Genomic DNA, 43970 nt, shown 5'->3' on the forward strand with positions numbered 1-43970 from the left:
TCGCTGGTGTCGCTGGTGTCGCTGGTGTCGCTGGTGTCGCTGGTGTCGCTGGTGTCGCTGGTGTCGCTGGTGTCGCTTTTGCTAGCCGTGTCCGAGCGCGCGACGAATCCAGGACTCCAATTCGCTCGCGTCGATGGGCTTCTCGATCACACACAACGCAGGGCTGGCCCCTACCCTCGCGCGCGTGCGCGCGGAGGCCAGGGCCGTGATGAACAGCGTGGGAATGCGCATGCCGTCGGCTTCTAGCTTGTCGAGGAGTTCTATCCCGCCCATGCCGGTCATCTGGATATCGCAGATCAGGCAATCGGTTTGCGAGAGTACATCCGACGCAAGAAACTCTGCCGCGCTCGCGAACTCGCGCGCCTCCCAGCCGAACGAACGCACGAGGCTGCTGGCGGCGGCGAGCACGAAGGGGTCATCGTCGACAATGACGACGAGTTCGGTGGATGAAAGCGACAAAGCGATACCTGCCTGAGGCCAGGCAAACGGATGGGCCCATCCCACCGCTCACCGGTAGCCCAGCATAACGCCACGCATGGGTACCGCCATCATATGTAGGTATGGGTACACCCGCGCCGCTTGCCGGAACACGATGGGTACAGCTTCGCGCGCGCGAACGGTACGGTATAAAGCGTACGCTTACTGCTCCGCGGCACCTATTCCGCCGAGTTTGGCGATACCGAGCGCTTGCATCTTGCGCACCAGCTCCGCCACCGAGCGCGTGTTCATTTTGCGCATCGCCTGCCCGCGATGAATTTTGGCCGTGATCTCCGCGATTCCCATGTTGGCCGCGATCTGCTTGTTCATCAGCCCCGCGGCCACGTGTTCGAGCACCTCGCGTTCGCGCGGCGTCAGCGATTCCCAGCAAGCGCGCACCTCATGCAGCGAGCGGTCGGCCTCCAGCCGCTTCGCGTCGCTGTCGAGCGCGGCGACTACCGCATCGATCATGTCCTGGTCGCAAAACGGCTTGGAGAGGAAATCCATCGCGCCGGCCTTCATCGCCTTCACGGTCATCGCTATGTCGCCGTGGCCCGTCATGAAGACGATGGGCATGTGCGGCTGGCCGGTCTCCGACAGCGATTTCTGGAACGCAATACCGCTCTGCCCGCGCAGCCGCACGTCGAGCACGAGGCACGACGGATTCGCGCTTTTGGGCGCGGCGAGGAATTCCTCGGTCGAGGCGAACGCGTGCACTTCGAGGTCGATCGAGCGCAACAGGCCGACCAGCGCGCCACGCACGAGGTCGTCGTCATCGACGATGTAGACGACGCGGGACTCGCGGCCCGTGGATGAAGCGGCTGTACGGAAGGTTCGGGAATCGGACATTGCGGCGTTCGCAGAGCTCTCGTTAAAGGCCGCGAGGCGGCCCGGTGGTTAGACGAATTCGAAGCGCCGGCGCCGGTTCACACATGCTTCGTGCGAACCGCACGGCGGCGCGCTGCTTATGTTCCTTCCGCGTCGAGCCGCGGCAACACGAACCGGGCGCGCGTGCCGGTCACTTCGCGCGGCGCGAGAGTCAGCGTGCCGCCATGGGCATCGACGATCGAATGCGAAATGGCGAGGCCCATGCCCATGCCGTTGTCTTTCGTGGTGAAGAGCGGTTCGAGCAGCCGGTCCGCGACTTCGGGCGCGATGCCGCTGCCGAGATCGTCCACCGTTACGTGCACCGTGCCGTCTGCGCCCTTGGTGCACGCGAGCACGAGCAGCCGCCCGGTGTCGAGCGCAGCCATCGACTCGACGCCGTTCGTCAGCAGATTGATCGCCACCTGCTGCAACTGAACGCGGTCGCCATGCACGTAGACGGGTTCGTTCAGGCCGCGCAATTCCAGCGTGACGTTCAGCGTGTCCAGTTGCGCGGCCACGAGAGCCGCGGCCTCGCGCAGCGCTTCGGACAGGTCGATCGTCGTGAACTGCGGCTCGGCCTTGCGGGCCTTTGCGCGGAGCGCCTCGATGATGCTTTTCGCGCGCGTCGCGCTGCGGCTGATGTGCGTGAGCATCTGCTGCGCTTCGCCGATCTCCGGAGGACTGCGGCTCAACCAGCGCAACGCGGCGCTCGCGGAGGTATCCACGGCGGCGAGCGGCTGCCCGACTTCGTGCACGATCGAAGCGACCAGTTCGCCCATCGCCTTCAGACGCGTTGCGCGCGCGAGGTCGGTGAGCGCGGCGCGCAGCTGTTCCTCAGCCCGCGCGCGCTGCTCGTTCTGCTCGACGAGATCGTCGTAGAGCCGCGCGTTTTCCAGCGCGAAGGCCGCCTGCGACGCGATCACTTCGAGCACCGCCGCCTTGGCCGCCGTGAACACCTTCGCGGCCAGATCGTTCTCGAGATACAGCACGCCCACCAGCGTCGAATAACGCATCAACGGCACGCATAACACCGAACGCGGACGCTTGCGGCGGATGTAGACGTCCTGCGCATAGACCGGCGAGTCGTGCGGGTCGTCGGCTACCACGCCTTCCTGAGTACGCGCGACGGCCTGCACGAGCGAGACCGGCAGCACGTCGGACGTGAACGGCACCGCCTCCTGCGTGACGGCGATCGCGCCGTTGACCACCTGCGCGCGCGCCGGCACCTGCCATACGCCGCGGCGCAGCAAAACGAGTGCGCCCTGCCCGGCGCCGGCGCTTTCGAGCGCCGTGCGCAACAGCGTTTCGACGAGCCGCGCCGGAACAATGTCGCTTGCGAGCGCATTCGAAATGCGCAGCACCGCTTGCACGTCGAGTTCCTGAAGACGGCTTGCGGCGGGTGCATCCATGTCGGCGTCGAACAGTTCGGGATGGCCGGTCTGCAACTGCCGCGCCTTCGCCATCGCGCCCCAGCGTTGCCACGCCCCGCGCGCGTGACGCAGGTACGCCTGCGCGCTCACCTCTTCGCCACGCGCAGCGTGGAACGACGCCGCAAGCTCGGCCGCAAGCGCTTCGACCTGCGTGAAGCCGTGACGACGCGCGTGCGCGACAGCCCTCGCATAAGCTTCCAGCGCGTCGAGCGCGCGGCCTTCGACACGCGCCATCTCAGCATGCACCAGCTCGCATCGTCCGACGAAATTCTCCGGGCAGGCTCGCGCCCAGATCGCGAGTTGCCCGGCGTGGCGCTGCAACGCAGCCTCTTGCGCCGCATCGCGCTCTGGCAATGCGAGCAGCGCGAGCGCCCCGTAGAAGGGCAACTCGCCGCTCTCGGCGAAGGAACGCGATGCGTTCGCGCAGGCTTCGGCACGTTGACGCGATTCCAGCGCATCCGCGAGGTCGCCGAACAGCAGCGCGCGCTGCAAGCGGTACACCCAGTAAGAGAAGTCCACGAGCGTGGTCGGCCTGCCGTCCACGGGCACCGGCGGCATCTCGACGCGGCCGTCGGGCTCGCCTTCCTGCAAGTGCGTGAGGAGCGCCCATTGCGACAGCAGCGCGTCGATCACCAGCTGGAAGTTGGCGTCGCGTGCGCTCGCCAGTGCGCGCGCCACCGTCTCGCGCACGTCGGCCAGCAACTCGCCCGCGAACAGCATGCCGGTGGCTTCGTTGCGGCCGCAATACAGCGCAAAGGTGTGATCGCTGCTTTCTATGGCGACGTTGTAGGCGCGGCGCACATAATCGCGCGCACTTCGTGCCGGTAAGGTCCAGGGTACGACGAAGGTGCCGAACACCATGTAGACGCGCGCCCGATACCGTACGAGCCCGCGTTCGTCGACCAGGTGCAGTGCGAGCTGGCCGAACGGAAGCGAAAAGCTGTAGTCGCCGTAACGCACGCCGAAGATCTGGTTCATGCACGTGTACACGTTCGCGGCCGCGTCCGAATGGCCGTGCTCGATCGCGAGGTTGACCGAGCGCAGCAGCATGAAGTCGACCAGATTCTGGTCGGTGTAGAGCGCGGGCGGGATGAGGTCCGAGATGATGTCGGTGATAGCGCGGCGAAGCGGGTCCGCGATGATGGGCAACTCGCGCAGCCCGGCAATGCCGTGCTGGTCCAGCCAGCCGCGCAGACGCGCGTATTCGCGGTCCACGTCGGCATCGACGGGATGCATGGGCACCTCGATACCCGCGCGATGCAAAAACGCGAGACCCACGCCGAGCGCGAGATCATAGCGGCCGAGCGTCGTGTAGAGCGCGGCGCGCAGCCGCGCAAGATCGGCGCCGAAGATGCCGTCGCCCGCCTCGGCTTCCAGCGCCGACAGGCGCGCCTCGGCAACCTCGAGCGCGCCGGTCATGAACTCGGCTTCGCCGCACAGCTTGCGGGCGAGCAGGCCGTCTTCGCTCGCCGCCTGGTCGCCCAGCAAGTCGAGCGCCGCGCGGAAGAAGCCGAGTGACGAATCGTGCGCCGTTGCGGCTTTCGCCTCGCGCCCGGCGTCCAAATTGAGGCGCGCGAAGACGCGCCGTTCGTCGGAATCGTCGAGCGCCGGGCGCGCGAGGTTGGCTTGTGCCGCGAGCGCGAACACATCCGTCTCGCCGCCCCGGTTCGCCAACTGGCGACGGGCAATCTGCAAATGCAGCGCGGCGCGCTCGGCTGCCGGCATCGACGCGTAAGCCGCCTCGCGAATCCGGTCGTGCCAGAACACCCAGTCGCCGTTCTCGCGATATACCGTGCCGGCTTCGAGCGCGGGTTGCAGATGCCGTGTCGCATCGAGTTCGGACAACCCGGCCGCCACCGCGAGCGTTGAAGTGGACGCGCGCTGCCCGAGGCAGGCCAGCACCCGCAGCATGAATTGCGTGGCGGCGGGCAATTGTCCGAGCTTTCGAGCGAGCAGTTCGACGACGTTTTCGACGCCGCGCTGTGCCGTCATCTGTTCGAGACTCCAGCGCCACGCGGACGACTCCACGTCGTATTCGAGAAGGCCGTCGTCCGCGAGCAGGCGCAGCAGATGGTGCGCGAAAAACGGATTGCGCCCGGTCTTGCGGCCGATCATCTCCACGAGCGGTCCGAGCGAATCCGCGTCCTGATGTAGCGCACGCGCAATCAATTCACGCAGCGCGCCTTCGTTCAGCGGCCCGAGTTGCACATGCCGCGCGGCGGCCACGTCGGCCAGTTTGCCCGCGCGCAACGGGTGATCCGCGGGCACTTCATTGTCGCGGAACGCGCCGATCAGCAGCAGCGCCGCATCGCTATGCTGATGCAGCAGCCGCTCCAGCACCTGCAAGGTGCCGGTGTCCGCCCACTGGAGGTCATCGAGCACGAGCACGAGCGGACGCGCGCCGTTCGCAAAGCACGCGATCAACCGCGCGACCCCCTGAAGCACGCGCTCGCGTTCGAGCGCCGGCGCGGCGTCCGGCGGGTCGAGCGCTTCGGGCTGCGGCCCGAGTACGGCACCGAGCGCGGGCAGAAATGCGCTCAGCGTGCGGCCGACGGGCGCCGTGGCCGTGGCGATGCGCTCACGCCAGATCGCAAACTCGCCGTCGGGGCAGCCGAGCACGAAGCGCAGCAACTGCTCGAGCGCCTGGCCGAGAATCGCGTACGGCTTGCCGCGATGACCTTCCTCGCTCTTGCTGACGGCGAGAAGCGGCGGGCTCACACGCTGCATCCGCGCAACGGCTTCTTGCAGCAGCGTCGACTTGCCGATCCCGGAACTGCCCGACACCCACGCGACACGCGCTTGCCGTCCGTCTACGACCGCACGGAACTGCGCGAGCAGCGCCTCGATTTCGTCGTCGCGGCCGAGCACCCGGTCGGCCTGCTGCAGGCGTTGCAGCGCCGCATGGGTGTCGAGCGTAAAAGGCGCGATCTCGCCGTGACGCCGTTGCAGGTCCTCACATCGATGCAGGTCCGCAAGCAGCCCCGCGGCGTCGGCGTAACGTTGCTCGGGCGCTTTCTCGAGCAGCTTCATCACGATCCGCGAGATTTGCGGCTGCACGTCGGCAGCGAGCTCGTATGGCGGACGCGGCCGGTGGGTCGCGTGCGCATGCACACGCGCGGCGGTGTCGGCGGCCTCGAAGGGCGGCATGCCTGTCAGCAACTGATAGAAGATGCAGCCAAGCGAATAAAGATCGGCGCGTTCGTCAACCGGCACGTTCATACGCGCGCCGAGTTCGGGCGCCATGTAGATGAAGCTGCCGTCGTTCCATTCGAGGTCGGCGTCGGGCGAAGCAGTGGTGTCGCCGGGACGGGTGGCGGAGCCAAAGCCGGTGAGAAACGCCTGGCCCTCGTCGTTCACGAGAAAGCGGGCCGGCGACAGCGCACGATGCACGATGCCCGCCGCGTGCATGGCGCCGACGGCCCTCGCAAGGCCGATGGCGATCTTCAGGAAGGCTGCGGTGCCGGCCTGGCGTGAGCCGCTGCAGCAGCGCAACGGCTCGCCGCCCGGATCGGCAAGCAGGAGCAGCGCGCCTTCGCCGTGCGGCACGAGCGCCTGCGGAACCGCCGACCACGTTTCATGCAGCGCGGCGCGCAACGCGTATTCGCGCTGCAGCGCCGCCAGCACGGCCGGCGCACCGCTCCCTCGCCCGGCGACGAGCACCGACGACGCGCCGTCGGCAACCGCTCGTTGCAGACGCGGTGAACCATTGCCCAGTTCGATAAAGCTTCGGTTCGACAGTTCGATCATGCGAAGACGGTATGGACGCAGCGACGCGCGCGAGCAGTTCAGGGAAGGTGCGCACAGCACCCATGCAGACGATTGCACACTCCTTCACCCCCAGTTCTGCGGGCAGCCCGTTGGCCTCGACGTAAGGTGTGCGCCGAAAATAATACCCACTCCCAGTTCATTTCGGGTCAGGCAGTGAAAACAAAATAGACATTGCAGAATCTGTACGATCGTACGTATCAAAGCACGACAACTGTACCCTTCGGATGATTAGAACTGTCCTGATTCCGAAGCAGTACTGTTCACGTATAACGGCCTGAAACAGGCCGTTGCGGACTTGCCTTCAGAAAAAGCACACCCTATTATGGACCAACTGATCCATAATTAACAATCGTCCGCTGCAGCCGATCAGCCGCAGCCAACTTCGGGGAAAACAATGACCATCGATTTTTCGAAAGTGAATAGCGTCGCCGGTACATCTGCGACTTCGGGCTCGACGTCGGTTGGCGCGAGCAGCAGGAATAAGCCGTCGTTCCAGTCGCTATTGGCTGAACTCACCGATTATGTGAAAGGCACGCCGGGCGAGCGCATGGAAAAGATGATTCTCGCGAAGCTGGGAGTCACCGAAGAAGAACTGAAGAAGATGTCGCCGGAAGAGCGCGAGAAGATTTTGGCGAAAGTCCGGGAAATGCTGAAGAAAGAGATGGAGGCACAGCGAGAGATGCAACAACAGAAAGCTTCCGGACAACAGATTAACGTGTCGGTTTGAACAACGGATCATTCGCCCGCTCACGTGCGTGTGCGGGCGAATAATCGATGAAGCTCGCAGCGAGGCTGCTGCTGTTTTGCCGCTTATTACCGCCTATTGCAGCTTATTGCGCAGCCTTCGCCGCGGCGATGATCGTGTCGGCAACGAGCTTCGGCTGGCTGACCATCGCGACGTGGCTTGCATTCGCCAACGTCACGTGCGCGCCGATGTTCTTCGCCATTGTCTGTTGCAGACCAGGATCGATCATGCGGTCCCGTTCGGTCACCACGAAGTACGACGGCTTGTCATGCCACGCTGCTTTCGTCACCTTCTCGCCGATACATGCCGAAGCCCACGGACCTTGCGTTGCCGCGATCACACGGCGCTGCGGCAAAGGCACGTCTTGCGCGAAATCTTCTAGCACCGCTTTGGTCGACAGCGTCAGATTGCCGGCCGAGTCTTTCTGCAATTCACTCGCCCACACGGGCGCCGGCTTGCCCTTCGTGATGTCTTCGATCGATTGACCGCTATCCGGCGCGAATGCCGCCACGTAGACCAGGTTTTTCACCTTGTCTTCGTTGCCCGCCTCGCTGATCACCACGCCTGCCCACGAATGGCCGACCAGAACCACAGGTCCGTTTTGCTGCTCGATCACGCGTTTCGTCGCGGCAACGTCGTCGGCCAGCGAGCTCAATGGATTTTGCACTGCGACCACATGTGCCCCGCGCGCTTCGAGCAGCGGAATCACTTTCTCCCAACTTGAACCGTCGGCGAATGCGCCGTGCACCAGCACGATGTTCTTGCCCTTCAGGTCCTGCGGCGGCGCCGCGTGCGATGCTTGCAGCGCGAACAGTCCGCCGAGCAGCAACGCGGAACCGACGAATTTCTTGAGAAGCCTGGTCATTGATTTTCTTCCGGCAGAATGGAGTTGACGTTGATTGAACTATTGCGCAGACGACGCGCGGCGAACACGCGCCGCCGCGTGTATCACGAGTGCGCGTAGATCGGACCGAGACCGACCACGCCCTGCTGCGGCGCCGATGCGCCGGTCGTCTGTGCACGCGAGCCTGCTGCTGAACGGCTTTGCACGACGCCGCCATATGCCGCGGCGGCCGAGGCGTTCTGCGCGGCAACGCGCGCTTCAGCGGCTTCGATGTTCTTCGGATATTGGGTGGTGTCGCTGGCGGGGTTGTAGCCGGCCTTCTGCAACTGAACGAGTTCCGCACGCACTTCAGCACGCGTCACCGTGTGACTCGACTGGGCGAATGAAACAGCGGGGACGGCAACGAGTGCGGCAACGAGAAGGGATTGAACGAGTTTCATGAGCTTTCTCCAGAAAACGACGGCATTCAAAGGTCAGAAGTTCGGCTGAAACACTCTGCAGCCCATATCTACGAGCTAGCGTGTCACCCGAATCGGGCGCAGTGTTGCGAATCAACCTTGCGTGACGACATTTGAACCCGCCGACGTATCTGGAATGTTTTCGCGAACCCGTTTAATGCAAGCGTGTTTATCGAGGCACGGCCTGGATACACTGCGATACAAAACCGCAGTGAAGCCAATCAGCCCGCTACCGTATTGAAATCACTGAATGACGGACCGAGTGGCCGCACTCGCATTTCCGGATCGAGATGCGTCCACGGCAGATCAGCAGGATCGGCGGCCATGGGGCCCGGCGCTTTGGCGACGAGAATCGCCTCTGCGATCGCTTCGAAATCTGCGCGAAAATGGACAGAACTCTTGTTGACCAGGATCTTCATTCGCTCGGGTTCAATGCCCGCCACGCGGAACAGATTGCGGTCGAAGACCTGCATTTTCACGGAGCTCACCGCGATCCGCACGCCTTCGATTCGCAGGCATGCGACCGGACCTAGCTCCCCTTCCATGCCGTTGAGCATCGGCCCGTCGAAACGGAAGCGTCCGTCCGACAGGTGCTCGACTTCGAACTCGGCTTCGAGCGGCGCATCGCCCTCCACGCCCGCACCGCCTCCGAGCCGCAGCGCAATGCGCGCCCCGACGCCCGCGCGATGTGCCGCGGCCGCCGCCTGTGCGTCCCAGATCACGCCGACTGCCGCATCCTTCGCGCCGTTGCGCAACAGCGCGCGCACCATGCCCATGGTGTTCGAGTCGCCGCCCACGCCCGGGTTGTCCTGCGTGTCCGCGATGATGACCGGGCGCGATGCGGATGCGCTCACGCGGATCGCTTCGAGCGCGGCTTCGTCGGGCGAGAGAAACGGCACGTCCCAGCGCGCTTCCTCGCCGACGATCCTGGCAAACAACGCGTCGGCGGCCTGCGTCGCCGCGTCTTCGTCGAACGAATAGGCCCAGATTGTCGGACCGCATTCAGGAAAATCTGCCGCAGGGAAGCCGGGCGCGAACGATACCGATACGACTGGGCGCTTCTCGAGATCGGCGAGCATGCGGTACATGTCGTTCGCCGGCTCGACCAACGTGCACATGCCGTTTACCGGAATCAGGAAAGGAACCCGGCGTACCGCGCGATGCAACGGGCGTTTCTCCCACATCAAATCTTCGAGAATACGCGCGGCGCGCTCGCCGGTTTCCGCCATGTCGACGTGCGGATACGTGCGGTACGCAACGAGCGCACTCGCATGAGCGAACATGCGGGCCGTGACGTTCGCATGCAGATCGAGCGATACGACCACGGGCATGCGATCGCCGACGATCCGCCGCACGCGTTCGAGCAACTCGCCCTCGCCGTCGTCATGCTGCTCGGTCACCATTGCGCCGTGCAAATCCAGATAGATCGCGTCGAAGCCGCCTTGCTCGACGGCCGCGATGATCTCGCCGCCGATCCGCTCGAACGCATCCGTGGTGACATGTGCCGACGCGCTCGCGCCAGCCCAGATCACCGGCTTCAGTTCGCGGCCGTTCCCTTCCATGACCTTGATGAAGCCGCCGATCGGCACGTTGACGTCGCGCAGGTTGAACACGTCTGCGCCGCGAACCATCGGCGGGAAGCCTTCACCCTGGACGAAGCTCTCATAAGACGCCTTGGTCGGCGCGAACGTATTGGTTTCATGCTGGAAACCGGCAATCAGGATTTTCATGTGGTTCACCTTGATGTGTTTCACCGCTGCGCGAAAGCACGACGCAGCAGTGACAAATTAATTCGGATACCTATCTGTCAAGTCGCGATACAGATCTGCGAAGCCCGCTGTGAAGCGGCTATTGCTGCTTCATCGTCAACTTGCCCTCCAGGATCAGAATGGCGGCCAGCGCGGCGGCGCAAGCCATGACGAGAAGCCCCGCATGCATGCTGCCGGTCCCCGCCTTGGTCCAGCCGACCACCGCCGGCCCCCAGAATCCGCCGGACAGACCAACGGTATTGATGAGCGCGATGCCGCCCGCCGCCGCCGTCCCTTCAACGAGTTGCGACGGGATCGCCCAGAACACCGTGTAGGCCATCCACAAGCACGCGGTGCCCAACGTCAGTGCGAGAAGCGTGAGCGGGAGATTGCCGTCCGCAAAGACCGTGGCGATCAGACAGACTGCCGCGCCCAGAGCGGGAATCGCGCAGTGATAGCGGCGCTCGCCGAAACGGTCGGAACTGCGGCCCGCGAGATACATGCAGACGGCAGCCGCCACGTACGGAATCGCCGTGTACCAGCCAAGGCGCACCGTATCGGTCACGCCTTGCTCCTTGAGCAACGTGGGCAGCCAGAAACTGATCGCGTAGATCGGAAAGATGACGCTGAAGTAAGCGAGCGCGAGCACATAAACTCGCGGGCTTTTCAGCACCGCCTTGAACGAATCCGCGCGATGCTGGGTCGGCGCGGTTTCGCCTTCGAGCAGTGCTTTTTCGCCGTCATCGAGCCAGCGCGCGTCGGCGGGTCGATCGGATATCACGCGCAGCGTCAGCAAGCCCAGCACGATGCACGGCAGACCCTCGACGAGAAACATCCATTGCCAGCCGGCGAGGCCGCCGACGCCGGCGAGGCTCGTCATCAGCCACGCCGACACCGGTCCGCCGACAATGCCGCCCAGCGGTCCCGCAACGAAAACCAGCGCAATGGCGCGCGCCATGCGCGCCGGGCCGTACCAGCACGACAGGTAATAGATCATGCCCGGCGCAAAGCCCGCTTCGAAGACGCCCAGCAAAAAGCGCATCGCGTAAAACTCCGGCACGCTTCGCACGAACAGCATGCACGCCGACGTGATACCCCATAGCACCAGAATGCGGCTGAACGTCTTGCGAGCGCCGACTTTCGGCAGCATCAGATTGCTCGGCAATTCGAACAACACATAGCCGATGAAGAAAATGCCCGCGCCCACGCCGTATGCGGCGTCGGAGAAACCGAGGTCGGACTGCATCTGCAATTTCGCGAAACCGACGTTGACGCGGTCGAGATAGGCGAACATGTAGCAGGCCACAAGGAACGGCAGCAGCCGCCAGTTAAGCTTGCTGTAGAGCGCGGCGGCGGGATCGCCGGCGGCCGAGGGATGGATTGCTGACATGGTTGTCTCCGTATGCCTTGCTGGCCCGTTGCAGGGGTTGAGTCGATGGTGGCAGCGCAAAAACGGACTAGCAAGAGCAACTAAGTTCACATATCGTTGTCTTATGGGCAACAGACGCCAATCCTGCGGTGAGCGGGGGTCCGGCGGTCGGAGCGATCAAATGCGAGAAATCAACCAGCAGCGGCTACGCTATTTCCACGAGGTGCTCAGTCACGGCACGATTCGCGGCGCGGCCGAACACATCAACACGTCGCCGTCGGTCATCACGCGGCAGATCAAACTGCTCGAAGACGAACTGGGTGCCGTCCTGTTCGAGCGCCAGGCGCGCGGCGTCAAACCGACCGAAGCCGCCATGCATCTGCTCGAGTTCTGGCGCGGCTACCGCTCGCAACAGGAGAAGCTCGAAGACCAGCTGCACGCGCTGAGGGGGCTGCGCACCGGGCAAATTCAACTGGCGGTCAGCGAAGGTTTCGTCGATACCTTCGTCGACGACGTGCTGGCGCCGTTCTGCACGTGCTATCCCGGTCTGGAAGTCAGCATGACTATGCTAGCGGTAGACGCGATCCTCGACGAGGTCGCGGAGAATCGCGCCCACATCGGTCTCGCCTATAATCCACCGCCGCACGCGCGCATCGCGTATCGGGCGAGTTCCGCGCAGCCGGTTGTGCTGCTGCTGAGAAAGGACCATCCTCTGGTCAAACGTGGCGGCCCGGCGCGTCTCGAGGATCTGCAGGCCTATCCGCTCGCGCTCATGCCGTCTACGTTCGGCATCGGTCATGTCGTGTCGATGGCACAGGTGGCCGCGAACGTGTCGATCCGTGCAACTTTGACCACCAACTCGTTGAGCGCCCTCAAGCGCTTCGTCACGGCGGAGAACTTCATGACGCTGATTGGAGAATTCGCCGCATACCGCGAACTCGCCAGCGACGAGTTCACCACCGTTCCGGTCGCCCATCCGCTCTTTGAAAGCGCACAGGCGAGAGTGCTGGTCAAAGCCGACCGGCCGCTCGCCGCCGGGCCGCTCGAACTGTTGAAATGGATCGAGGAACGCATGCCGATGTTCGCACGCGGAAACGCACAGAGACACAAACCGCAAAAACGCGCATCCAACCGCGCAAGCGGCAGCTAGCCGCGGCATATACGGCGAATCTTTTTTATTGATTGTTCAGTCCACAACTACCAGGCTGAAGATATGGTGAGACCACGTGAATTCGATCGGGACGAAGCGCTGGATCGCGCCATGCGCGTGTTCTGGTCCAAGGGTTACTCGGCGACGTCTACGGACGACCTGCTTGCGGCCATGGAAATTGGCCGGCAGAGTCTGTACAACGCATTCGGCGACAAGCGCAAGCTCTACCTGGAGGCGCTCGACCGTTATCAGCAGCACAGCATCGCGGCGCACGTCGAGCGGCTCACACGCGGCGCTTCGGCACTAGCCGGCATCAAGGCGATGTTGCTGGGCGCGATTGCGGCGGACGCCGCCGAGCGCGCAAACGGTTGCATGGGCGTGAACAGCGCCGCCGAGTTCGGCGCGAGCGATGCCGATATCGTCGCGATCCGCGCTTCAGGCGCAAAGCGCCTGAAGCAGCACTTGCTGGCTCGCATCGAACAGGCGCAGCGCGACGGCGAGATCGATCCGCAAATGAACGCGGAAGAAGTGGCGCTGTTCATCGGCAGCACCATGCAAAGCATTCAGTTGAATGCACGCGCAGGCATGGCGCCGGCTGCGCTGCGACGCCTTGCGAAATTCGCCGTCGAGCGGCTGGTCGTGCGTTCATAGCAGAGCGAAGAACACCGTAACGTTCGAACGAGCCGCAGCGATATTCACATCGCTGCGGCCCGCCCTTCTGAAACACTCACACGTACCCGGTGCGCGCGCCGCCTCGGCTACGGCGCAAATCGCGTGAACACATAATCGCGATCCTTCACCTTCGCCGCGTGACACGCAAAGCACGTCTCGTGCTGCGCGGCGTCAACGGGCTGCCCGTTGATGAAACGCCCGAAACCCCAGCCTCCCGTCGACGCATAACGGCGCGAGTCCTTGACCATCACCTGAACGGTAGTGGGCTCTCCGGGGATGGTCGCCGTCGCGAACTCGGGCGACTGCTTGCGCTTGTACGCAAGCTTGACCAGGATGGTGCCGTCGGGATACGGCAACGTCGACTTCTCGATTGCCTTGATCGCGGCGGGATTGCCCAGCACCACGCGCAGTTCGTCGAGCGGCGCGGCCTCTTCCGCAGGCGCGATCATCTGCCACTTGCGGTAGCCATCCGGAATCGTCACCCCGTAGATTGGCGAGGGCGCCGACTTCGCGGGCTCCGCCAGCGCATGATGTCCCACCGTGCCAAGCAGGAGCGCCGCATTCAGCGCAACCTGTGCAAGCCGGATTTTTCGCATTGCGTGTCTCCCGTTCGTCCGCTCAGAAACGGGCGACGTCGATGACGGCGTCGGCGAAAGCTTTCGGTGCTTCTTGCGGCAGGTTATGCCCCACGCCGCCGCCGATGTTGCGATGCGCGTACTTGCCTGTGAACTTCTTCGCGTAGGCCGACGGCTCCGGATGCGGTGCGCCGTTGGCGTCGCCTTCCATCGTGATGGTCGGCACGGAGATGGTCGGGCCCATTGCCAGGCGCTTCTCCAGGTCGTCGTATTTCGGCTCGCCGGACGCGAGGCCGAGACGCCAACGGTAGTTGTGAATCACGATCGCGACGTGATCGGGATTAACGAACGATGCCGCCGTGCGTTCGTACGTCGCGTCGTCGAAATTCCATTTCGGCGAGGCCGTATGCCAGATCAGCTTGTTGAACTCGTGACGGTTCGCGTCGTAGCCGGCTACGCCGCGCTCGGTCGCGAAGTAGAACTGATACCACCAGGCAAGTTCCGCTTTCGGCGGCAACGGCGCTTTGTTGGCTTCCTGGCTGCCAATCAGATAACCGCTGACCGACACCATCGCCTTGCAGCGCTCCGGCCACAGTGCCGCGATGATGTTCACGGTGCGCGCGCCCCAGTCGAAGCCGCCGAAAATGGCCTTGTCGATCTTCAGCGCGTCCATCAGGTTGATGATGTCGACCGCGATAACCGCCTGCTGGCCGTTGCGCGGCGTATCCGCCGAAAGAATGCGCGTCGAGCCGTAGCCACGCAGGTACGGCACGATCACGCGGTAGCCGGCGGCGGCCAGCAGCGGCGCGACTTCCACGTAGCTATAGATGTCGTACGGCCAACCGTGCACCAGAATGACGACGGGGCCGTTTTGCGGACCTGTTTCCGCGTAACCGATGTTCAGCGTGCCGGCGTTGATCTGCCGTAAGTTCTCGAACGACGTGGCGCCGGATCCGGATTTCGTGCCGCTCGACTGCGCGTGCGCGAGTCCGCTCAAACCGAGTTCCATCAGGCTGATGCCTGCGACCGTCGTGCCGAGCAGACGGCGCCGCCGCGTATTGACCTGTTCAGACATGGCTATTTCCTCTTCTTGTACGAAAACCTGGTAGGACCTGCATGCACTCGCGAAAAACTTTTAACGAGTCCGCACGCGATCAACGGCGCACGAACAGGTCGATCGTCAAAATGAATACAGGCAGTGGGATAAATGAACGGTGTGTTTCGTTAAGGCTTGGCGTAGATCGGGCCGAGGCCGATGACATCCGACTCGGACGAATGCGGCGAACCGGAAGCCGAGCTGCCGTAACTAGACGATCCATACGATGATGCGAGCACATTCTTCTGTGCGTCGATACGTGCCTCTGCGGCCTGGATGTTCTTCGGGTACTGCGTTTGATCGCTTGCGGGGTTATAGCCGGCGTTCTGCAATTCGACCAGTTGCGCACGGACTTCCGCTCGGGTCAGCGGCTGGTTCGACTGCGCGAACGATACAGACGGCAGTGCAACGGCAGCGGCGACGGAAGCGACGACAATCAGCGATTGAATGACTTTCATGATATCCACCTCAAGAGAATGTCTTTCGACGCAAACGCCCGTTTGCGTTTTCGGGTTCTGCGAGCGCCAGTGCGGCTGGCATGGAATCATTAGACGCTCTCCAGGTATCTGGCGTATGTCGGCGATCCGCGCCGGTGCAACGTTATGTAACGCCCCGGCACGCAGACACATTGGGATACAAAACGAAGACGGCTCGCATTGACCCTCCTCCGCATGGACGGAATTCGCTGTGGCGGATGGAATAGGACAAGCCTGCCGGGTGTTATCGGTTGCAACCGGCGTAGCCGTCCGTCCATCGACTTACTGGAACACCCTGCACGATGAATTTCGCGACCTTCTCGTCTCCCGCCTTCTTTACCGATCCCTATCCGATGTACGAAAAGCTGCGGGAGGCAGGTCCGCTGCTGCCTGTCGGGCCCAACGCGCTCGTCACGGGCCGCTTCGAGATCATCGACGCGCTGTTGCGCGACCGGCGCATGGGCAAGACTTATCTGCAAAGTGTACGCGCACGTTACGGCGACGCGGCCACCGAACAACCGGTATTTCAGGCACTCAGCCGCACCTTTCTGATGATGAACCCGCCGGCGCACACCAAGCTCCGGACGCTGCTGATGAAAGCGTTCAACGCGCGACAAGTCGAAAAACAGAAAGAGATAGTCGAAGCGACCAGTCGCGAACTTCTGGATCGCATCGGCTCCGCGGCCCAATTCGACCTGGTCAGCGAGTACGCGTTGCCATTGCCGGTCGAGATCATCTGCCGGCTGCTCAATATCCCCTCTTCTGATGGCACTGAACTCGGTGTGGCCGCGAGCCGCCTCGTCGCCGCATTCGATCTCCCGCCGCTCGATGACGCCGCGCTGGCCGATGCGAATGAAGCCGCGCTCACGCTAGAACGCTATTTCCGCACGGTCATCGAGCAGCGCCGTGCACGGCCCGGCGACGACATCGTCTCGTCGCTGGTTCATGTCGAGGACGAAGGCACGACCTTAAGCGACGACGAAATCGTCTCGAACGTCATACTGTTGTTCATTGCCGGCCACGAAACCACGTCGAACATGATCTGCAATGCAATGGTCGCGCTGTTTCGTCATCCAGCGCGGCTCGAAGCGCTCAGGCGTGAGCCGGCAATAATTGCAAAGGCGGTTGCCGAGTGCATGCGCTTCGACAGTTCTGTGCAAATGGTGGTACGCACCGCGTTGGAAGAAGTGGTGTTTCAAGGCGTGACGCTCAAGCCCGGCACGATCGTCTTCATGCTGACCGGCGCAGCGAATCGGGATCCTGCGATGTTCTCGCATCCCGACCAACTCGACTTCGACCGTGGTCCAAATGTCCCTTCCCTCGCATTCGGCGGCGGCATTCACTATTGCCTCGGCGCAAGGCTCGCATTGCTCGAAATGGAAGTGGCGCTGCGAGATCTTCTCGCGCGCTTCCCGCAGATGCAGCCCGAAGATCTCGACCAGCTTAACTGGCACCGCCGTAATAATCTGCGCGGCGTGCAGTCGTTGCGGATACATATCTGAGCGATTGCATACGACGCGGTGCGTCGGCTTCTTCCAATTGCGTTTGTCGCGCTGTTTATTCGCGATTCAATCAAAGCGCTATTGCAAATGAATAGGCAGTTTTGTTTCTCAATGTGTATGAGATTCGAACTGATACACGGCATTGCAATAGCCAGCTTTCGTGACACACACCAGATACCTCGTGTGGCTTTAATGCATTCCAACGACGGAATCTGAACAACGCGACGCGGCGGACCTCACTGTTCCCGGCCGACTTTCAGATGCCCGTACGGATGCTTTCCAGCCGATCTGTTTCAGGAGCACGACATGAAAGTTTCGATGATGAGTTTCGCCCTTGCTGCTTTGGCCGCTTCCGCAATGAGTGCTTCCGCTTTTGCGGCGAGCTCCGCCGGCGCCAACACCAACAGCAGCGCCAACGCCAGCACCACCATCACCACCTTTGACGTTCAGCAAGCGGCTAGCTGGGCACCGGCCCAGACAGCACTGAAATCGAAGACTCGTGCCGAAGTTCGCCAGGAACTGGTGCGCGCCGAGAAAGACGGTCAGCTTGCAGCACTCAGCAAGCTCTATCAAGGCAGCTAGGTTAACCGCCCCATTTCAGCCACACAGAACATTTGCTGCCAATTCATTCATTGGAGGTTCCATCATGATCAAGCGCCTTGTTATCGCCGCGGTTCTCTGCGCAAGTGCCGCAGTTGCCGCGCCGGTTTTCGCCAGCAGCGGTTACGGTCCGGCGCCTCACTACAACCCGCTCGTCGGCGCGCCGTCCTCGCAACGCGGCCAGAGCGAGCAGACCGTGCTCGCCGAACAGGCCGAGTCGATGGCCAGCGCGGACGACACCGCGCAGTCTTACGGCGGCATGCCCGACACGACTTCGCAAGCAGGCTCGCGCGCAATGTCCGGCGTTTCCATCGCGCCGTATTCACATCACTGATTACACATCACTGATGTCTGCATCGTTCACCCATACGACGTGTCGCTATTCGCCCCGATGCCCGGCAACGTCGTTATCACTGTGATCTGAGTCCGCTGCTGTCTGACTCGCGCTCCATACCGCTTGCTCATCGACAGGCTCGGCGGTGGAGCGCTCTCTTCGTGAACTTCCCGGTCCGCCGCGAACGGCTCGCCGGCTTCTTATAGCGTCAGGAAATCAAACATGTCTTCAACACCGTTTTCTCCCGCTCGACGTCACGTTCTCGCCGCCTCTGTCGCAGTCGGCGCCATGGGGCTGATTCCCGGCTCCGTGTTCGCAGCCGCCGGCGACAGCAAGATTCGTCCGTTCAAGGTCAACGTACCGGAAGCCGATATCGCCGATATGCGCCGACGCATCGCTGCCACGCGCTGGCCAGGTAAGGAAACCGTCGCCGATGAATCGCAAGGCGTGCGGCTCGTCAGAATGCAGGCGCTAGCGCAGTATTGGGGCACTGATTACGACTGGCGTAAAGGCGAAGCGAAACTGAATGCGCTGCCCATGTTCATGACCGAAATAGACGGGCTCGACATCCAGTTCATTCATGTACGTTCGCGCCACAAGAATGCTTTGCCGCTCATCATGACTCACGGCTGGCCGGGCTCGATTTTCGAACTCATCAAGGTCATCGGGCCGCTCACCGACCCCACCGCTTACGGCGGAAGTGCCGACGACGCGTTTCACATCGTCGTGCCGTCACTGCCGGGTTTCGGTTTCTCCGGACAACCGAAGACAACCGGCTGGGGCTCGGACCATATCGCTCGCGCGTGGGGTGAGTTGATGGCGCGTCTCGGCTATACACGTTTCGTTTCGCAAGGCGGCGATTGCGGATCGGTCATCTCGCACCGCATGGCGATGCAAAAAGTAAAAGGCTTGATTGGCATTCACGTCAACATGCCTGCAACCGTCCCGCCGGATCTCGCTACCTTGCTCCTGCTTGGAGAACCGGCGCCGGCCGATCTGTCGCCGAAAGAGAAAGCCGCCTATAACTCGCTGAATGTTTTCTATCGTGACAATTGCGGCTATGCATCGATGATGGTGACCCGCCCGCAAACCGTAGGTTATGCACTCGCGGATTCGCCTGTGGGCCAAGCCGCCTGGATGTACGACAAGATTTCGCAATGGACGTATAGCGGCGGCGTGCCGGAACGCTCGCTCACCCGCGACGAAATTCTCGACGACATCTCGCTTTACTGGCTGACGGACAGCGCGACTTCTGCCGCGCAGATCTATTGGGAAGATCATTCCAACAACTTCAATGCCGTCGATATTTCGTTACCCGCCGCGGTGACGGTCTTTCCCGGTGAGATCTATCAGGCACCGCGTAGCTGGACCGAGCGCGCCTATCACAATCTGATCTATTTCAACGAAGTCGACAAAGGCGGTCACTTCGCCGCGTGGGAACAGCCGCAACTGTTCGCAACCGAAGTTCGCGCCGCGTTCCGCACGCTGCGTTAAGAAGAGCGGTAAGTCACGGCGAGCGCCTCGCGCTGTCGCCGTGACGTTTCGCATGCCAACGTCGGCAGCGAGTGCCACAACGCCAGGAATTCCATGCCTCAATCCACGAATACAAAGAAAGCGGCCGCGGCCATTGCCCTTCTGATACTTTCGGTCGCGCTGCGTCCGCCAATCGTTTCGATCGGCCCGGTACTCGATTCGATACAGAGGAGTTTCAGCCTGAGCTACACGCAGGCTTCGTTGCTCACTGCGATTCCCGATATCTGCATGGGTGTGTTCGCGCTGGTCGCGCCGGGCGTCGCGCGCCGGTTCGGCACGGACAACGCGGTGGTCGCCGCGCTCGCTCTGCTTTGCATTGCGATGATTGCCCGCGCACTGGCAGGCTCGGCGGACGTGCTGCTCGTTTGCACCGTGTTCGCGGGCATCGGCATCGCAATCTCCGGCTCCCTGATCGGCGGGTGGGTCAAAAAGCACTTTGCGCGCGACGCGTCGTACTTCATGGGCATCTACAGCGCGGGACTCAGCGTGGGCGCAACGGTTGCCGCAAGCTCGTCGGGTTATATCGCGCATAGCCTCGGCGGCTGGCGCGTGGCCGTGGCGTTATGGAGTGCGCTTTGCATTACTGCCATTGTGAGCTGGCGCAGACTCGCTCACCGCTTCCAGCTACCGGAGACCGGTGAACGTGAACAACGCCAGCCCGCGAAACCCGCGGCGGCGGCCGGACTTCCGTGGACGAGAATCGACGCATGGCGCGTTGCCATCTACTTCGGCGCGAGTCAGTTCATTGTCTATGCCTGCTTCGCGTGGCTTGCTTCGTCGAGTGCGGAGATGAATATCGGTGCGCTTTCACCCGGCCTCGTTCTCGGCCTCTTCACTTGCGTGTTCGCGTTGAGCAGCTTCGGTATGGGCATGAAAGCGGGCCATTCGGGCGACCGGCGCGGCTGGTTGGGACTCGCGTCGGCTATCACGGCGCTTGGACTCGGCGGCCTTGCTTTCGCCCGTACGGCTTTTCCCGTGCCGTGCATCGTATTGATCGCCATCGGCCAAGGCATGTGTTTTACGCTTGCGATGACCTTGCCGCTCGACAACACCCATACGCCGGCCGAGACCAATGCATGGAGCGTATTCATGCTCTTCGTCGGCTATCTGGTGGCGGCGCTCGGGCCGTTGAGCTTCGGCCTTCTGCGAGATCGCACGGACGGCTATTTCGCCTCGTATCTGATGCTCTTCCTGGTAGCTGTCGCGATTACGTCGATGGTGCCGCTATTAAGACCCTTGTCGCAATCGGGAAGCAAAGCGATGCCCGCGATGTCCGAGCCGCGTTGATCGACACCTGCCCGCGCGCTTTCAACGACGCATCTGGCGATAACAACCCGTTTTGCCAAAAACACCGTGCCATTGGAATAAAGCCGGAGGCTCAGGTGTTCTTGACTGATACAACGCTCGAATACGCGTCAGCAGGCATCTTGGCGCCATTGCTTTGCCGCGCGTCGCGTCTTCATCCACCAGCCCCATAGTCATGAAAAGATCAGAAATCCTCGAATCCAACGACCAGTACGTGTCAATGTGGAAAGTACTGGCCGGCGACCGCAAGGGCGCCGATCTGCGCGATAAAGCGGGGCTCTCGGTGTGCTGGGCGGACAGCCCGTTTCCGTTCTGGAACGCGCTATTCATCAACGAGAACATTTCGGATCGCGATCTGCTGCGCGTTCGCCTGAGAATGTCGCGTACTTATATGCTGGCAAAACAGCACAGCGGCCTCGTGTACGTCTGCGAAGATCTGCTGAGCGGTGCGGCGCGTGAAGAACTCGACGCAATCGCCGCGAGCGAGAATCTGGCTTTCGCACTCGATATCGCCGGTATGGCCGGCGATATCCTGCCGGTCGAAGCAGGCTTGCCGCATCCGGTGCTGGACTTTGCGCGCGTCGACAGCGAAACGGCATTGCAGGCCTATGCCGACATCAATAGCGAAGGATACGGTTTTCCGCTCGAAGCAGGACGCGCGGGCCTTGCGGGCTCGACGTTCTGGAAGAAAACTGCTTTCGCGTACATCGGTTATCTGAACGGTCAGCCGGTCTCGACAGCGGCAGCGATTGTCAACGACGGCGCCATCTATCTCGCGCTCGTGGCGACGCGGCCAGACGCGCAACGCAACGGATTCGGCGAGGCCACCGTCCGTTATGCGCTCAATGCGGCCTACCATGCAACGGCGATCAGGCGGACCATCCTGCACGCTACCGACGCGGGCCTGCCCGTTTACACGAGAGTCGGCTACCATCGCACGACGGTCTTCAAGACTTATCGGCTGGCCTGAAGCCGTAAGCTGACGCGCATATCAGCGTTGCTAGCCGTGCTGCTAAGCCGCGGTGTAGAGCCGCGGCGCAGAGCAAACAATAGCCTTTACATATTTCCGGAAGTTCTAATGGCCGCATTGCCATGGATTGCCATTTTTATCGCCGCTTCCACGGCCATTTTTCGAGCGCCCCGCCGACTGACATTGGTCCTTCTCGCTATCGGCTACGGGCTCGCGTTCGCACTTGGACAATTGCATGTACTCGCAATACTTCCGATTGCCTTACTGCTGTGCACCGGCATTCTGTTGCAGTGGAACCCTTCGCCGCTCGGCAAACTGCTCTGCAATGTCGTTTTCATAATCGTGGCGCTCGGCCTCTTTCAGCACTGGCTACCGGGCTTTCAGAATGTGAAGGTGATCGATGCCGCGCGTTTCACGCCCGACGCCGCGCGTTATACGATGTACCTGAACTTCGATAAGCCGTTAATCGGCTTCTGGCTGGTACTCACCTATCCGTGGGTTCAGCCGAAGAAATCATTCCCGGTCGTAGCCGTATCTGCGCTCGGCGCTTGCGCGCTCACGTCGGCGGTCTGCCTTTTTATTGCGTTTGAAGCCGGCTCGATTGCATGGGCGCCAAAGTGGCCGCATCTCGCGTGGCTCTGGATGCTCAACAACTTCTTATTCGTTGCGTTCGCCGAAGAAGCATTCTTCCGCGGCTATATTCAGGCAGGAATAGCGCGCATGATGAAAGCGCCGCCACAAGCCTGGTGGTTCGGACTGATCGTCGCGGCCGTTCTCTTCGGTCTCGCGCACTATCAGGGTGGCACGGCTCTGGTTGTGCTGGCGGGACTATCGGGGCTCGGCTACGGCCTGGCGTACCGTGCCGGCGGACTGCAGGCCGCGATGCTTACGCACTTCGGACTCAATCTGGTGCAATTCGGCTTGTTTACCTATCCATTCATCGCCCGGTCATAAAAAGCCCGAATGCGCCGGGTAAGTGCGATATGGCAATTTGCGTTATGTTTCAGCCCTGATGGAATAATAATTCGATCGGGTTGTTTACGTGTTGATGGATTGCCTGCCCAATTTCGCCTGAACCCATGGATACTCGTCAGATACCGCAACCGGTCCTCAAGCGTCGACGTTCGAGTCAGACGCGGACCCTGCCGCACGAATCAACCCGACAGCGGTGCTCCTGTCATATCGGAGAGCACTTATTCGCCGAGCCGGTGCACGCCGGCAGTGCCGTATCGGACGAGGACTCGTGCCAATGACCGCCGCCGACCTGTCCGCCATGCTTCCGCCGCTGCTGCCGCGTCTGTGGGCATTCGCGCTGCGTATTTCGGGAGATCAGCATGATGCCGAAGATCTCGTGCAGCGTGCCTGCGTGCGCGCACTAGAACGCGCGCATCAGTTGCAACCGGGCACCGCGCCGCTCAGCTGGATGTTTTCGATCGTGCAATCCACGTGGATCAACGAACTGCGCGCGCGCAGCGTGCGCGGGCGCTCGGGCATGGATTGGGACGACGACTTCCTGGAAACCGTCGCCGACCCGGCCGCCCGCACCCCGGAACAGAACGTCATGGATGGCCAGATCGTCAAGGCGGTGCAGCGGTTGCCCGAAGCACAGCGCGTCGTTATGCTGCTGGTAGGCGTGGAGGGCCTTTCCTACAAGGAAGCGGCCGAGGCGCTGGGCGTGCCGATCGGCACGATAATGAGCCGGCTTTCGCGGGCTCGCCAGGCCATCGGCGCCCTCTTTAGTGACCTAAAAGAAGAACGCGTAAACAGCGCGGCGATTAGTAAGGACCAAGGGGCATGAAAATGGACGACATCCTGCTCATGGCATATGTGGATGGCGAACTAACGCCACAGGAGCGCGAGGAAGTCGAGAAGGCAATTCGCACCTCGGCCGATGTCGCCGAACGCGTTGCGCTACTCGAAGCGTCGGTGCTGCCGTATCGGCGCGCGTTCCAGCAACAGGCATTGCCGCCGGTTCCGGAAAGCCTCACTCGCAAAATCGCCGAGCTCGCGCAAGCGTACGCGACACCCGCCGCGGCGTCGCCGGTGGGCGGCAACCATGGCGCGCCTGCCCCCGACTCGCAGCCCGATCCTCTCGCAGGCCCTTCCCTGCCGGTACGCTCGCGCTTACGCACCGCGGCACCGTGGCTCGCGGTCGCGTTCGTCGCCGGCGCTTTCTGCTGCGGCGTGGTGCTGCGCTTCGCGCCTGGCGCTGCGCAAGGCGGCTTCGCGCAATCGACCGCTCAGGTGGCCGGGCAGAACGGCATGCACGACGGCGCACAAGGCGGCGCGTCGCCGTGGGTCATGGCGGCAGTCAGTTATCAGCGCCTTTACACGCGTGATACCGTCGCATTGGATTCGTCCAATATGGCCGCGGCCGCGCACGTTGTCGATAACATCCGTCACGACGACGGACTGCCTATTCGCGTGCCCGACCTGCGTTCGGCCGGACTGACATTCAAACGCATACAGCGGCTGCGTTATAACAACAAGCCGCTGGTGCAGATCGTTTATCTACCCGAAAAAGGCTTGCCTGTTGCACTGTGCGTGATGAAGGACGAAAAAGCCGACTCGGCGCTCGCGCAACAACAGGTGGACAGCATGGACGTCGTCACGTGGCGGCGCGACAAACTGAGCTATGCGCTAATCGCCACGCCCGGCGATACCGATCTCGGTGCGCTCGGAAAGCGGATTTCCGAAAGCGATGTTGAGGAACTCATCGGCCAGTTGTCCAAAGCCGAACGCCCATTCGCGAGTTGAGTAACAGTCTTTCAACAACTGCCCACGTGTCGCACCTCGGGCAGCTGAGTACTTGCGTCAGCACTGTCCACACGAACATCGGCAATCCGAAGGCGACTCGCTGCAGCGCCGCCTGAAGATTGCGTTATAGCTATCACGCCGGCACACGCGCGGCATCCGCCTTTCCTTCTCGCGATCTTCAGGTGAGCGGCACTGGGATGATTGCCGCTGTCACGCAGCGCCTGGCAAGTCCGCACCTGTCACCCGGATCGCGTTTAATCAGTACGCCAGCGATAACGCACGCCTGCAAGTGCGGAAACGCGGAGTTCGCATCCTGCAGCGACGCTTCCTGGTTGCAGCGCCATTCCTTCTTCCTGGCACCGCGTGTTTAACGGCCAGCACTCCCAACACATACTTCCCAATTACGCCCTCCATTCTTTTTGCAATGTATCCATTTGTGCGACTGCTACACAACATTGCAGAACTCCACTTCGCCGACATACGCCAGATACCTTGAGGCGTTCCAATCGTAGTACGGCTTCGTTATTCGAGTCGCTAATGCGCGTTGCAGAGAAGGGATAGTCGTCGCCTGGACAACATGTCCGATGCATTGTCAGAGGTGTAAGGACTTCCTCAGCAGGATTCTCTGTAACGCGTGGTCCGCCTGCGTCAGTTGATGAATGCGTTCGACCGGTTTAGAGCACTTCGCCCGGCCACGCGACATACACGGCATACAAGGCAGAGGGGTGGCATTTCTTATCAGCGTTACATGGGCAATGAAGCAAACCGATCTCTCACTTCTGCTCCCCGACATGCTCCCGCGGCTCTGGTCGTTCGCATTCCGTCTTTCACGGAATCGCTACGACGCGGAAGAGCTGGTGCAAAGAGCATGCATACGGGGTTTGGAGCGAGCGCATCAATTGCGCGCCGGTACCTCGGCATTGAACTGGATGTTCTCGATTGTCCATTCAACATGGCTCAACGATCTGAAGCAGCGCGATCAGCGCAGCCAGTTGCAGGCCGAATGGAGCGACACGTTGTCGGAGACAGTCGCCGATCCGGGCTCCGCGTCGGAAGCGGGTGCGCTGGCCCAGCAGATCATCGCGGCAGTCGAGCGGCTGCCTGAAGCGCAGCGTGTCGTCCTGTTGCTGGTGAGCGTGGAAGGCTTCGGCTATCAGGAGGCGGCCGACGCGTTGCAGATACCTGTGGGCACCGTGATGAGCCGGCTGTCGCGCGCGCGGCGGACCATCGGCGCGCTGTTCGATGACGACTGCAAAACGGCGAGATAGCGCCGGCTCCGTCAAGCGGGAATAAACGTGCACGGTGGCGTGTTGTTGTGTCAGCACCGCCCCTCATGCCCCACTTGCGATAGACACTCATGTCATCTCTTTTCAGAATGCTGCTCGTGTACGACGGCACAGCCGAGTCCCAAGCCGCGTTGTCGCGTTGTTCGCAACTCTCGCTGGCGTTGTCGGCCGCAGTCGATGTGGTGTCGGTCGTCGACCCGGCAGGCGCAAATGCGCACTCTGCGGGCATGCTGAGCGACCTCGCCTACAGCCGCCTCGAAGAATTCGCGCGCCATACGTTGCAAACCGCCATTGGCAAACTCGCGGACAGCGGCGTCACCGCGCACGGCTACCTTACTTTCGGACGCACCGCGGACGCCGTCTCGCGACACGCGGCCAACTTCAATTCGGATATCGTGGTGGTCGGCCACCGAACGCAGAAAGGGTTCTTGCGCTGGCTGGGCGAGCGGCCGGTTCATCTGGATCTGGCAGAACGCCTGCGCGGATCGACTATCGTCACCGTCACGCTGCCGTCGGCATAGCGTCGGATAGTCCGCACTGTGAAGTTGCGTTACGCGCACAACAGGTGGTTCGCGATCCCAAGTGCTTCACAGCGCGGACCTTCACATACTTAGTAATCCGGATCGACAGGCGACGCGGGTGCACCACGCGCTTCGATCGCTTCGCCGGCGAGCAGGCACAGGTCTTCACGAAAGTGCGCGGCGACGATCTGAACGCCGACCGGCACGCCGTCGACGAGTTGCGTCGTTACCGCCAGACCCGGCAAACCCATCGCAGGCAGAGCGCGCATCGTCAGTTGTGCTTCCCACACGCGGTCGAAGCCCGCTGCGCCCTGCATGTCGAGGTCGTCGGGGAACGGGAGCTCCGACGAAACCGGCATCAGCACGACCGCGTACTGGTCGAGAAACAGCCGCCATTGACGCAGCAACGTCGTGCGCCTGACGAGCGAACGGCTGATCACATCGGCAGGCAGGTCTTTCACTTTGAGACGCGCGGCCGCGACCACCGCGTGCGCGCCAGGATCGCCGTCGCTCGCCACCATGTCGGCGAGCGCCCCGAAGCCGTCGCCGAGCCACAGCCGCTCCTGCAATTGCGCGGCTTCGCGAATCGCCGGCACGTCGTCGATTTCCTCGACGGTCCAACCGGCATCGACCAAACGGCGCGCGGCGTCGAGCAAGGCGTCCTCTACTTCCTTCGCGATCTGCAAGCCGCCCGGCCGCAGACAGATGGCCGCGTGCAACGGCACCGCGCGTCCTTCGAGCGGCATCGGCATATACCAGGGATCGCGCAGATCAGCCGCGGCGAGCGCGGCGAGACCGAGGCGCAGGTCCTGCACAGTTCGCGCGATGGGCCCGGTTGCGGACATGAGTTGCGCACCGATCGCGCGTTCCGGCGACGAAGCATTGAAGGCCGGCACGCGACCGAAGGTCGGCCGCAGCCCGTGGACGCCGCATGCGTAGGCGGGATAGCGCAACGAGCCGCCGATGTCGGTGCCGAGCGCAAGCTGGCCGATGCCCGCTGTGACCGCTGCCGCGCCACCGCCAGTCGAGCCGCCCGGCGTCAGTTTCGCGTTGCGCGGATTCAGCGTGCGGCCGTGCACCTGATTCGAGGTGAACCAGCGCAGCGCGAAGGTCGGCGAATTGCTCCGGCCAAGCAGCACCGCACCGGCTTTCGTCAGATTGTCGACGGCGGGACTATTGGATTGCGCCACGAGGTTTTCCTGCAACCGCGTACCGTTGGTGGTTGCGAAACCGGCGTGGTCAGTATTGATCTTCGTCGTGACCGGCACGCCGGCAAGCGGCCCCGGATCTTCGCCGCGCGCTATTGCGCGGTCCACGTTATCCGCTTGCTCGAGTACCAGCTCAGGCCGATGCGCGACCACTGCATTGACTTTCGGATTCACCGCATCGAGCCGCTCCAGCGCGGAGAGCGCCGCTTCGCGCGCAGATACGTTGCGGGTCTTGACCAGCCCGGCAAGCTCGGCCGCGGACAAACGCCATAGTTCACTCATGTTGCCTCCAATAAGAATTCTTATTTGAACGGCTCAACGTATCCGCCGTATTTCCAACTGATGCCGCTTTGCAAGCCACTTTTTCCAGAAGCGCTGCAGATACATTGCGCTACGAAAGTCCGCACGCTTCGTGCACGTGAACGGCGATGCAGCAACGGCAAGAAGGAGGCGCGCGACGTCGCGTCGTTCACGCGACAATTAACGGCAACGTGAGCCGCGCTTCGAGGCCTCCCGTCAGGCGGTTTTCCAGATAAAGCTCGCCGTGCATCGCATGGGTGAGTCGCCGCGCGATCGCGAGACCGAGGCCCGAACCTGGCGCGCGCGCGGCAGTGCGCGGCGCGCGATACCACGGCGCGAATACTGCTTCCATCTGCGACGGTTCAATGCCTGGTCCGTTATCCAGCACGGCAAACACCACGGCCTGCGCTTCGACTCGCAAATGCAAACGCACATCGCTGCCGTAACGCAATGCGTTGTCGATCAGATTGACGAGGACGCGACGAAGCGCATGCGGGCATGTCTCGATCGAATAACCGACCTCGCCTTCGAGTTCGATGCAATGCCCCGCATCGCGATAGTCGTCGATCAGGCCGCTGAGCAGTGCGTCGACAGACACTCGGGTTGGCGGCTCTTCGACGTTGCACTGCATTCTCGCGCAGGCCATGCTCGCCTCGACTAGCTGCTTCATTTCGGCGAGGTCGCGCGTCAGCGAACGCCGCAATGCGAGATCGTCGAGCGCCTCGCAGCGAACACCCATTCGTTTAAGCGGTACCTGCAGGTCGTGTGCGTAAGCGGCCTGACTATCGAGCAGTTCCGCGAGGCGAGCCGCATGACGGCCGCGTGTGAAATCGATTGCGCGAGTCAACCGCAACACCGCAGATGGACCGCGCTCGGGGAGCGGCGCATGATCGTCGCTTGCACTGTGCAACTCGATCGCCTTTGTCACATGCTCGATGCTCACACGCAGATACCGCACATACATCCACAATGCGGCGGCGAGCAGCGACAACGAGACGGCCAGGCCTGCGGCGATCGCCACCGAACCAGTTCCGGCGAAACAGCGAGTCACGAACAGCGTGATCGCGCGGCCACCCAGGTCGAAGAGCGGCACGAACAATGCGCACGCAGCGATTGCCACTGTGTTGCGGGTCCGGCCAGTCACAAGCAGGCGACGAATTCCAACGGCCGGCCGCAACGTCGAGTCTTCGGCATCTGCTCGAACCAGTGCAGGCGATCGGCGAGTGGAATCGGATGGCATCAACGCAATCATCGTCATGGAGATTCTCCTATCGCCGCCGCGATGCGCGCACATCGATACTCGCGTTCAAATCGCACGAGCGTTTCGACGGTCTTCGCAGCAGGCATCTGGTCGCCGTGTGAAGGCGGCTGGTTCATTCGAGCATGTCGGATGAAAGGAAGTCGCTCGCCGTCATCGCCCGTGATAGAAGCATATCGTTCGAGGCGCGGAGTGCCATCATATGTAGGTATGAGCCAAGGCCGTCGAATATGGTCAGTCGAGCTTAGGAACCGGGCCCGAAGACCTTCTGCCGGTGGACGGGCCATGTGTGTGCGGGCATACCTTCGTTTGTCTTGACCGTCGCTGTGGCCGGCGGCATGATTGCCTGCCCGCCAATCCGCGTTGCGCGCCGGGCGACGCGCGGCCGGCGCGCAAGGAAAGGTATCCGATGAACCACGATCGAAGCAGCAAACACACATCGGCGCCGCGCCTTCCCGCATCGCTCGGTGCGCCGCGCGATCACCTCTATCCACGTTTCAGCGAAACCGACATCGGCAAAATGCTGCGCTTCGGCACGCTCGAACATTGGAACGCGGGCGATGTGATGTTTCGCACGGGACAGCCGGGCCTCGGCATGCGCGTGCTGCTTAGCGGACAAGCCCGGCTCACGCGGCGCGACGGCCTCGGCCGTTCGCAGGTCATCGCCGAATTGAGCGCCGGCCAGTTCCTCGGCGAAGTCGCGCAGTTGAGCGGCAAGCCCGCCCTCGCGGACGGGCTCGCGCTCACCGACGTCGAAGCGTTGATGATTCCGCCCGAACAGATTCGCGCGATGCTGGTCGCCGACGCGCACATCGGCGAGACGATCATGCGCTCGGTGATTCTGCGCCGCTTCGGTCTCGTGCATGAAGGTTGCGGGCCGGTGCTTATCGGCCCCGCGGGCGACATGAATCTGGTCGCGCTCGAAGGCTTGCTGCATCGGCTGGATCATCCGTATTCGGTCGCCGACCCCGACACCGATCCCGCAGTGCGCGAACTGTTCGCGAGTGTGGGCGGCGGTGAAAACGATTATCCCGTGGTGATGCTTGCGGACGGCACGTTATTGCGCAACCCCGACGCACGCGAGTTGTGCGCGAAGCTCGGCCTTCTGCTCGACGTCGACGCGGCCCGCACATATGACGTCGCCGTGGTCGGTGCGGGGCCGGCGGGTCTTGCCGCGGCGGTATATGCCGCGTCGGAGGGTCTGTCGGTGATCGTGTTCGACGGCCATGGTCCGGGCGGCCAGGCCGGCGCGAGCGCACGCATCGAAAACTATCTCGGCTTCCCCACCGGCGTGTCGGGCCACGAACTGGCCGCGAACGCGTTCGTTCAGGCCGTTAAGTTCGGCGCGGAAATCGTAATGCCCGCGAGAGTGGAGACGCTCGATTGCGCACAAACGCCGCTGCAGTTCACGCTCGAAGACGGACAGCGGATCGCATCGCGCACGGTCGTCATCGCAACAGGAGCGGCATACCGGCAACCCGTGATTGCCGGGCTCGACGCGGTGAACGGACGCGGCGTCTACTACTGGGCGTCGTCCGTCGAAGGGCGTTTGTGCAGGGGCGCCGAGGTCGTGCTGATTGGCGGCGGCAACTCGGCGGGTCAGGCGGCGGTATTCCTCGCTTCGCATGCGAGCCGCGTTCATATGCTGATTCGAGGCGACGATCTCGCGAAAAGCATGTCGCGTTACCTGATCGATCGCATCGCGTCGCTTGGCAATATCGTGCTGCATACGAACACGGTCGTATCGGCGGTCACGAGCGATCAGTGGGGACTCGAATCGGTCGTCTGCGATACGCCTGACGGGCCGCTTTGTGTCGCCACGCGCCACCTGTTCCTGTTCACCGGCGCGGATCCCAACACACGCTGGCTGCGCGATTGCAGCGTCGAGATCGACGAACGCGGCTTCGTCAAAACGGGCTATACCGCGGGAGTGCGGCCGGAAACGGCCTGTTTCGCTTTGCAGACGAACGTGCCGGGCGTGTTCGCGATCGGCGATGCGCGGGCGGCTTCGGCCAAACGCGTCGCCGCCGCAGTGGGCGACGGCGCGGCGGTTGTCTCCGAAATTCACCAGTTCCTGAGCTCTGTTTCGCCTACCGCTTGATGCGCGCCCGGCGCGGCTGACCTGCTGGCGATTCGAAGTCATCGCAGCAGGCGCGCAGCGCGTGTTCTGTTAGAAGAGTTTGATGATCGCGGGCACGCTCAGCACGGCGGCGTAATAGCCCATGAACTGGACGCCCGCATTGAACGCAAACAGACGCGACAGCAATCCGCCAAACAGCCCGACCGTGAGAATCACGGCAAGGCCCAGCAACTGCCCTTCCCAAAGACCGATCACCACGATCAGCCCGGAGAACGTCGCGATAATCGCCTCGTGACTCAGCTTGCGCGCGACAAAAGAAGCGGCGCGGTGTGCATAGTTCATCGCGAGCGGATAAGCGATCAACGCGGCCAGCACGATGGACAACAGACCGAAGACGAGAAACTGCCAGGTCGTCATCAGCGTGTGAAGGTTGTCGATGTGGCCGGTCGCCGTGTTCACGGTGAAGCGCGGCGGCGCATTGAAGAGCGGCGCGGCAGGACCCGCGGCCACCGGACTGAGCGGCAGTCCGAACGCGATCAGCGGGATCAGCGCTTCCGCAATGTAAGTGGCTTCGGTCACGCCGTTACGCACGGCAATGACCGTCGTCAAACGATGGTACGCATGACGGATTCGCGCGCCGACTATCTCGCCCATCAGTACCGTCATCGCGACCGGACTGAACACGAAGGTAGCGCTCGATACCGCCGCCGTCGCGACCGTGTATGCCGTCTGTTGCCGGTCGAGTACTTTCAGCGGATTCGGAAAGTAACCGCTCCACCCTTTCAGGTCCGGCGCGAGCGCAAAGTTCGACACGTGGTCGCGACGCATGCGTCGGCGTTCGACCGGTGAGAGTATCGAGAACAGGTCGGCAATCAGCGGGCCAATTGCAATGCCGAGAAAATAGCTGACGCTCAGGTTGACGCCGTGACTGCGCGTGAGCGTTTGCAATCCGACTATCAGCAACACGAACGGAATCAGTAGAAGCACCGAAGCCCACCGTCCCGCCGAAAAGTACGCGATGCAAACCGCCGCGAACAGAAACACCCACGGCGCGGCGCGCGTGATCAGACTGCCGAAAGGCGCGAGCATGACGGCGAACAGCACGGCGAAGGGCAATGCAACGAATGCCGCCACGATCGCGCCAGAAATCATCTTGCGCAACGCGATATGAGGCACACCAAGCGAGCGCAGCATCGCGGCTTGCTGGAGAAGCGGCGCGGCCATCGTGTCGCCGGGAATGCCCAGCAATGCGGTGGGGATGGCGTGGGTCATGTGCTTGGCAACCGCGCCCGCCATGAAGAACGTGAATACGCCGGCTGGCGGCACGCCGAGCAATGCAACCAGCAAGGTCAACGGTGCGATCGTGGTCGTTTCGTCGGTGCCGGAAACAAGGCCGATCGCCGCGAAGACGACAGCGCCGAGCAGTCCCATTGCCAAGGCCATCGGAAACTGTTGGATCAGCGAGTCCATCAGCGTTCTCCCTTTGCTTGCGCGGCTTGCTCGGATAACTCGTATGCGGCGAACAGATCGTAGAGTCCCAACTCTTTTAATTCGGCCGCAGCGTTTGGCGGAAGATCGGCGATCGATCCGATGCCGCCTCCTTCTTCAGCGAGTTGCTTCAACACATGCTGGCGGTCCGATTCGCCAACCGTGTGGTCGGTCACCACGCGCTTGGGTTTGAAAAAGAACGCACTGAGCGCGCCCGCCGCGAGGCATCCGCCCAGGCCGATCAGCATTGCGTAGGCACGCACAATGGCCGCGTCGCTGACAGCGGACGACAGCACCGCTTTGCCCGCCTCGAACGCGGCGACGCTAATTGCCACGCCTAAGGCCACCGACCACGCCAGATGGCGGAGATCGACGGTGTCGCCCCATACTTCGGCAAGCTTGAAGGTGGACGCGTCGACGTGCGCGTGAATGCCCGACCCGTCGCCGGCGGCCGTCGCTGCACTGGCACTGGATGATTTCAATGTCTGTCTCCTGACCAAGATGTTTTATTCTGGGAGTGCGCCTCGCGACGCCTCATGCACGGCGAGAACATCGCCGTGGGCCTTCGAGTTGCGGTTAGGTTCCGTCTAATTTAATCAGCGAAGATGTCACGCACGATGTGCGCTGCTCAAGCAAGCGCAGCTCACACGTGACAGCGAAAGCTCAGTCATATAGCGGGAAAGTACTCCGCGTGGTTGCGAATCGGCGCGCGTTTGCGCGTTCACTATTGGCGCGATGTTCGCGGCGCGCCGGTACAACGGAATAGCCGGTGCCGGCAGAGCGCCGTCTCGCTTTGCGAGGACCGTCGATTGCGGCCCCGGCAAACTCGTATCCGCGCAGATGTCATGCATGTCGCGGACGCTGTAGAACTTCTATTGCGAAGTCCGTGCGGAAGTCCGCCGAACTTATCATTTGCTTGACTACCCAGTCAACATCGTCACCCGTTGCGCCCGCACCTAAAGCGATGTTGCGTGCATGCAAGGTCATATGGCCACGTTGAATGCCCTCCGTTGCGAGCGCGCGCAAAGCACCCATGTTCTGTGCAAGGCCAACGGCGACTGCAATCTCGCCGAGTTCCTGTGCCGACTTCACGTCCATGATCTTGAGTGCGAGACGCGCGAGCGGATGCGTCTTCGTAGCGCCGCCGACGAGTCCGACCGGCATGGGCATCTCGATCGTGCCGACGAGGTCGCCGTTCTGCGCCTTTTCCCACGTTGTGAGCGACGTATAACGGCCGCCGCGCGTCGCATACGCATGCGCACCCGCTTCCACTGCGCGCCAGTCATTGCCGGTCGCGACGATCACCGGATCGATGCCGTTCATGATGCCCTTGTTATGCGTCGCCGCGCGATAAGGGTCAATCGCGGCGAAGAGATACGCGTCGATCACACCGTCGATCACTTCCTCACCGGAATAGTCTTTTGTAGCGAGCGTGTCCGCCGAATAGCGTACGGAAGCACGCGCGAGCCGCAAGTCGGCGAGATTAGACAGAATGCGTAGACGCACCTTGCCGCCGGCTATCTGCTCCACCCGTTCCGCGATGGACTCGGCCATCGTATTGACGGTGTTCGCGCCCATCGCATCGCGCACGTCGACGATCAGATGCGCGACTATCATCGGACCGCGCGGCGTGTCCGGAAACACGTGCACTTCGATGTCGCGACAACCGCCACCCAAGCCGATGAGTACTTTGTCGCGGCTATTCGCAAGGCCGATCAATTCGTCTTTGTGTTTGAGGATCGCCAATCTCGCGCCGTAGGGATCGCTCACGCCGACCACCTGAACCTGTGCGCGCATCAGCGGTCCGGTGCTCGACGTCTGAAAACCGCCGCTTACTCGCGCAAGTTTCGCCATGAACGAAGCCGCCGCGACGATGGACGGCTCTTCCACTGCCATGGGCACGATGACGTCTTTGCCGTTGATCTGGAAGTAGCCGGCCACCGCCATCGGCAATTCGAAAGTACCGATCACGTTCTCGATCATTCCATTCGCCGTTTCGAGCGGCAACGCGCCGGGCTTTGCCAATTGCGAATATTGCGCGTCATCCAGACCGACCGCTTTGCAGATATGAGCGAGACGCTCCTGCGGGTTGAGTGAACGGAAATTCGGCAGCGTCGAATCAATAGCCATTACTGTCCTCGGGGTTACGGTCGCCGCGTTCATTCGTGCTTGCGACTATGAATTAAAGGATCAATAATAGGCGGACCGTACCCCTTTAAAAGGTACAGTTGGTGCTTACAGTTGAATCGCTGTACCAGTGACACTTTTATATCCCGCCGGAGTCGCGTTAATGAGCTTGCGTAGAAGTGCGAGTCTGTCGAGTTCCATGGCAGACAATCTCGCCAAACAGATTGAAGAAGGCGTGATTCCGGCGGGCGCCAAACTTCCTTCGATCAGGGAATATGCTGATGCGTCCGGTTGTTCGAAGAACACAGTGATCAGCGCATTCGAAATGCTTACCGCGAGCGGACTGATCGAGCCTCGGCGGGGCTCCGGTTTTTATGTCGCGCAAAGAGCAAGAGCCGCGACTGAAGCAGAAGAAAGCGGCGTGCTCGATCGCGCGATGGATACCGTCTGGTTAATGCGGGAGCAATTACAGGTCAAGCCCGACGTTCTCAATCTGGGCGAAGGCTTTCCGCCTATCGAATGGCTCGAAGCGACTCGACTCGATCAGTACCATCAGCGGGTTGTGCGCACCGGCGTCGCGTCGCTATTTCGCTATGGCAGCCGCTACGGCTATCTGCCGCTGCGCCAGTCGCTGCAACAGAAGCTCTCCGGCTATGAGATCGAGGCCGCGCCTTCACAGATCGTTCTCACGCATGGCGCCAATCAGGCCATGGATCTCGTATTGCGTTATTTCGTGCGGCCCGGCGACACCGTACTCGTGGACGACCCTGGCTACTACCCGCTGTTCGGCAAACTGAAACTGAGCGGCGCGAATATCATCGGCGTGCCGCGCGAAGTGGACGGACCGAATCTCGCGGAACTCGAGCGCTGCATGATCGAGTACCGGCCGAAGCTGTTCTTCACGCAATCGGTCGGACATAATCCAACGGCCACGGACACGAGCGCCGCGAAGGCGTATCGCATTCTGCAACTTGCCGAAACACACGACATGGTCATCGTTGAAGACGACGCTTTCGCCGACCTGCGGCCACGATCATTGACACGTATCGCTACACTCGATCAACTGCGCCGCACCATTTATGTGGGCAGCTTTTCGAAGTCCGTCTCGGCGGCATTGCGCGTCGGCTTTCTCGCGTGCAATGCGGCGCTCGCGAGCGATCTCGCCGACGTAAAAATGCTCATTCACGTAAGCAGTTCGGAATACAGCGAGCGGACGCTCGCGGCCATTGTCAGCGACGGCCATTTCCTTCGGCATACGAATCAACTTCAGGAAAAATTGAAGCGCGCAACCGCAACGGCAAAAACCGCGCTCAAAAAGCTGGGCGCGGAGATCTTCAAGGAAAGCGAGCAAAGCATGTACTTGTGGGCCTCGTTGCCCGAATGGACCGACTCAATGAAACTCGCGAAGGCAATGCTGGAGCGCGGCGTGATTCTCGCGCCCGGCGCCGTTTTCTCGCCTGCTTCGGAACGCGTCTCGGCATACTCGCGGTTCAACGTCGCTTATCTCAGCGACGAACGATTCGTCAATGCGTTGCGCGCGCTTGCGCCTTAACGCGGCGCACTCGCAACCCGTGGCTATTCAAGCCCCAGCAAATGGCCCAATGCTGTGCCTGTCATGCTTGTCACGCATGATCGCGAGCATGAGCGCCGCGAGGCCACATATCGCGATCAGCGCAATCAAAGCGATCTTGCCCAGATGAACGAGCACCCAGCCGCCGATCGCCGGAAAGCCAAACGTGCCGACAAAGTACGCGACGACGAACCACGTCAACGCGGCCGGCCGGTGCATCGCGGCGGAGTCGTTGACCGCCTGCGCCTGAATGGTCGGATAGACGAGACCGTAACCGGTCCCGAGCAACACGGCACTCGCCGCATGGAACCCGGTGTAGTACGGCACCGCGGACATCGCTGCGATGCCGAGCACCATGATGCCAAGCAGCAGCTTCGTCGCGACTGCGCGATGTAGCCGGATCACGACGCGCGTCAGCAGCCAGCGGGCGGCCACGACGGTCACCGCATACAGGCTGAAAAAGGTACCCGCCTGTGCATGCGTGCCTTGCACGAAAGACATCTGGAACGTCATCAAGCCTGAGAAAACGCAGGCGCACAGCGAGATCATCACAATCGGATAAGCCGCACGCGTTCGGCTGATAGCGCCTATCTGACGCAGCCAGCGCTCCTGCACGGGTGACGCCGACGAATGCGGCGAGATCCGGCCGAAAACTTCGAGCATCAGCGCGGCGAGCGCGCACAAACCACCGACGAGATAGAGCACGCTCGTAAGCGGCCAATGCCACGAACGAATAGCGAACGCGGCCGCGGCAGGACATCCACCGATGCCGGCCATCTGGATCGTGCCGAAACGCATGAACCAGAAGCCGCGGTCCGTATCGCTCGTGCGTTCCGCGAGCGCCATCGGCGCAGCAAGACAGAACGCGCCCCAGCCGAATCCCACGAGAAAGCCTGGAAATACGCTCAGACCGCTCATGCGGTCGATCAACGCAAACCCCGCCACGCCCAAACCGATGCACAACGCCGCAAGAGCGGTCGTGCGAGCGGCGCCGATGCGCTGAGCGAACCAGCCCACCAGCGGGACTCCGACGAGCGTGCCAACTGTCGCTTCCGCAAGCGCCAGTCCGGTGTCGAGGTCGTTCCCTCCCATCGAGCGGAAATGCATCGAAAGGAAAAACGTTGCTCCGTACCCGCCCGCTGCTAGCAAGGTGCCGATGAGCACGAAAAAGGCGCTGAATGGGCGCATTGGGAGAATCCGCATGACTGGTTGAACCGAAGCTCGTTCTGCTGCGCTCACGAAGACGCGAGCCGCGAGCGTCGGGCTTCAAAAACCAGTAGTGTCACGTTCCCGCGATTGCCAGGTCGGCGCGATGACCGATAGTCGCGGCAAGAATCATCTGATGGCGATTCGGCGGCACACGCACTTCACGTGTGCGTGGACGAAACACCTGATCGCCGCGATGGATCGCGCGGCCCGTCAGCGCGCAGACGGCGGCGACGTGAGCGAGACCGCTGCACCAGATCTGTTCGGTGTAGCGGCCGGAACACGCGTCGCTCCACGAGACGCTAATCGTGCACGCCGACAGGCGCTCGACCACTACGATGTTGGCTGGCCGTCCCACCACGCGGCGATTGTCGTCGGCGGCGGGCGCACACGCATTGACGCCGCGCTTCTTGAGCTTCACGAAAGGTTTTTTCGCGCACGCGTCGAGTTGCTCGGCGGACGGATCGAGCACGTTCAGCAGCGCGCGAACCACGATATGGTCTTTGGAAGGTACGGTCATCGATCCATCTCCAGTAGCGTGCGTGGACATAGTGCGAAACGGCCCGAGGCTTGCCGGTGACGACACGTGCGGCGCAGTTATCCGTTCAGACGCTGCGCCATGTGTCGCCTGGTGTATCAGCCTCCGCCTTGCTCGCGCAGCGTCAGCTTGCTGCTGACCGAGGTCACGCCCGGCACCTTCTTTGCAGCGTTGACCGCAATACCTTCCTGGTCCTCGCTTTCGATCTGACCGGACAGCGTCACATGCCCCGTCTTTGCATCGCCGAAAACGGCGATCGTCGACTGTTCGAGACCTTTGGTCTTGAAGATCGCCTTATGGACCGTCTTGGAGAAGGCACGATTAGCTGCCCGAACCGACTTCTTGGTCGGCGCCGGTTTGCTGGTCGCTGCGGTGCTGTCCGACGCGGCAGCTGCCGCGTCCGCCGCGAAGGCCGGCGTGTACGCGAATGCGGCGACGGCGATCGCGAGGCCGCTGCTCACGACGAGATGTCGAAGTTTCATGATTTGATCCTTTGAAGTATGAGAGAGACTCGTTTGAGTTATCGAACTGTCACTGCAAGAACCATCACTGCAACTACGATGTGCCTGGGCACGTATTGCGTCGAGTGCTTTCTCGACCTTGCTAACCTCGCGCCATGTGTCCATTAGAAGCGCGAAATGTATCCCGGATGTGTCGGCCCGGTATCGGAAAGTATCCGGTGACGCACCGTTGGAACGTGTCTCCGAAGAACGCGAGAGGTGCGTGTGCGAACCGGGGTTCGCGGTGTACCTGTTCCGGGTGTCGATTGAGTATGCAAGCCCTGCCTGCAGAAACGAAGGGGCGATTTTTATGCCAGGTTATTCAGGCGGTCGCGAGTGGCAAGGTGAGCCGCGCTTCGAGGCCGCCTGCGCAGCGGTTTTCCAGTTGCAGTTCGCCGCGCATCGCAAGCGTCAAACGCCGTGCGATCGCGAGCCCCAGTCCTGAACCCGGCGCACGCGCGGATGTCTCCGGAGACCTGTACCAAGGCGCAAACACTGCGTCCATTTGCGCAGGCAGAATGCCGGGCCCGGAGTCCACTACGGCCAGCACAAGCTGGCGAGCTTCGACGCGGACACACAGGCGCGCGTCGCCACCGTACCGGAGCGCGTTGTCGATGAGGTTCATCAGCACACGGCGCAGCGCATGCGGACAGGTGACGAGCGGACGCCCCACGCTCCCCTCCAATGCCACGGTGCGCCCGGCGTCGCGGTAATCGCCGACCAGTGTGCCCAGCAGATTGTCCGCGTCGACCCGCTGTGTCCGCTCGCCGACGCTGCATTGCATCTTCGCGCAAGACACGCTGGCTTCGACCAGTTGGGCCATCTCCGCGAGATCGCGCTGCAATGCGTCGCGTACCGCTGAGTCTTCGAGCAGTTCGCAGCGCATGCCCATGCGTGTCAGCGGCGTGCGCTGATCGTGCGCATAGGCGGCGAGCACCTGCAGCAGCTCGGCCTGACGACCGGCGCGATAGCGGGCGGCCGCGTTGATCGCGCGAGCCAGTCTGGCGATTGCCGGCGGTCCGTCCTCGGACAACATGGCCTCTGTACCTTCACCGGTGTCTGCTTCTATCGCGGCAGAGAGCTGCCGCAGTGTGCTCAACAGTTCGGCCGCCTTAAGAGTCGCCGCGACGGCAAGGCTTATTCCGACGACGGCGGCTGCGAAGAGCGGCAAGCTGGCGCCTTTCAGTGAGGACCATGCAACCGCTTCCCCCAGGTGCGCACAATAGACAGTGAGGCCCGCCAACAGAAGCACCGCGCCCACGCGACCTGCCCGCCCTCTCAACCGCCGCGGATGTCGAACCGAATGCGTACGATCCCGCGTCGGCCGTTCGATCAGCGCGTTACCTGACTGAGTCGGATACGCAATCATCTTCGTTCTCCAGTTGCTCTCATTCTGTTTGGAAGCGGATGCGCGAATGATAGGTGTTTTGTACCCTTTTAAAAGGTACAGATGCTGACTACAGACAGCCAACTGTACCCACTACACTTTGCAAGTTTGCGATGCAGCAAAGATGAACCTGGATGGTGGGAAAATGCCTGTCCGGAAAGCTCGGGCTGTGCTTGCAGACAGGCGTGAGGTAGATATGCAGTGCCGGACGCAGCGTTTTTGCGCGCTGTTTTTTGCACTGCGTTCCAGAAAGGTTGCGCAACGGCGCGCAACTGTTGGAAAAGCGGCGACGCCCAAACACGGCAATCGCGGAGGCGCCGCGAGGACATGCGGTGTGACCTGTTCCGCCTCACTACGCCGAGACGATGGACTTCGGCTCCAGAAATGCCTCCAGACCAAACACGCCAAACTCCCGCCCCAATCCGGACTGCTTCAGCCCACCGAACGGCGCGAGAAGTTCGGGCTTGATGCGGTTGATCAACACCGTGCCTGCTTCGAGTTGCGAAGCGACGCGCTCCGCCCTCCCGGTCTGCGACGAGAAGACGTACGCCTGAAGACCGTAGACCGAGTCGTTCGCGATCCGGATGGCGTCGTCCTCGTTTTCGTACTCCAGAATCGACAACACCGGACCGAAAATTTCTTCACGCGCGATGTCCATGTCGTTGCGTACGCTCGCGAACACCGTCGGGTTCACGAAATAGCCCTTGTCGAGTCCTGCCGGCCGGCCCTCGCCTCCCGTCACCAGCAGAGCGCCTTGCTCGATCCCTCGGCGGATGAAACGCTGCACGCGATCGTACTGAGCCCGGTTGACGAGCGGCCCCACGGCGGTGGATGGATCGCGCGGATCGCCAACGCGCATGGTTGCGACCGTGGCCTTCACCTGTTCGATCACCTCGTCGAGGCGGGATCGCGGTACCAGAAGCCGCGTACCGGCCACGCACGCCTGTCCGTTGTTCATGAAGGCGGCGTTCAATGCGAGCGGAATTGCACTGCTGAGATCTGCGTCGTCCAGTAAGACGGAGGCGGATTTGCCGGTTAGCGACAGGCTGACTCGCTTCATCGTTTCAAGCCCGGCACGGGCGATGAGCTTGCCGGTCGGCGTCGAGCCGGTGAACGAAATTTTCGCTACGCCGGGATTGGTGCTGATTTCGTCGCCGACGTCCGCGCCCCGCCCGAGCAGAATATTGAAGACGCCCGGCGGCAAGCCGGCGTCGTGCAGTGCTTCGGCGACCACCATAGTCTGGATGGGACTCAACTCACTAGGCTTGATGACCGAGGCGCAGCCGGCCGCGATCGCCGACGCCAGCTTGCTGCAAATCGTGCCGGCCGTGCTGTTCCAGGGCGCGATAAGGCCAGCCACGCCGACCGGCGCCATGAACACGGTGGCGTCTCCCACACGGCGTGTCAGCGGGTAATCATCGAGCGCTTTCGCTGTATTGGCGAAGCACTGCGACGCATATTCACTGACCCATTGAGCGCGCGCGACAGGACCGCCGTATTCGTCGATCGTGGCGTCACGAATGCGCTCGGTACTTGCAAGAACGGCGGTCTGCAGTCTCATCAGCATATCGATGCGCTCGGCTTTACCGGTGCGCGCGAGCGTCTGCTGAGCGCGTTGGGCGGCTGCGATTGCGCACCTGGCGTCGTCACGGTTAGCCAGCGTTGCGGTGCCGATGACCTGCTCCGTCGATGGGTTGGTCGTCTCAATCACTTCGTCGCCGTGCACGGGGACGAACTTTCCGTCGATGTACGCCTTGTCGATGTTCCACATATTGATTCCCCAAAAGCGCCGGCGGTCGCCGGGATACAGATAGTCTGGGGGCGGGGCATTGATTTGATAATATGGGCAGTCAGGGATGACTTATCGCGGAAACCAGAACAATGAACAGAAGCGGTTTGACCGAACTCGAGGTTGTGCTGGCGGTGGCGAGACGGCGAGGCTTCCGATCGGCTGCAGTTGATCTCGACATGTCGACATCGGCCGTGAGTAACGCGGTGGCGGGCCTAGAGGCAAGACTGGGGGTGCGCCTGTTTCACCGTACTACGCGCAGCGTCTCCTTGACAGAGGCCGGTCAGCGATTCGTGGATCAGATCCGACCTGCAGTAGCGCACATCCAGGATGCAATGGCAGCGGTGAGCGAGCGCGAGGACAAGCTGACGGGAACCATTCGGATCAACAGTTCGCTTGGCGCGGCGCTCATGACGTTCCAGCCCGTGATGATCGGATTTCTGCAGCGGTACCCCGGCATCACCATCGATCTCGTTACCGAAGGACGGATGGTGGACATCATTGCGGAAGGCTTCGACGCCGGGCTGCGCTCGAGTTCGCGCGTTCCAGGCGACATGATCCGCGTGCCTATAACGGCCGATACACCTGTGGCCATAGTGGGATCGGCTGACTATTTCGTCAGGCATCCTAAGCCTATGACGCCGGCTGATCTACTGCAGCATTCGTGCATTCGCGCCCGGCTGCCAAGCGGGGTGCCGTCGCCTTGGGAATTCGACCGGGGAACCGAGAGGTTCAACATGGACGTGCCGGGTACATTGGTACTCGATGCGCCTATTTTGATGCGCGAGGCCGTACGACAAGGCGTGGGGCTTGCGCAACTCGCCGAGTGGTATGTGGCGGACGACCTGGCCGAGGGCCGTCTTGAGCGGGTGCTGGATGACTGGGTGAGACCCGTGCCGGGCTTATGCCTCTACTATTCCGGTCACCGGCATTTGCCGCCGGCGCTGCGTGCGCTTATTGACTTCATTCATGAGGTTGGCGATTTCAGATAGGCTGCGAACGACCTGGTTTTGCGGGGATGGATGGGGCTTTTTGGGCCTTGGTGGAGTGTGATCGCTTCTCTTTGGTCGCTGAGCGAGGCATTGCCCCGCCGGATCAGCCAAGGGCAGCAATGTGCTGTAGTGGAGGCGCCGCGATACTGCCATTGGAGGAACGATCGTTACGAGGTCTGCGTTCGCTGAAGGACTGTTGAGCCGGAGTTGCTCTGAGGGTGATCCCGTTTTTGTGGGCCGATCGCGGTTTGCAAGTCTTCTCGCGAGCGTTTCGCCACGACGGGCGGCAATGATAGTTTGAATCGGTTAGGTTGCCCGCCAAGCGGTCTTTTTGGCGGCCGCTGCGAATCGCTTTATATGCAGCGTCTCTTCTCGCGAGAATTCGCAGCGTGCCGCAGAGAAACCACATGGCGCTCGCCGCGTACGAACACGTCGTACCCGGTGTCGATGTCGGTGCGAACCGGTGCGCTGACATGGCAACTGGATCCGCTGATGGACGACCAGGAACTGGACTCGCGGCAGTCTACCGGCGCGGTGTACTGGGAGGGCACGGTGCGCGTGAGCCGCGATGGCGCCGATCTCGGGCGGGCTTATCTGGAACTGACGGGCTATGCGAACGCACTGCGGATCGGCAGGCAGTGAGGCTGTGAGGTGGCCTCGCTGTTTTCTCGCCGCGTTTTTTCGCCACGTAAACGCAGAAACCCCACCTTTTGTGGGGTGGGGTTTCTGATGCTGCTGGGGAGCCTGACGATTACCTACTTTCACACGGGCAATCCGCACTATCATCGGCGTGGAGTCGTTTCACGGTCCTGTTCGGGATGGGAAGGGGTGGGACCGACTCGCTATGGTCATCAGGCTTTGACGGGTTGCTGGGTCGCCTTTGGGGCGGCACAGCCAATCGGGAAGAAGTAGTTGAGAGGATGCCTCTCGTTTTGCACGTTCAGCACGCGCGGGTTGTGTTGTATCGGGCACAACACTGATCTCAACCGTGTGTGGTCTGCATAAGACCCTGCGCGTGGCGCAGGGTGGGGCATCCATAAGTGC

General features: G+C 62.0%; 38 protein-coding genes and 1 rRNA gene. 18 read left to right on the forward strand and 21 right to left on the reverse strand.

What is annotated here, in order from left to right; genetic code table 11:
- Positions 1-81: 81 nt before the first annotated feature.
- The 3 genes from SB753_RS33640 to SB753_RS33650 all read right to left on the reverse strand — a co-directional run bounded on the left by SB753_RS33640 (position 82) and on the right by SB753_RS33650 (position 6521).
- Positions 82-459 (reverse strand): response regulator transcription factor, encoded by a 378-nt coding sequence (locus SB753_RS33640; RefSeq protein ID WP_410804290.1) that lies wholly within the window; start codon positions 457-459, stop codon positions 82-84.
- Between the two features lie 180 nt (positions 460-639).
- The gene (locus tag SB753_RS33645; RefSeq protein ID WP_410804292.1) at positions 640-1326 is read right to left on the reverse strand and encodes a response regulator transcription factor; all 687 of its coding nucleotides are present in this window, start codon (positions 1324-1326) and stop codon (positions 640-642) included.
- Positions 1327-1442: 116 nt separating this feature from the next.
- On the reverse strand, positions 1443-6521 hold the full coding sequence (locus tag SB753_RS33650; protein ID WP_410804341.1) for an AAA family ATPase: 5079 nt from the start codon (positions 6519-6521) through the stop codon (positions 1443-1445).
- Between the two features lie 415 nt (positions 6522-6936).
- Between SB753_RS33650 and SB753_RS33655 the strand changes: the two genes are divergently transcribed.
- Positions 6937-7269 carry a hypothetical protein gene (locus tag SB753_RS33655; RefSeq protein ID WP_410804294.1) on the forward strand — a complete coding sequence of 111 codons (333 nt, stop codon included), beginning with the start codon at positions 6937-6939 and terminating at the stop codon, positions 7267-7269.
- Positions 7270-7372: 103 nt separating this feature from the next.
- On the opposite strand, the gene SB753_RS33660 is transcribed toward SB753_RS33655, so the two are convergent.
- The 4 genes from SB753_RS33660 to SB753_RS33675 all read right to left on the reverse strand — a co-directional run bounded on the left by SB753_RS33660 (position 7373) and on the right by SB753_RS33675 (position 11727).
- Positions 7373-8152: an alpha/beta fold hydrolase gene (locus tag SB753_RS33660; protein ID WP_020070038.1), complete on the reverse strand. Its 780-nt coding sequence runs from the start codon at positions 8150-8152 to the stop codon at positions 7373-7375.
- A gap of 83 nt (positions 8153-8235) precedes the next feature.
- Complete coding sequence (locus SB753_RS33665) at positions 8236-8571, reverse strand: DUF4148 domain-containing protein (RefSeq protein WP_408411349.1); 336 nt, start codon at positions 8569-8571, stop codon at positions 8236-8238.
- 239 nt (positions 8572-8810) lie between these two features.
- On the reverse strand, positions 8811-10319 hold the full coding sequence (locus SB753_RS33670) for a M81 family metallopeptidase (protein WP_410804297.1): 1509 nt from the start codon (positions 10317-10319) through the stop codon (positions 8811-8813).
- Positions 10320-10437: 118 nt separating this feature from the next.
- The gene (locus tag SB753_RS33675; RefSeq protein WP_410804299.1) at positions 10438-11727 is read right to left on the reverse strand and encodes an MFS transporter; all 1290 of its coding nucleotides are present in this window, start codon (positions 11725-11727) and stop codon (positions 10438-10440) included.
- 160 nt (positions 11728-11887) lie between these two features.
- On the opposite strand from SB753_RS33675, the gene SB753_RS33680 reads away from it, so the two are divergent.
- Together SB753_RS33680 and SB753_RS33685 are read left to right on the forward strand one after the other, a co-directional pair.
- The gene (locus SB753_RS33680; protein ID WP_088175004.1) at positions 11888-12856 is read left to right on the forward strand and encodes a LysR family transcriptional regulator; all 969 of its coding nucleotides are present in this window, start codon (positions 11888-11890) and stop codon (positions 12854-12856) included.
- A gap of 63 nt (positions 12857-12919) precedes the next feature.
- A complete protein-coding gene (locus SB753_RS33685; protein ID WP_410804301.1) occupies positions 12920-13507 on the forward strand; it encodes a TetR/AcrR family transcriptional regulator in 588 nt (195 codons plus the stop codon).
- 107 nt (positions 13508-13614) lie between these two features.
- Here SB753_RS33685 and SB753_RS33690 read toward each other — a convergent pair whose 3' ends face one another.
- The 3 genes from SB753_RS33690 to SB753_RS33700 all read right to left on the reverse strand — a co-directional run bounded on the left by SB753_RS33690 (position 13615) and on the right by SB753_RS33700 (position 15657).
- On the reverse strand, positions 13615-14124 hold the full coding sequence (locus tag SB753_RS33690) for a cytochrome P460 family protein (protein ID WP_410804303.1): 510 nt from the start codon (positions 14122-14124) through the stop codon (positions 13615-13617).
- A 22-nt stretch (positions 14125-14146) separates the two neighbouring features.
- Positions 14147-15178, reverse strand: coding sequence for an alpha/beta fold hydrolase (locus tag SB753_RS33695; RefSeq protein WP_020070045.1), 1032 nt, complete (start codon positions 15176-15178; stop codon positions 14147-14149).
- Positions 15179-15327: 149 nt separating this feature from the next.
- Positions 15328-15657: a DUF4148 domain-containing protein gene (locus tag SB753_RS33700; RefSeq protein WP_408476088.1), complete on the reverse strand. Its 330-nt coding sequence runs from the start codon at positions 15655-15657 to the stop codon at positions 15328-15330.
- 320 nt (positions 15658-15977) lie between these two features.
- On the opposite strand from SB753_RS33700, the gene SB753_RS33705 reads away from it, so the two are divergent.
- The 11 genes from SB753_RS33705 to SB753_RS33755 all read left to right on the forward strand — a co-directional run bounded on the left by SB753_RS33705 (position 15978) and on the right by SB753_RS33755 (position 26483).
- Positions 15978-17177, forward strand: a complete 1200-nt coding sequence (locus tag SB753_RS33705) for a cytochrome P450 (RefSeq protein ID WP_410804306.1) — start codon at positions 15978-15980, stop codon at positions 17175-17177.
- A 306-nt stretch (positions 17178-17483) separates the two neighbouring features.
- Complete coding sequence (locus SB753_RS33710; protein ID WP_410804308.1) at positions 17484-17759, forward strand: DUF4148 domain-containing protein; 276 nt, start codon at positions 17484-17486, stop codon at positions 17757-17759.
- A gap of 64 nt (positions 17760-17823) precedes the next feature.
- Positions 17824-18111, forward strand: coding sequence for a hypothetical protein (locus tag SB753_RS33715; protein ID WP_410804310.1), 288 nt, complete (start codon positions 17824-17826; stop codon positions 18109-18111).
- Between the two features lie 222 nt (positions 18112-18333).
- Positions 18334-19605: an epoxide hydrolase family protein gene (locus tag SB753_RS33720; RefSeq protein ID WP_410804312.1), complete on the forward strand. Its 1272-nt coding sequence runs from the start codon at positions 18334-18336 to the stop codon at positions 19603-19605.
- A gap of 93 nt (positions 19606-19698) precedes the next feature.
- A complete protein-coding gene (locus SB753_RS33725; protein ID WP_410804314.1) occupies positions 19699-20931 on the forward strand; it encodes a CynX/NimT family MFS transporter in 1233 nt (410 codons plus the stop codon).
- Positions 20932-21124: 193 nt separating this feature from the next.
- Positions 21125-21919, forward strand: a complete 795-nt coding sequence (locus SB753_RS33730; RefSeq protein WP_410804316.1) for a GNAT family N-acetyltransferase — start codon at positions 21125-21127, stop codon at positions 21917-21919.
- A 108-nt stretch (positions 21920-22027) separates the two neighbouring features.
- Positions 22028-22873: a CPBP family intramembrane glutamic endopeptidase gene (locus SB753_RS33735; protein WP_410804318.1), complete on the forward strand. Its 846-nt coding sequence runs from the start codon at positions 22028-22030 to the stop codon at positions 22871-22873.
- A gap of 295 nt (positions 22874-23168) precedes the next feature.
- Complete coding sequence (locus SB753_RS33740) at positions 23169-23717, forward strand: RNA polymerase sigma factor (RefSeq protein WP_020070054.1); 549 nt, start codon at positions 23169-23171, stop codon at positions 23715-23717.
- Positions 23714-24676 carry an anti-sigma factor family protein gene (locus tag SB753_RS33745; RefSeq protein WP_410804320.1) on the forward strand — a complete coding sequence of 321 codons (963 nt, stop codon included), beginning with the start codon at positions 23714-23716 and terminating at the stop codon, positions 24674-24676. The genes SB753_RS33740 and SB753_RS33745 overlap by 4 nt, the downstream gene beginning before the upstream one ends.
- A 755-nt stretch (positions 24677-25431) precedes the next feature.
- A complete protein-coding gene (locus tag SB753_RS33750; protein WP_020070056.1) occupies positions 25432-25944 on the forward strand; it encodes an RNA polymerase sigma factor in 513 nt (170 codons plus the stop codon).
- Between the two features lie 89 nt (positions 25945-26033).
- Positions 26034-26483, forward strand: coding sequence for a universal stress protein (locus tag SB753_RS33755; protein WP_288829796.1), 450 nt, complete (start codon positions 26034-26036; stop codon positions 26481-26483).
- A gap of 89 nt (positions 26484-26572) precedes the next feature.
- Here SB753_RS33755 and SB753_RS33760 read toward each other — a convergent pair whose 3' ends face one another.
- Together SB753_RS33760 and SB753_RS33765 are read right to left on the reverse strand one after the other, a co-directional pair.
- Positions 26573-27973, reverse strand: coding sequence for an amidase family protein (locus SB753_RS33760; protein WP_410804322.1), 1401 nt, complete (start codon positions 27971-27973; stop codon positions 26573-26575).
- A gap of 187 nt (positions 27974-28160) precedes the next feature.
- Positions 28161-29249 carry a sensor histidine kinase gene (locus SB753_RS33765; protein WP_410804324.1) on the reverse strand — a complete coding sequence of 363 codons (1089 nt, stop codon included), beginning with the start codon at positions 29247-29249 and terminating at the stop codon, positions 28161-28163.
- 409 nt (positions 29250-29658) lie between these two features.
- On the opposite strand from SB753_RS33765, the gene SB753_RS33770 reads away from it, so the two are divergent.
- Positions 29659-31350, forward strand: coding sequence for an FAD-dependent oxidoreductase (locus SB753_RS33770; protein ID WP_410804326.1), 1692 nt, complete (start codon positions 29659-29661; stop codon positions 31348-31350).
- 69 nt (positions 31351-31419) lie between these two features.
- Here the strand turns inward: SB753_RS33770 and SB753_RS33775 are convergent, their stop codons facing one another.
- From SB753_RS33775 to SB753_RS33785, 3 genes are all read right to left on the reverse strand, one after another.
- Positions 31420-32799, reverse strand: a complete 1380-nt coding sequence (locus SB753_RS33775; protein WP_020070062.1) for a tripartite tricarboxylate transporter permease — start codon at positions 32797-32799, stop codon at positions 31420-31422.
- Positions 32799-33299, reverse strand: coding sequence for a hypothetical protein (locus SB753_RS33780; RefSeq protein WP_020070063.1), 501 nt, complete (start codon positions 33297-33299; stop codon positions 32799-32801). Before SB753_RS33780 ends, SB753_RS33775 begins: the two co-directional genes overlap by 1 nt.
- Positions 33300-33660: 361 nt before the next feature.
- Positions 33661-34947, reverse strand: a complete 1287-nt coding sequence (locus SB753_RS33785; RefSeq protein WP_087751604.1) for a hydroxymethylglutaryl-CoA reductase, degradative — start codon at positions 34945-34947, stop codon at positions 33661-33663.
- A 160-nt stretch (positions 34948-35107) separates the two neighbouring features.
- Here SB753_RS33785 and SB753_RS33790 point away from each other — a divergent pair, with 160 nt between their 5' ends.
- Positions 35108-36496, forward strand: a complete 1389-nt coding sequence (locus SB753_RS33790) for a PLP-dependent aminotransferase family protein (protein ID WP_410804329.1) — start codon at positions 35108-35110, stop codon at positions 36494-36496.
- A 27-nt stretch (positions 36497-36523) separates the two neighbouring features.
- Here the strand turns inward: SB753_RS33790 and SB753_RS33795 are convergent, their stop codons facing one another.
- The 5 genes from SB753_RS33795 to SB753_RS33815 all read right to left on the reverse strand — a co-directional run bounded on the left by SB753_RS33795 (position 36524) and on the right by SB753_RS33815 (position 41916).
- The gene (locus SB753_RS33795; protein ID WP_033379692.1) at positions 36524-37702 is read right to left on the reverse strand and encodes an MFS transporter; all 1179 of its coding nucleotides are present in this window, start codon (positions 37700-37702) and stop codon (positions 36524-36526) included.
- 94 nt (positions 37703-37796) lie between these two features.
- Entirely contained in the window at positions 37797-38240 is a 444-nt protein-coding gene (locus SB753_RS33800; RefSeq protein ID WP_020070068.1) for a DUF3331 domain-containing protein, read from the reverse strand.
- Positions 38241-38356: 116 nt separating this feature from the next.
- Entirely contained in the window at positions 38357-38740 is a 384-nt protein-coding gene (locus tag SB753_RS33805; protein WP_088174973.1) for a BON domain-containing protein, read from the reverse strand.
- 340 nt (positions 38741-39080) lie between these two features.
- Entirely contained in the window at positions 39081-40127 is a 1047-nt protein-coding gene (locus SB753_RS33810) for a sensor histidine kinase (protein WP_410804332.1), read from the reverse strand.
- Between the two features lie 370 nt (positions 40128-40497).
- Complete coding sequence (locus tag SB753_RS33815) at positions 40498-41916, reverse strand: aldehyde dehydrogenase family protein (protein ID WP_410804335.1); 1419 nt, start codon at positions 41914-41916, stop codon at positions 40498-40500.
- A gap of 110 nt (positions 41917-42026) precedes the next feature.
- Here SB753_RS33815 and SB753_RS33820 point away from each other — a divergent pair, with 110 nt between their 5' ends.
- Both SB753_RS33820 and SB753_RS33825 read left to right on the forward strand, forming a co-directional pair.
- Positions 42027-42926 carry a LysR family transcriptional regulator gene (locus SB753_RS33820; protein WP_410804337.1) on the forward strand — a complete coding sequence of 300 codons (900 nt, stop codon included), beginning with the start codon at positions 42027-42029 and terminating at the stop codon, positions 42924-42926.
- Between the two features lie 297 nt (positions 42927-43223).
- The gene (locus tag SB753_RS33825; RefSeq protein ID WP_410804339.1) at positions 43224-43568 is read left to right on the forward strand and encodes a lipocalin family protein; all 345 of its coding nucleotides are present in this window, start codon (positions 43224-43226) and stop codon (positions 43566-43568) included.
- A gap of 100 nt (positions 43569-43668) precedes the next feature.
- Here SB753_RS33825 and rrf read toward each other — a convergent pair.
- A 5S ribosomal RNA gene (gene rrf / locus SB753_RS33830) occupies positions 43669-43782 on the reverse strand.
- Positions 43783-43970: the final 188 nt, after the last annotated feature.

The sequence above is a fragment of the Paraburkholderia sp. SIMBA_053 genome (assembly GCF_046534895.1).
GTDB lineage: Bacteria > Pseudomonadota > Gammaproteobacteria > Burkholderiales > Burkholderiaceae > Paraburkholderia > Paraburkholderia caledonica.

Bases quoted from the DNA above. Each gene is read 5' to 3' on its own strand.
- SB753_RS33735 (WP_410804318.1), top strand. From the start codon at position 22,028: ATGGCCGCATTGCCATGGATTGCCATTTTTATCGCCGCTTCCACGGCC.
- SB753_RS33755 (WP_288829796.1), top strand. From the start codon at position 26,034: ATGTCATCTCTTTTCAGAATGCTGCTCGTGTACGACGGCACAGCCGAG.
- SB753_RS33745 (WP_410804320.1), top strand. From the start codon at position 23,714: ATGAAAATGGACGACATCCTGCTCATGGCATATGTGGATGGCGAACTA.
- SB753_RS33750 (WP_020070056.1), top strand. From the start codon at position 25,432: ATGAAGCAAACCGATCTCTCACTTCTGCTCCCCGACATGCTCCCGCGG.
- SB753_RS33795 (WP_033379692.1), bottom strand. From the start codon at position 37,702: ATGCGCCCATTCAGCGCCTTTTTCGTGCTCATCGGCACCTTGCTAGCA.
- SB753_RS33700 (WP_408476088.1), bottom strand. From the start codon at position 15,657: ATGAAAGTCATTCAATCGCTGATTGTCGTCGCTTCCGTCGCCGCTGCC.
- SB753_RS33790 (WP_410804329.1), top strand. From the start codon at position 35,108: ATGAGCTTGCGTAGAAGTGCGAGTCTGTCGAGTTCCATGGCAGACAAT.
- SB753_RS33775 (WP_020070062.1), bottom strand. From the start codon at position 32,799: ATGGACTCGCTGATCCAACAGTTTCCGATGGCCTTGGCAATGGGACTG.
- SB753_RS33820 (WP_410804337.1), top strand. From the start codon at position 42,027: ATGAACAGAAGCGGTTTGACCGAACTCGAGGTTGTGCTGGCGGTGGCG.
- SB753_RS33675 (WP_410804299.1), bottom strand. From the start codon at position 11,727: ATGTCAGCAATCCATCCCTCGGCCGCCGGCGATCCCGCCGCCGCGCTC.
- SB753_RS33680 (WP_088175004.1), top strand. From the start codon at position 11,888: ATGCGAGAAATCAACCAGCAGCGGCTACGCTATTTCCACGAGGTGCTC.
- SB753_RS33705 (WP_410804306.1), top strand. From the start codon at position 15,978: ATGAATTTCGCGACCTTCTCGTCTCCCGCCTTCTTTACCGATCCCTAT.
- SB753_RS33730 (WP_410804316.1), top strand. From the start codon at position 21,125: ATGAAAAGATCAGAAATCCTCGAATCCAACGACCAGTACGTGTCAATG.
- SB753_RS33685 (WP_410804301.1), top strand. From the start codon at position 12,920: ATGGTGAGACCACGTGAATTCGATCGGGACGAAGCGCTGGATCGCGCC.
- SB753_RS33810 (WP_410804332.1), bottom strand. From the start codon at position 40,127: ATGATTGCGTATCCGACTCAGTCAGGTAACGCGCTGATCGAACGGCCG.
- SB753_RS33695 (WP_020070045.1), bottom strand. From the start codon at position 15,178: ATGTCTGAACAGGTCAATACGCGGCGGCGCCGTCTGCTCGGCACGACG.
- SB753_RS33815 (WP_410804335.1), bottom strand. From the start codon at position 41,916: ATGTGGAACATCGACAAGGCGTACATCGACGGAAAGTTCGTCCCCGTG.
- SB753_RS33765 (WP_410804324.1), bottom strand. From the start codon at position 29,249: ATGACGATGATTGCGTTGATGCCATCCGATTCCACTCGCCGATCGCCT.
- SB753_RS33660 (WP_020070038.1), bottom strand. From the start codon at position 8,152: ATGACCAGGCTTCTCAAGAAATTCGTCGGTTCCGCGTTGCTGCTCGGC.
- SB753_RS33690 (WP_410804303.1), bottom strand. From the start codon at position 14,124: ATGCGAAAAATCCGGCTTGCACAGGTTGCGCTGAATGCGGCGCTCCTG.
- SB753_RS33665 (WP_408411349.1), bottom strand. From the start codon at position 8,571: ATGAAACTCGTTCAATCCCTTCTCGTTGCCGCACTCGTTGCCGTCCCC.
- SB753_RS33805 (WP_088174973.1), bottom strand. From the start codon at position 38,740: ATGAAACTTCGACATCTCGTCGTGAGCAGCGGCCTCGCGATCGCCGTC.
- SB753_RS33710 (WP_410804308.1), top strand. From the start codon at position 17,484: ATGAAAGTTTCGATGATGAGTTTCGCCCTTGCTGCTTTGGCCGCTTCC.
- SB753_RS33670 (WP_410804297.1), bottom strand. From the start codon at position 10,319: ATGAAAATCCTGATTGCCGGTTTCCAGCATGAAACCAATACGTTCGCG.
- SB753_RS33800 (WP_020070068.1), bottom strand. From the start codon at position 38,240: ATGACCGTACCTTCCAAAGACCATATCGTGGTTCGCGCGCTGCTGAAC.
- SB753_RS33725 (WP_410804314.1), top strand. From the start codon at position 19,699: ATGCCTCAATCCACGAATACAAAGAAAGCGGCCGCGGCCATTGCCCTT.
- SB753_RS33760 (WP_410804322.1), bottom strand. From the start codon at position 27,973: ATGAGTGAACTATGGCGTTTGTCCGCGGCCGAGCTTGCCGGGCTGGTC.
- SB753_RS33645 (WP_410804292.1), bottom strand. From the start codon at position 1,326: ATGTCCGATTCCCGAACCTTCCGTACAGCCGCTTCATCCACGGGCCGC.
- SB753_RS33720 (WP_410804312.1), top strand. From the start codon at position 18,334: ATGTCTTCAACACCGTTTTCTCCCGCTCGACGTCACGTTCTCGCCGCC.
- SB753_RS33770 (WP_410804326.1), top strand. From the start codon at position 29,659: ATGAACCACGATCGAAGCAGCAAACACACATCGGCGCCGCGCCTTCCC.
- SB753_RS33740 (WP_020070054.1), top strand. From the start codon at position 23,169: ATGACCGCCGCCGACCTGTCCGCCATGCTTCCGCCGCTGCTGCCGCGT.
- SB753_RS33785 (WP_087751604.1), bottom strand. From the start codon at position 34,947: ATGGCTATTGATTCGACGCTGCCGAATTTCCGTTCACTCAACCCGCAG.
- SB753_RS33650 (WP_410804341.1), bottom strand. From the start codon at position 6,521: ATGATCGAACTGTCGAACCGAAGCTTTATCGAACTGGGCAATGGTTCA.
- SB753_RS33655 (WP_410804294.1), top strand. From the start codon at position 6,937: ATGACCATCGATTTTTCGAAAGTGAATAGCGTCGCCGGTACATCTGCG.
- SB753_RS33715 (WP_410804310.1), top strand. From the start codon at position 17,824: ATGATCAAGCGCCTTGTTATCGCCGCGGTTCTCTGCGCAAGTGCCGCA.